At 72.5% G+C, this 57,425-nt stretch carries 54 protein-coding genes and 4 riboswitches (2 of these 58 cut by a window edge); of the genes, 23 read left to right on the forward strand and 31 right to left on the reverse strand.

The window, feature by feature from the left end:
• The 3 genes in view from AC0I8G_RS01085 to AC0I8G_RS01095 are tightly spaced (each overlapping or abutting the next) and all read right to left on the reverse strand, a layout consistent with a single transcriptional unit that may run on beyond the window.
• A protein-coding gene (locus AC0I8G_RS01085) for a carbohydrate ABC transporter permease (protein WP_471728318.1) crosses the window boundary here: on the reverse strand, positions 1-417 show its beginning. The gene continues 459 nt to the left of window position 1, outside the view; 417 of the gene's 876 nt are visible here — the first part of the coding sequence; its start codon is at positions 415-417; its stop codon lies off the left edge, out of view.
• A complete protein-coding gene (locus AC0I8G_RS01090; protein ID WP_471728319.1) occupies positions 414-1,337 on the reverse strand; it encodes a carbohydrate ABC transporter permease in 924 nt (307 codons plus the stop codon). Before AC0I8G_RS01090 ends, AC0I8G_RS01085 begins: the two co-directional genes overlap by 4 nt.
• The gene (locus tag AC0I8G_RS01095; RefSeq protein WP_471728320.1) at positions 1,334-2,659 is read right to left on the reverse strand and encodes an ABC transporter substrate-binding protein; all 1,326 of its coding nucleotides are present in this window, start codon (positions 2,657-2,659) and stop codon (positions 1,334-1,336) included. Before AC0I8G_RS01095 ends, AC0I8G_RS01090 begins: the two co-directional genes overlap by 4 nt.
• Before the next feature lie 224 nt (positions 2,660-2,883).
• Here AC0I8G_RS01095 and AC0I8G_RS01100 point away from each other — a divergent pair, with 224 nt between their 5' ends.
• On the forward strand, positions 2,884-3,096 hold the full coding sequence (locus AC0I8G_RS01100) for a hypothetical protein (protein WP_380161148.1): 213 nt from the start codon (positions 2,884-2,886) through the stop codon (positions 3,094-3,096).
• Positions 3,097-3,248: 152 nt separating this feature from the next.
• A complete protein-coding gene (locus AC0I8G_RS01105) occupies positions 3,249-4,121 on the forward strand; it encodes an FkbM family methyltransferase (RefSeq protein ID WP_471728321.1) in 873 nt (290 codons plus the stop codon).
• Here the strand turns inward: AC0I8G_RS01105 and AC0I8G_RS01110 are convergent.
• The 3 genes from AC0I8G_RS01110 to AC0I8G_RS01120 are packed head-to-tail and all read right to left on the reverse strand — an operon-like array spanning position 4,064 to position 7,226.
• Complete coding sequence (locus tag AC0I8G_RS01110; protein ID WP_471728322.1) at positions 4,064-5,335, reverse strand: glycosyltransferase; 1,272 nt, start codon at positions 5,333-5,335, stop codon at positions 4,064-4,066. The two genes, AC0I8G_RS01105 and AC0I8G_RS01110, sit on opposite strands and share 58 nt — an antisense overlap.
• Positions 5,332-6,333, reverse strand: a complete 1,002-nt coding sequence (locus AC0I8G_RS01115) for a glycosyltransferase family protein (RefSeq protein WP_471728323.1) — start codon at positions 6,331-6,333, stop codon at positions 5,332-5,334. The genes AC0I8G_RS01110 and AC0I8G_RS01115 overlap by 4 nt, the downstream gene beginning before the upstream one ends.
• Positions 6,330-7,226 carry a WcbI family polysaccharide biosynthesis putative acetyltransferase gene (locus AC0I8G_RS01120; RefSeq protein WP_471728324.1) on the reverse strand — a complete coding sequence of 299 codons (897 nt, stop codon included), beginning with the start codon at positions 7,224-7,226 and terminating at the stop codon, positions 6,330-6,332. The genes AC0I8G_RS01115 and AC0I8G_RS01120 overlap by 4 nt, the downstream gene beginning before the upstream one ends.
• Positions 7,227-7,300: 74 nt before the next feature.
• On the opposite strand from AC0I8G_RS01120, the gene AC0I8G_RS01125 reads away from it, so the two are divergent.
• A complete protein-coding gene (locus tag AC0I8G_RS01125) occupies positions 7,301-8,521 on the forward strand; it encodes a glycosyltransferase (protein ID WP_471728325.1) in 1,221 nt (406 codons plus the stop codon).
• Here AC0I8G_RS01125 and AC0I8G_RS01130 read toward each other — a convergent pair.
• From AC0I8G_RS01130 to AC0I8G_RS01145, 4 genes are read right to left on the reverse strand one after another with little or no spacing between them, the layout of a single operon-like run.
• Complete coding sequence (locus AC0I8G_RS01130; protein WP_471728326.1) at positions 8,443-9,348, reverse strand: glycosyltransferase family 2 protein; 906 nt, start codon at positions 9,346-9,348, stop codon at positions 8,443-8,445. The genes AC0I8G_RS01125 and AC0I8G_RS01130 overlap by 79 nt on opposite strands.
• Positions 9,345-10,325: a glycosyltransferase gene (locus AC0I8G_RS01135; RefSeq protein WP_471728327.1), complete on the reverse strand. Its 981-nt coding sequence runs from the start codon at positions 10,323-10,325 to the stop codon at positions 9,345-9,347. Before AC0I8G_RS01135 ends, AC0I8G_RS01130 begins: the two co-directional genes overlap by 4 nt.
• On the reverse strand, positions 10,322-11,398 hold the full coding sequence (locus AC0I8G_RS01140; protein ID WP_471728328.1) for a glycosyltransferase family 1 protein: 1,077 nt from the start codon (positions 11,396-11,398) through the stop codon (positions 10,322-10,324). The genes AC0I8G_RS01135 and AC0I8G_RS01140 overlap by 4 nt, the downstream gene beginning before the upstream one ends.
• A gap of 41 nt (positions 11,399-11,439) precedes the next feature.
• Entirely contained in the window at positions 11,440-12,087 is a 648-nt protein-coding gene (locus AC0I8G_RS01145; RefSeq protein WP_471728329.1) for a hypothetical protein, read from the reverse strand.
• 129 nt (positions 12,088-12,216) lie between these two features.
• Between AC0I8G_RS01145 and AC0I8G_RS01150 the strand changes: the two genes are divergently transcribed.
• Both AC0I8G_RS01150 and ypfJ read left to right on the forward strand, forming a co-directional pair.
• Complete coding sequence (locus AC0I8G_RS01150; RefSeq protein WP_471728330.1) at positions 12,217-13,401, forward strand: aminotransferase class I/II-fold pyridoxal phosphate-dependent enzyme; 1,185 nt, start codon at positions 12,217-12,219, stop codon at positions 13,399-13,401.
• A gap of 335 nt (positions 13,402-13,736) precedes the next feature.
• Complete coding sequence (gene ypfJ, locus AC0I8G_RS01155; RefSeq protein WP_471728331.1) at positions 13,737-14,642, forward strand: KPN_02809 family neutral zinc metallopeptidase; 906 nt, start codon at positions 13,737-13,739, stop codon at positions 14,640-14,642.
• 11 nt (positions 14,643-14,653) lie between these two features.
• Here ypfJ and AC0I8G_RS01160 read toward each other — a convergent pair whose 3' ends face one another.
• From AC0I8G_RS01160 to AC0I8G_RS01195, 8 genes are all read right to left on the reverse strand, one after another.
• Positions 14,654-15,793 (reverse strand): LLM class flavin-dependent oxidoreductase, encoded by a 1,140-nt coding sequence (locus tag AC0I8G_RS01160; protein ID WP_471728332.1) that lies wholly within the window; start codon positions 15,791-15,793, stop codon positions 14,654-14,656.
• A complete protein-coding gene (locus AC0I8G_RS01165; RefSeq protein WP_471728333.1) occupies positions 15,790-16,287 on the reverse strand; it encodes a GNAT family N-acetyltransferase in 498 nt (165 codons plus the stop codon). Before AC0I8G_RS01165 ends, AC0I8G_RS01160 begins: the two co-directional genes overlap by 4 nt.
• Positions 16,284-17,921 carry a dipeptide ABC transporter ATP-binding protein gene (locus AC0I8G_RS01170; RefSeq protein ID WP_471728334.1) on the reverse strand — a complete coding sequence of 546 codons (1,638 nt, stop codon included), beginning with the start codon at positions 17,919-17,921 and terminating at the stop codon, positions 16,284-16,286. The genes AC0I8G_RS01165 and AC0I8G_RS01170 overlap by 4 nt, the downstream gene beginning before the upstream one ends.
• On the reverse strand, positions 17,918-18,766 hold the full coding sequence (locus AC0I8G_RS01175) for an ABC transporter permease (protein WP_471728441.1): 849 nt from the start codon (positions 18,764-18,766) through the stop codon (positions 17,918-17,920). The genes AC0I8G_RS01170 and AC0I8G_RS01175 overlap by 4 nt, the downstream gene beginning before the upstream one ends.
• 38 nt (positions 18,767-18,804) lie before the next feature.
• Positions 18,805-19,824 carry an ABC transporter permease gene (locus AC0I8G_RS01180; RefSeq protein ID WP_471728335.1) on the reverse strand — a complete coding sequence of 340 codons (1,020 nt, stop codon included), beginning with the start codon at positions 19,822-19,824 and terminating at the stop codon, positions 18,805-18,807.
• On the reverse strand, positions 19,821-21,416 hold the full coding sequence (locus AC0I8G_RS01185) for an ABC transporter substrate-binding protein (RefSeq protein ID WP_471728336.1): 1,596 nt from the start codon (positions 21,414-21,416) through the stop codon (positions 19,821-19,823). The genes AC0I8G_RS01180 and AC0I8G_RS01185 overlap by 4 nt, the downstream gene beginning before the upstream one ends.
• Positions 21,417-21,595: 179 nt before the next feature.
• Positions 21,596-21,688: riboswitch (SAM riboswitch) on the reverse strand.
• A gap of 148 nt (positions 21,689-21,836) precedes the next feature.
• Positions 21,837-24,176 (reverse strand): 5-methyltetrahydropteroyltriglutamate--homocysteine S-methyltransferase, encoded by a 2,340-nt coding sequence (gene metE, locus AC0I8G_RS01190; protein ID WP_471728337.1) that lies wholly within the window; start codon positions 24,174-24,176, stop codon positions 21,837-21,839.
• A complete protein-coding gene (locus AC0I8G_RS01195) occupies positions 24,173-25,114 on the reverse strand; it encodes a methylenetetrahydrofolate reductase (protein ID WP_471728338.1) in 942 nt (313 codons plus the stop codon). The genes metE and AC0I8G_RS01195 overlap by 4 nt, the downstream gene beginning before the upstream one ends.
• Before the next feature lie 61 nt (positions 25,115-25,175).
• Positions 25,176-25,267: riboswitch (SAM riboswitch) on the reverse strand.
• 159 nt (positions 25,268-25,426) lie between these two features.
• Positions 25,427-25,541: riboswitch (SAM riboswitch) on the forward strand.
• Positions 25,542-25,597: 56 nt separating this feature from the next.
• Between AC0I8G_RS01195 and AC0I8G_RS01200 the strand changes: the two genes are divergently transcribed.
• Together AC0I8G_RS01200 and AC0I8G_RS01205 are read left to right on the forward strand one after the other, a co-directional pair.
• Positions 25,598-26,944 (forward strand): aminotransferase class V-fold PLP-dependent enzyme, encoded by a 1,347-nt coding sequence (locus AC0I8G_RS01200; RefSeq protein ID WP_471728339.1) that lies wholly within the window; start codon positions 25,598-25,600, stop codon positions 26,942-26,944.
• 83 nt (positions 26,945-27,027) lie between these two features.
• Complete coding sequence (locus tag AC0I8G_RS01205) at positions 27,028-27,402, forward strand: rhodanese-like domain-containing protein (RefSeq protein ID WP_471728340.1); 375 nt, start codon at positions 27,028-27,030, stop codon at positions 27,400-27,402.
• Positions 27,403-27,428: 26 nt separating this feature from the next.
• Here the strand turns inward: AC0I8G_RS01205 and AC0I8G_RS01210 are convergent, their stop codons facing one another.
• Positions 27,429-27,662, reverse strand: a complete 234-nt coding sequence (locus AC0I8G_RS01210; RefSeq protein ID WP_328292737.1) for a hypothetical protein — start codon at positions 27,660-27,662, stop codon at positions 27,429-27,431.
• Positions 27,663-27,739: 77 nt separating this feature from the next.
• On the opposite strand from AC0I8G_RS01210, the gene AC0I8G_RS01215 reads away from it, so the two are divergent.
• Positions 27,740-28,783 (forward strand): LLM class flavin-dependent oxidoreductase, encoded by a 1,044-nt coding sequence (locus AC0I8G_RS01215; protein WP_471728341.1) that lies wholly within the window; start codon positions 27,740-27,742, stop codon positions 28,781-28,783.
• A gap of 8 nt (positions 28,784-28,791) precedes the next feature.
• Positions 28,792-30,111 carry an NtaA/DmoA family FMN-dependent monooxygenase gene (locus tag AC0I8G_RS01220; RefSeq protein ID WP_471728342.1) on the forward strand — a complete coding sequence of 440 codons (1,320 nt, stop codon included), beginning with the start codon at positions 28,792-28,794 and terminating at the stop codon, positions 30,109-30,111.
• Here AC0I8G_RS01220 and AC0I8G_RS01225 read toward each other — a convergent pair.
• Entirely contained in the window at positions 30,095-31,021 is a 927-nt protein-coding gene (locus tag AC0I8G_RS01225) for an ATP-grasp domain-containing protein (RefSeq protein WP_471728343.1), read from the reverse strand. The two genes, AC0I8G_RS01220 and AC0I8G_RS01225, sit on opposite strands and share 17 nt — an antisense overlap.
• Positions 31,022-31,084: 63 nt before the next feature.
• A riboswitch (SAM riboswitch) is annotated at positions 31,085-31,179 on the forward strand.
• 164 nt (positions 31,180-31,343) lie between these two features.
• On the opposite strand from AC0I8G_RS01225, the gene AC0I8G_RS01230 reads away from it, so the two are divergent.
• From AC0I8G_RS01230 to AC0I8G_RS01265, 8 genes are all read left to right on the forward strand, one after another.
• A complete protein-coding gene (locus AC0I8G_RS01230) occupies positions 31,344-33,314 on the forward strand; it encodes an FAD/NAD(P)-binding protein (RefSeq protein ID WP_471728344.1) in 1,971 nt (656 codons plus the stop codon).
• Complete coding sequence (locus AC0I8G_RS01235; RefSeq protein ID WP_471728345.1) at positions 33,311-34,267, forward strand: amino acid ABC transporter permease; 957 nt, start codon at positions 33,311-33,313, stop codon at positions 34,265-34,267. The genes AC0I8G_RS01230 and AC0I8G_RS01235 overlap by 4 nt, the downstream gene beginning before the upstream one ends.
• Positions 34,264-35,043, forward strand: a complete 780-nt coding sequence (locus AC0I8G_RS01240; RefSeq protein WP_380259217.1) for an amino acid ABC transporter ATP-binding protein — start codon at positions 34,264-34,266, stop codon at positions 35,041-35,043. Before AC0I8G_RS01235 ends, AC0I8G_RS01240 begins: the two co-directional genes overlap by 4 nt.
• A 96-nt stretch (positions 35,044-35,139) precedes the next feature.
• Positions 35,140-36,102 carry an ABC transporter substrate-binding protein gene (locus tag AC0I8G_RS01245; protein WP_471728346.1) on the forward strand — a complete coding sequence of 321 codons (963 nt, stop codon included), beginning with the start codon at positions 35,140-35,142 and terminating at the stop codon, positions 36,100-36,102.
• 167 nt (positions 36,103-36,269) lie between these two features.
• Positions 36,270-36,455, forward strand: coding sequence for a riboflavin kinase (locus AC0I8G_RS01250; protein ID WP_471728442.1), 186 nt, complete (start codon positions 36,270-36,272; stop codon positions 36,453-36,455).
• Positions 36,456-36,525: 70 nt separating this feature from the next.
• Positions 36,526-37,620, forward strand: a complete 1,095-nt coding sequence (locus tag AC0I8G_RS01255; RefSeq protein WP_471728443.1) for an oxygenase MpaB family protein — start codon at positions 36,526-36,528, stop codon at positions 37,618-37,620.
• A 90-nt stretch (positions 37,621-37,710) separates the two neighbouring features.
• The gene (locus tag AC0I8G_RS01260; RefSeq protein WP_380161109.1) at positions 37,711-38,001 is read left to right on the forward strand and encodes a GNAT family N-acetyltransferase; all 291 of its coding nucleotides are present in this window, start codon (positions 37,711-37,713) and stop codon (positions 37,999-38,001) included.
• Between the two features lie 19 nt (positions 38,002-38,020).
• Positions 38,021-39,106: a LacI family DNA-binding transcriptional regulator gene (locus tag AC0I8G_RS01265; protein ID WP_471728347.1), complete on the forward strand. Its 1,086-nt coding sequence runs from the start codon at positions 38,021-38,023 to the stop codon at positions 39,104-39,106.
• A 62-nt stretch (positions 39,107-39,168) separates the two neighbouring features.
• On the opposite strand, the gene AC0I8G_RS01270 is transcribed toward AC0I8G_RS01265, so the two are convergent.
• The 5 genes from AC0I8G_RS01270 to AC0I8G_RS01290 all read right to left on the reverse strand — a co-directional run bounded on the left by AC0I8G_RS01270 (position 39,169) and on the right by AC0I8G_RS01290 (position 44,758).
• On the reverse strand, positions 39,169-40,509 hold the full coding sequence (locus AC0I8G_RS01270; RefSeq protein ID WP_380260938.1) for an ABC transporter substrate-binding protein: 1,341 nt from the start codon (positions 40,507-40,509) through the stop codon (positions 39,169-39,171).
• 55 nt (positions 40,510-40,564) lie between these two features.
• The gene (locus AC0I8G_RS01275; protein ID WP_471728348.1) at positions 40,565-41,470 is read right to left on the reverse strand and encodes a carbohydrate ABC transporter permease; all 906 of its coding nucleotides are present in this window, start codon (positions 41,468-41,470) and stop codon (positions 40,565-40,567) included.
• Complete coding sequence (locus tag AC0I8G_RS01280; RefSeq protein ID WP_380260934.1) at positions 41,463-42,428, reverse strand: carbohydrate ABC transporter permease; 966 nt, start codon at positions 42,426-42,428, stop codon at positions 41,463-41,465. The genes AC0I8G_RS01275 and AC0I8G_RS01280 overlap by 8 nt, the downstream gene beginning before the upstream one ends.
• Before the next feature lie 87 nt (positions 42,429-42,515).
• Positions 42,516-43,700: a Gfo/Idh/MocA family protein gene (locus AC0I8G_RS01285; RefSeq protein WP_471728349.1), complete on the reverse strand. Its 1,185-nt coding sequence runs from the start codon at positions 43,698-43,700 to the stop codon at positions 42,516-42,518.
• Positions 43,697-44,758, reverse strand: a complete 1,062-nt coding sequence (locus AC0I8G_RS01290) for a Gfo/Idh/MocA family protein (RefSeq protein ID WP_471728350.1) — start codon at positions 44,756-44,758, stop codon at positions 43,697-43,699. The genes AC0I8G_RS01285 and AC0I8G_RS01290 overlap by 4 nt, the downstream gene beginning before the upstream one ends.
• A 153-nt stretch (positions 44,759-44,911) precedes the next feature.
• On the opposite strand from AC0I8G_RS01290, the gene AC0I8G_RS01295 reads away from it, so the two are divergent.
• Positions 44,912-45,961: a LacI family DNA-binding transcriptional regulator gene (locus AC0I8G_RS01295; protein ID WP_471728351.1), complete on the forward strand. Its 1,050-nt coding sequence runs from the start codon at positions 44,912-44,914 to the stop codon at positions 45,959-45,961.
• Here the strand turns inward: AC0I8G_RS01295 and AC0I8G_RS01300 are convergent, their stop codons facing one another.
• Positions 45,962-47,902: a serine/threonine-protein kinase gene (locus AC0I8G_RS01300; protein ID WP_471728352.1), complete on the reverse strand. Its 1,941-nt coding sequence runs from the start codon at positions 47,900-47,902 to the stop codon at positions 45,962-45,964.
• Positions 47,903-48,054: 152 nt separating this feature from the next.
• On the opposite strand from AC0I8G_RS01300, the gene AC0I8G_RS01305 reads away from it, so the two are divergent.
• Positions 48,055-49,506, forward strand: a complete 1,452-nt coding sequence (locus AC0I8G_RS01305) for an alpha,alpha-trehalose-phosphate synthase (UDP-forming) (protein WP_471728353.1) — start codon at positions 48,055-48,057, stop codon at positions 49,504-49,506.
• Positions 49,503-50,282: a trehalose-phosphatase gene (otsB, locus tag AC0I8G_RS01310; protein WP_471728354.1), complete on the forward strand. Its 780-nt coding sequence runs from the start codon at positions 49,503-49,505 to the stop codon at positions 50,280-50,282. The genes AC0I8G_RS01305 and otsB overlap by 4 nt, the downstream gene beginning before the upstream one ends.
• A 4-nt stretch (positions 50,283-50,286) precedes the next feature.
• Here the strand turns inward: otsB and AC0I8G_RS01315 are convergent, their stop codons facing one another.
• The 3 genes from AC0I8G_RS01315 to AC0I8G_RS01325 form a co-directional block, all read right to left on the reverse strand.
• Positions 50,287-50,547 carry a hypothetical protein gene (locus tag AC0I8G_RS01315; RefSeq protein ID WP_471728355.1) on the reverse strand — a complete coding sequence of 87 codons (261 nt, stop codon included), beginning with the start codon at positions 50,545-50,547 and terminating at the stop codon, positions 50,287-50,289.
• Between the two features lie 59 nt (positions 50,548-50,606).
• The gene (locus AC0I8G_RS01320) at positions 50,607-51,791 is read right to left on the reverse strand and encodes a cation:proton antiporter (RefSeq protein WP_471728356.1); all 1,185 of its coding nucleotides are present in this window, start codon (positions 51,789-51,791) and stop codon (positions 50,607-50,609) included.
• A 69-nt stretch (positions 51,792-51,860) separates the two neighbouring features.
• The gene (locus tag AC0I8G_RS01325; protein WP_328292755.1) at positions 51,861-52,343 is read right to left on the reverse strand and encodes a cation:proton antiporter regulatory subunit; all 483 of its coding nucleotides are present in this window, start codon (positions 52,341-52,343) and stop codon (positions 51,861-51,863) included.
• A 289-nt stretch (positions 52,344-52,632) separates the two neighbouring features.
• Between AC0I8G_RS01325 and AC0I8G_RS01330 the strand changes: the two genes are divergently transcribed.
• The 3 genes from AC0I8G_RS01330 (at position 52,633) to AC0I8G_RS01340 (ending at position 55,971) form a co-directional block, all read left to right on the forward strand.
• Positions 52,633-53,709, forward strand: a complete 1,077-nt coding sequence (locus tag AC0I8G_RS01330; RefSeq protein WP_380260919.1) for an ABC transporter ATP-binding protein — start codon at positions 52,633-52,635, stop codon at positions 53,707-53,709.
• A 96-nt stretch (positions 53,710-53,805) separates the two neighbouring features.
• Positions 53,806-55,065 carry a DUF4032 domain-containing protein gene (locus AC0I8G_RS01335; RefSeq protein ID WP_380260917.1) on the forward strand — a complete coding sequence of 420 codons (1,260 nt, stop codon included), beginning with the start codon at positions 53,806-53,808 and terminating at the stop codon, positions 55,063-55,065.
• Between the two features lie 18 nt (positions 55,066-55,083).
• A complete protein-coding gene (locus tag AC0I8G_RS01340; protein ID WP_380161085.1) occupies positions 55,084-55,971 on the forward strand; it encodes an NAD-dependent epimerase/dehydratase family protein in 888 nt (295 codons plus the stop codon).
• Between the two features lie 47 nt (positions 55,972-56,018).
• Here AC0I8G_RS01340 and AC0I8G_RS01345 read toward each other — a convergent pair whose 3' ends face one another.
• Together AC0I8G_RS01345 and AC0I8G_RS01350 are read right to left on the reverse strand one after the other, a co-directional pair.
• Positions 56,019-56,519 carry a MarR family winged helix-turn-helix transcriptional regulator gene (locus AC0I8G_RS01345; RefSeq protein ID WP_380161083.1) on the reverse strand — a complete coding sequence of 167 codons (501 nt, stop codon included), beginning with the start codon at positions 56,517-56,519 and terminating at the stop codon, positions 56,019-56,021.
• Between the two features lie 104 nt (positions 56,520-56,623).
• Positions 56,624-57,425, reverse strand: the 3' portion of a protein-coding gene (locus AC0I8G_RS01350; RefSeq protein ID WP_471728357.1) for a carbohydrate ABC transporter permease. Its footprint extends 35 nt past the window's final position; only the last 802 of its 837 coding nucleotides appear in the window; its start codon lies beyond the right edge, outside the window; it ends in the stop codon at positions 56,624-56,626.

Genomic DNA, 57,425 nt, shown 5'->3' on the forward strand with positions numbered 1-57,425 from the left:
CAACGTCTGGATGGGGATCATCAGGGTCGCGAGGATCAGGAAGAACACCACCGAGCGGCCGGGGAACCGGTGCTTGGCCAGCACGTACCCGGCCGTGACGTCCACGACGATGGTGATCACGACGGCCACCACGGCGATCGCGAACGAGTTCTGCAACCACTGCAGGACGGGGAAGTCCGTCAGCGCCCGGCGGAAACCCCCGAGGTCGACGCCGTGCGGCAGCAGGGAGACGCGGCCGGCGACGAGGTCGGCGCGGGAGGAGAGGGCCGTGACGACCATCCAGTACAGCGGGAAGACCCACACCAGGGCCAGGACGAGGACGACGACGAACCGCGGCCACCGCTTGGCCGGTCCCCGCGCGGTCGTCGTGGCCGAGCGCTGGACCCGCAGGTCGTGGGTGCGCGTGGAGGTGCTCACGACTCCTCCTCGCTCCGGGCCTGGATCCGCCACCACAGCAGGGTGGCGAGCAGGATCACGAGGAAGACGACGACCCCGATCGCGGAGCCGTAGCCCTGACGTCGGGCCTGGAAACCCTGGGTGTAGGCGTAGGTGACGAGGATGTCCGTCGCTCCCGCCGGCCCACCGCCGGTCATGACGCGCACGACGTCGAACACCTGGAACACCTCGATCACCATGAGGACCGTGACGAAGAACGTGGTGGGGCGCAGCAGCGGCCAGCTGACGAACCGGATCCGCTGCCACCGGGAGGCCCCGTCGAGTTCCGCGGCCTCCAGGAGGTCCCCGTCGATGCCCTGCAGGGCGCTGAGGTAGAGGACCACGACGAGTCCGGTGCGCGCCCAGAAGAGCATCACGAACACCGAGACCGCCGCGGCGGTCCCGCCCGACTGCCAGTCCGGGGCGGGCAACCCCCAGCCGGAGAGGGTGCGGTCGACGATGCCGACGTTCTCGTCGAAGATCCAGCGCCCGGCCATCGCGACCACGACCCCCGAGATCACGTAGGGGGCGAGGAACAGCGCGCGGAAGATCCCGCGGGCCGGCAACCGGTCCCGCAGCAGCAGCGCGATGCCGAACCCGGCCGCGATGCTCGTCGGCACCGAGACGAGCGCCAGCAGACCGGTGTTGCCCGCGGCCCGCCAGAACGACGGGTCGCCCACCATCCGGGTGTAGTTCTGCAGGCCCACGAAGTCGGCGGTGCCGATGCCCGTCGAGTTCGTGAGCGAGATCCGCACGGCCTGCACCAACGGCCAGAGCACGAACAGGCCGAACAGGACGAGCGCCGGCGTGAGCAGCGCGTAGGAGACCCCCCAGCGCCGGACGGCGGCCGCCCGGCGCCCGTGCGCCGGCCGGACCGCGAGCGAGCTGACGCTCTGGCTCACGACGTGAGGACCGACTGCACCCCGGCGACGAGCTGCGCCAGGGCTGCCCGGTCGTCGTCGCTGCCCAGGAAGATCGCGTCGAGGCGGTCGGCGAGCTGCCCGTTGACCGCGCTGAAGTCGGGGACGACGACCTGCTGGACGAGCTGCTCGCGGATGGTGGTCGCCTGCTCGACGAACAACGGCATCAGGTCGGGGCGGACCGTGTAGTCCAGGGTGGCCGGGTCCACGTCGGTCCGGGTGGGCAGGACGGTCGCGGCGGCGCAGAACGCACCCATCTGCTCCGCACCCGCGCAGTAGGCCAGGAAGTCCAGGGCCGCGTCCTTGCGCGGGCTCGCCTCGACCGCGACGAGGGCGTTCCCGCCGAGGTCGGCGGAGGCGTTGACGTCGCGGGGCAGGAACGTCGCCTGGTAGTCGAACCCGGCGCCGTCGATCTCCTCCAGGAGGAAGTCCCCGGCGAAGACCATGGCGACGGTCTGGTTCACGAAGAGGTCGCTCGCGGGCTGGCCGCGGGAGGAGGAGGCCTGCGGGACCAGGCCCCGGCGGAAGAAGTCCCGGGTGTGGGTGAGGGCCTTCAGCATCCCGGGGTCGTCGGCCGCGACGCCCTTCAGGTCCTCGGTCAGCAGTCGGCCCCCGGCCTGGTCGACGAAGTTCAGCCAGCGGTAGGCCCCGGCGTTCTGCCAGTTCACCGCGAAGGCGTAGGTGTCCGCGCGCGAGGGCTGCACCCGGCCGGCGGCGTCGAGGAACTGCTCCCACGTCCACGCGGTGTCCAGCGTGCTCGGCAGCGTCCCGAGCCCGGCCGAGGCGACCGCGGCGGTGTTCACCAGGACCATGGAGGTGTCGGTGTGGTGCGGGACGCCGAACGTGCCCTCGTCGTCGCTGACGGCGCTCCAGAACGCCGGGAGGAACGACTTCTCCAGGCTGGACGCGTCCTTCAGGTCCGCCAGCACGTTCTGCGCCCGGTAGGCCGCGACGTCGGTGTAGCTGACCCGGAAGAGGTCCGGCGGGCTGTCGGTGCGCAGACCGGTGTCGACGGCGGTCAGGACCTCCGAGTACGGCACGACCTGCAGCTTCACGGTCGGACCGCCCTGGGCCTTGAACCCGTCCGCGAGGGTCTGGAACGCCTTGAGCTCGGCATCACCGGCCCACGTGATCATCGTCAGGGTGCTGTCGTCCCCGCCCGAGGGCGGGTCGTCGGAACCGGTCGAGAACCCGCCGCAGGCGCTGAGGCCGAGGGCACCGGCGGTGCCGGCGCCGGCGGCCAGGACCGACCGTCGGGTGGGCCGTCGGGTGGGCCGTCGGGTGGGAGTGGTGGAACGCGACATCAGGACTCCGGGGGGCTGCGCGGGCGCTGGGGCACTCGCTGGGTGAGGCAGCGGGGGGAAGGGTGGCCTCACCGTATCGGCGTGCCCTCGGCGCGGCGCGGTCAAACCCACAGGAGTTTCGAGATGCGACGCCGGCCGTCTCGCGGTCCGATGGCGGGGTAGGGCCCGCGCGGGCGAATCCCCGCCCGGTCAGCGCCGTGCCCACCGACGACGAGGAGAATCCTGTGATCAAGTACCTGCACGACGCCGGTGTGAAGTCCGACTGGGCCTACACCGCCGGTTTCGCGAGCATCGGCCTCTCGTTCCTGGCCTGGGGGATCTCCCGTCAGGCGGAGGACGCCGGGACCGACCGCGCCGACCGCTGGGGCATCTTCGTCGGCCACTGGGCCCCCACCTTCTTCGGTGTCGGCCTGGCCCTGCACACCTACGAGAAGTGATCCGCGGGCGTCACCCGGTCCCCGGGTGACGCCCTCCCCGCACCGGACGGTCCCGCACGGAGCGTGGGGGGCTTCGCCTGGCGGGCCCGCGCTGCTCCCGTAACCTCACCTGCACATCGGCGCCACCCGGGCCGTCGTCAGGAAGGTGCAACGTGCAGTCGTGGATCGAGCTCCTCGCAGCGACCCGGCGGACGGCGGTGGTCGACATCGGGGCGAACCCCATCGACGGTGACCCGCCCTACGCCCCGATGCTGGCCGCGGGGTTGTGCACCGTCGTCGGGTTCGAACCGCAGGCCGACGCGCTGGCGAAGCTGCACGCGGCGGCCGGTCCTCACGAGCGCTACCTGCAGCACGCCGTGGGCGACGGTGGCGAGCACGAGCTCAAGGTCACCTGGATGAACGGGATGACCAGCCTCTTCGAACCGGACGTCGTGCGCCTGTCGGCCCTGAACGAGTTCGCCCGCTACGGGCAGGTGCTGGAGCGCATCCCGGTCGCGACGACGCGACTCGACGACGTTCCCGACCTCGGACCGCTGGACCTGCTCAAGATCGACGTCCAGGGTTCGGAGCTCATGGTGTTCCAGAACGGCCGGAGGACCCTCGCCGGCGCCGTCGCGGTGCACACCGAGGTCTCCTTCGTCCCGCTCTACCAGGACCAGCCGTTGTTCGCCGACGTCGACGCGGAACTGCGCGCCCAGGGTTTCCTGCCGCACGCCTTCGCCGCCGTCAAGCGCTGGCCGATCTCCCCCGCGGTCCTGGACGGCAACATCTTCGCGACCCACCAGCAGCTCCTCGAGGCCGACGTCGCCTACGTCAAGGACTTCGGCCGGCTCGGGGAACTCTCGACGGAACAGCTCACCCACCTCGCGCTGCTCGCCCACCACGTGTACTCCTCGCCCGACCTGGTGGTGCGCTGCCTGGTGGAACTGGTGGGCCGGGGCGACGTGGACGGTGAGGTCGTGCCGGCCTACGGCCGCGAGCTCGGGGTGTCGTTGGGCACGAACGGGGTCCGCAGCGACGTGTGAGGGCGGGGACGCCGGTGCTCCTCGCGGCCCCACGTCCGCTGCAGGTCGCTGTCGACCGCCTCGGCCGCCGTGACGCCGGGGACCTCGAGGACCTCGGCCCCCTCACCGCGGGCCAGGTCCCGGCTGCGCCGGACCACGAGGTGCTCCCCGACCCGCGCGGGGGCCACGTCGGCGAGATCGCGCAGGGTGCTCCCCGACAGCAGCACGGGGACGTCGAGGTCGACCCGGAACCGGCAGCGGCGCAGCACGTCCCGCGGCGGGCGGCCGCGGTGGACGCGCGGGTCGTCCAGCAGGTCCGCCGCCTCCCCCGAGACCAGCCAGACCCCTGCGTCGGAACCCCGCAGCAGCGAACGGACCGACGCCACGACGTCCGCCGGTTCGCGGCCGCGGTCGTCGAGGGTGACGACGACGTCGGGGTGGGACCAGACCAACCCCTCCCCGCGGGCCGCGGGGTCGGGGACGAACCGGGCGAGCGTCAGACCCTCGAGGTTGCGCGAGGACCGCGCCTGCGCCTCGTCGGTCCGCCCGGCGAAGTCGGGGCCGTCGTGCCAGGCCACGGCGTCGCGGGCGTGCACGAACCCGGCGCCCGCGACCCAGCAGCGGTGCGCGAACTCCCAGTCCTCGCCCCCGTAGGCGGTGAACGCCTCCTCGAACCCGGAGACCGCCTCGAACAGTTCCCGGGTGACGCTGAGCACCGCGGAGATGACGAACCGGTACGCGTCGTCCCCGGCGGCGCGCAGGTCGTCGGTGCGTTCGTAGGCCTCGGCCAGCCAGGCGGGTTCGGGGAACTCCCGCGGAGCCGGGGCGCCCGTCGCGAACCAGTCGCGGAGCTCGCCCGGTGTCGTCGACGCGAGGTCGGCGTGGCGCCGCCGCCCCACCACCAGGTCGGCACCGCCGGCCACCGCACGCACCACGGCCGAGACGTACCCGGGTTCCGGCACGGTGTCGGCGTCGAGGAAGCAGAGCAGCGAACCCCGACCGGCCGCCGCCCCGAGGTTGCGGGCGGCCGCGGCCCGGAAACCCCGGTCCGGCTGGGACACGACCCGCACCGGGTAGGGACGTGGCCCGGGCCGCGGCTCCACCCGGGAACCGTCGTCGGCGACCACGACCTCGAGGGAGGGGTGGTCCTGGAGTTCCAGCGCGGTCAGCACGAGGTCCAGACCGTGCGGGTCCTCGAAGTAGGGCACCACGACCGTGACGAGCGGGATCCTCACGCGGGCAACCGGTCCGCGATCGCCAGGAGTTCTTGGACGGTCTCCTCCAGCGTCGGTCCGCCCGGGCCGCCGGCCCAGCTGAGTTCCGGTGTCGACCAGACCTCGAGCAGGGCGCTCGCCAGGTCGTCGTAGACCCGGACGCAGTCGGGGTGACGCTCCAGCAGTTCCGTGACGTAGTCGCTGCGCGGCACCAGCGGACGACGTCCGGCCCCGATCCAGGCGTTGATGGAACCCGAGGCGGAGAGGTGCTCGTGCGGGGCGACCGGGACGACCGCGGACCGCAGCAGCGCGGGGAGCTCCGCGTCGGGCACGTACCCGGTGACCTCGAAGCTCCGTCCCTTCGCGTGGGCACGGCGGGTGAGTTCCGCCACGAGGTCCTCGTGCCCGTCGGAGGGCCGGCCGAGGGCGGACAGCCCGACCCCGGCGGGCAGGCCGTCGAGGGCGTCCAGGACGAGTTCGTGTCCCTTCCCGGGGTAGAGGAAACCCAGGACGGCCACGGCCACGGGTCGCGCCCACGGGTCCGCCGCGGGCGAGGGGGCGAACCGCGGAACGGGCAGCGGCACCACGTCGGCCACCCGGGTGACCCCGCAGGCCGCGATCAGTCGCTGTTCGTGCCGGCTGGACACCACCACGGCGGAGGCCGCCTCCGCCATCCGCCAGTAGGCCCGCGCCCGGCGGGGGTGGTTGACCGGACCGTCGCTGGGTTGCGGCAGGTCGTGCAGGGTCACCAGCAGGTCCCGCGCCGACGCCAGCCCCTCGACGAACGCGGCCGCCTCGTCGGCGTCCCGGCCGAAGAGCCGGTCGGTGACGTGCACCAGGACGGGTCCGGGCCCCACCCCGTCCAGCTCCCGCAGGACGTCGGGGAGGTCGGGACGTCCCACCCGCCGCACGAGCCGACGGCCGGGGTCGCCGCCCAGGACCCCCCACTGGGCCAGCGCCGCCGCCGTCACCCCGTGCTCGGCCGGGCCGACGACCAGGGCCACCAGGGATCCCGTCACGACAGCACCCCCGCGACCTCCGCGTGCCGGGCCAACCCCGCCTCCGCCACCCCCGGGTGCTCCCAGTACCAGCGCAGGTGGGCCTCGCGGACCTCCGCGTCGGCGACTTCGCGCCCGGCCACGGTCCAGCCCGGCCGCCCGCTCCCCGCCAGCCCCAGGGCGGACAGGACCTCCGGCAGCACCGGGGCGTGGACGCTGTCCAGCAGGGTGCGGCCCGGGTCGTCGACCGCAGCGGGCAGACCGCAGGCCCGCAGGACCCGTTCGGCCAGACCGCGCAGGACGTCGTTGCCGGGATGGTTGACCGTCTGCGTGGCGCGGGCGCCGGCGGCGAGCAGCAGGTCCGCGACCTCGAGCGCTCCGTGCCGGGCGCAGCGCTCCTGCAGTTCCCGCACCGACACCGCACGCACCTCCCGCGCCGCCTCGGGCGAGGGGACCTCGGGCAGCGGTGGACGCCCGGCGGCCAGCGTCAGGGAACGCAGGTCGTGGTAGGGCACGACCGGTGGTTCACCGGACTCCGGACTGCGCACGATCACCTGGAACGGGTGCAGCGCAGCCCACCTCAGCACCGGTACGACCACCACCCGCGGGGTGCGCGGGGCACGGGCGGCCAGCTGCGCCGTGCCGAGCGGCAGGTCGCGGTAGTCGTCCCGCACCGGTTGCGACACGAGGACGTCGACGTGAGCCAGCAGCCGGTCCAGGTGGGGCAGGTCCGCGGCGGTCAGCTCGTGCACCGGGGGTACCCGCACGGTGCGGACCGGGGAGGAGGCCGTCCCCAGCAGGACACGCAAGGACTCCGCCTGGCAGTTCCCGTGGACGAGCACCAGCGGTCGGCCGTCGTCGACGGGCAGGGGCACGAGCCCGTAGAACCCCCCGTAGTGCTCCTCCCTCGTCACGAGTTGACAATAGGGGCATCAGGCCCCGGGGGCCCCTGGGGGCGGAACCGCCTCGGGTGTGCTGTCATCGTCGCGTGCTCGACACCCACACCTCCTCCCACCGGTTCCCGGGAGGACTGACCCGCCAACCGGCGCGTCGGGCGTCGCACGCACGGCGCGGGCCCTCGGAGCCGCTGCGGATCGCGGTGCTCGGACCGAGCCGCCACCCGGTCGCCGAACCGTACGCGGGCGGGCTCGAGTCCTTCGTCGGCACGCTCGTCGACGGGTTGCGTGCCCGCGGCCACCAGGTCCTCCTCTTCGCGGGCGCCGGCTCACCGGGGGTCCAGCCCGAGGTCCTCGGGGGTGGGTCGTGGGCGGCGGACGACCTCGCCCGCACCGACTCGTCGATGCCGGCCGCGGAGTTCATGTCCGAGCACCACGACCACCTCCGCGTCATGACCGCCCTGCGCACGACCTACGCCGGTCACGTCGACGTCGTGCACAACAACTCGCTGCACTACCTCCCCCTCGCCCTGGCCGACACGTTGCCGGTGCCGGTCGTGACGAGCCTGCACACCCCGCCCACGCCGTGGCTCACGTCCGCGCTGGCCGCGGGCGGTGGATCGGCCGCGTTCACCTGCGTCAGCGGCTTCACCGCCGCCCAGTGGTCACCGCACGTGTCGTCGGTGCAGGTCGTGCCGAACGGGGTCGTACCCCGCCGCTGGCGACTCGGTCCGGGACGCGGTGGACTCCTCTGGTTCGGACGGATCGTGCCCGAGAAGGCCCCGCACCTCGCCCTGCGGGCCGCGGCGCTCGCCGGCCGGCACCTGGACCTCGTCGGGCCCGTCGCCGACCGCGCGTACTTCGCCGCCGAGGTGGAGCCGCTGCTGGGGGCGAACGCCACCTACCGGGGGCACCTGGGCGGACACGACCTCAGCGGGGCGGTCGGCAACGCCTCGGCGGTCCTGGTGACCCCGGTCTGGGACGAGCCGTTCGGGCTGGTCTGCGCGGAGGCGGCCATGTCGGGGACGCCGGTGGTGGCCTTCGACCGGGGTGGGATCCGTGAGGTGCTGCACCCGGGCGGGACGACCGCGATGGGGCGCGTCGTGCCGCCCGACGACGTCGCCGCGCTGGCCGCGGCCGTCGACGACGTCCTGGGGCTGGACCGACGTGAGGTCCGGCGCCACGCGCTGGAGCACCTGTCCTTCGACGGGGTGGTCGACGCCTACGAGCGCCTCTACGCGCGGGTGCTCGGACGCTGGTCGGACACCTCCGAGGGCGGGGTCGAGGACCAGGTCGAGGTCGCCGCGTCGTAGGCGGCCAGTCCCCTCTCCTGGAACTCCGCCAGCCAGCCCCCCATCGGGAACCACCCCCACCGCCGGTGGAACACCGCGGCGTTGCGCAGGACGGCCTCCAGGTGCTGGACCGGTGGTCGCTGCGTGGGGTGGTGCTGGTGGTACGCCTGCGCCCCACCCACCCAGTGCAGCGCGCCGCCCATCGACCGCACCGTCGCGGCGACGTCGGTGTCCTCACCGCCGTAGCCGCGGAACTCCTCGCAGAAACCCCCGAACCGGCGCCAGTCCGCTGCCGTCGTGGCGAAGGAGAGGGACCAGAACAACCACCACTGCGACTCGTCGGCGAGGACGACCTCACCGGCCGCCGGGACGGGTCGCGCCGGGTGCGGATCGGCTGCGGCGGAGAGGCCTTCGAGGTCGCGGACGGACCGCACCACGACACCGGGCGGGAGGTAGGCGACGGTTCCGCACCACAGCGCGGGCCCCGCGTCGGCTGCGCCGTGGGCGACCGCCCGTTCGTAGGCGGCGAGGGTGTGGGGCGCCGGGACGCAGTCGACGTCGAGCAGGACCAGGAGTTCCGCTCCCCGACGGACGGCCTCGTCCGCGGCGGCGTTCCGCGCCCGGGCCAGCGGGAGTTCCCCGTCCGGTCCGACGGGGACGTCGACGACGACGACCTCGCAGGTCCCCGGCCGGTCGAACTCGGCGACGACCTCGCGCACGGCCGGGTCGCCCATGGCCGCGACGACGTGCCAGCGCGGCGTGGAGGTGCTGCGCTGCAACCCGATCAGCTGACCGCGGAGGTGGTCGTGGCGACCCGCGACGATGGTGAGGACGGCGGTGGCGCTCACGCGCCACCCTCTCGGTCCGCGAGGTCGTCGAGGAACCGCGCCGCACGGGCCGCCCCGTCGCCGGGCGCCCAGCGCTTCCAGGGTTCCGCGCCGACGGCGCGGGCCTCGACCAGGAGTTCCGGCCACGCTCGGGGTTCCGGCCACTCGTCGAGGGCCGTGATCCCTTCGGCGCGCAGGAGTGCCGCCCGGCGGCGCTGTTCACCGAAGGGACGTTCCTGGGCCACGACGACGGCCGGCCGGCGCGCGGCCGCGACCTCGGCCACCGCGTTGTGACCACCGTGGACGACGACGACCTCGTTGCGCTGCAACGCGTCCCAGACGTCGACCGGCCGGTCCCCACGACCGGGGACGAGGTACTCCCAGGTCCAGCCCGGCGTCGCCTCGCGGGCGCGCCGGAAGTCGTCGTCGCTGACGTCGCGGCCTCCGCTGCCCCAGAGGACGAGCACGGTGCCCGGAACGGGTTCGACGGTGGGGCGCCCGTCGAAGCGCGAGAACGCGCCCACGTGCACGACCGGGGTCCCCGACCTCGGGGCCGGGTCCGCGGGTTCCGGCCACGGGGCCAGCAGGGCCCGGGCGACGTCGCGGCCCAGCCGGTGCGCGGGGTCGTCACGGTCCCCCAGCATCGCCGCCACGACGACGGGGACCCCGCACAGCCGGGCCAGCAGCGTCACCTCGACGGAGACGTCGACGACCACGAGCGCCGGCCGGGTCGTCGCGATCCACGTCGCGATGCGGGCGGTGCGCGCGGCCAACCCCGGGTGGTGCGCGGGAACCCAGTGCAACCGCCCCCCGGCGTCGACGCGGCTGCGGTCGAGGGGTTCGGTGTCGTCCTGCTCGAGCTGCACCCACCCCCCGTCCCAGTCCGCCGGCCGAGGGGCCGAGGAGAGCGCCGTCACCGGCGTGCGCAGGTGCCCGGCGACGGCCCGCAGCCGCTGCACGTGGCCGGAACCCTGGTGGTGGGCGTACCAGCCGATCACCGCGTCACCCCGACCCCACCCGCGACGCGCTCCCGGACGGTCCGGTAGAGGTCCCGGTGCGCGCGTGCGATCTCCAGCCGCTGCGCCGACCGACCCGCCGCGGTGGCCCCGGGAACGCCCGCGAGAGCGCGCCGCAACCCCGTCAGCACGGACTCCACGTCGTGCAGGTCCACCTGTTCCAGCGGGTGCTGCTCGGCGAGGAAACCCGCTCGGCCGGCCAGGACGGCGGTCCCGAGGTCGTGGCAGAGTTCCAGCCAGCCCGAGTGGGTCCCGTGGCCGTAGGCGACGACCGAGACGTCGAGGTCCAGCAGGTAGTCGAGGAGTTCCTCGTCGTCGAAGCGTCCGTGCACCCTCAGGTCGACGCGTCCCTGCTCCGCGGCGGACCGCAACCACGCCGTGAGTTCCGCGTCGTGGCGGGGGAAGTCGGGGCGCAGCGCCTCGTCGTGGACGTCGACGCGCAGCCGGGCCCCGGGCACCCGGGCCACCGCGTCGGCCAGCGTCCGCACCGCGGGCAGGGCCAGCAGGTTCGCCCGCAGGCTCTTGAGGTGCAGCCCGACGACGGGTGCGGGGTGGGCGGGGCGCGGGTTCCCGATGCGTTCCGGCGGCGCGAGGTGCGGGTGCGGGACGACCACCGGCGTGCGACCCCACCGGTCCTGGACCGCCTGCGCCGCACCGGGTGTCAACGTGAGGAGGCCGTCGGCGGCCGGGACCAGGACGTCGAGCAGGCGGTGGTACCCGGACTGGTCCAGGAGGTGCGGGTTCTCCAGGTCGTGCACGGTGAGGACGAGGGCCTTCCCGGCACCCCGCAGCGCGTCCACCAGGTCCTGGAGTTGCGCCGGGGTGCGCGACTCGAACCCGAAGTGCAGGTGCAGGACGTCGAACTCCGCGGCGTGCCCGACCACCCACGCGGCGTCGAGCGCCCGCGACGGGGCCCACGCGCCCGACGGCGCGGGTTCCGGTACCACGGTGACGTCCGGGACCCGTGCGTCCTGCACGTTGGCGACGTAACCGTGCCCACCCGGGACGTGCAGCACCCGGACGGCCCGCGCGGTCGTCCCCTCGTTGATCTCCACGGCAGTCATGGTGCGGGTTCCCGGGCGCTCGCGCGAGCTCGTCAGGCGGTGCGGCAGGGTGCGGGAGAGGAGGACAGGGCGTCGATCAGCTTGCTGATGCGGCGGACGTGGTGCAGCGTCACGCCGTGCGCGAGGAGCGCCGTCGGCAGCAGGGTCCGGCGCTCCGGGGCGATGCGCTCCAGGACCGCGAGGGTGTGCTCCGCCGCCGCGAGCAGACCGTGCTCCTCGGAGGCGAGCAGCGCGACGGTGTCCAGCCACGGCTCGTCGGCGGGTTCGGTGCGCCCGGCGGGTGCTGCGGGGTCGCCGAGGTCCAGCGGCGCCACCACCGAGGCCCAGCCGCGCAGCTGTCCCGCGGCACCCTCGACGACGACCAGCGACGCGCCGTGGGCCCGCTGGACGGCCAGGTGCAGGGCGGCCAGGTCGGGGCAGTAGGCGAGGACCGGCACCCCGCGGGCCCCGCCCGTGCTCATCCGCGGCGTCGCCGCGGTGTGCCGCCGGGCGAAGGCGAGCAGACGCTGGTTGACCGTCACGGTGACCTTGTCGTTGGTCACGAGCAGGCTCCGCGCACCGGACTCGGCGCTGCGCTGCTCGACCCAGGCGATCGCGACGTCCGCGGCGGCGTCCCGTGGCCCGGCCTCGCGGAAGGGAACCCAGGCCGCGCGGTAGGTCGGCGGGATCCGGATCGGCACGACGTCAACCTAGCCTCAGCCCGGAGCGGCCGCACCCACGACTCACGCGTCCGGCAGCGCGCGTAGGACGGGCCGGGGACGGGGCGGGCGGTAGCCTCGCGCCACCAGTCCGCGGCTCGAGGGGAACCAGTGCAACTCGCGCAACGCGCCCAGACCGTCCAGCCGTTCCACGCCCTGGCCTTCGGCGAGCAGGCGGCGGTCCTCGAGGCGCAGGGCCACCACGTGGTGCGGCTCAGCATCGGGGAACCGGACTTCGGGGCCCCGCCGGCCGTGCGCGAAGCCATGCGGCAGGTGATGGACGGCCGTCCTCTCCCCTACACCCCGTCGATGGGTTCTCCCGCGCTGCGCCGGGCGATCGCGGGCTTCTACCGGGACCGGCACGGCGTCGAGGTGGACCCCGCGCGGATCGTCGTCACCTCCGGCGCGTCCAGCGCCCTGCTGCTGGTGCTGGCCGCGACGACCGACCCGGGGTCCGAGGTCGTGATGGCCGACCCGTCCTACCCCTGCAACCGGCAGATGGTGGAGACCTTCGGCGGGGTCGTCGTCACGGTGCCCACCACCGCGGCGTCGCGCTACCAGCTCGACCCCGGCGGCGTCGAGCGGGCGTGGACCGAGCGCACCCGCAGCGTCATGGTCGCCACACCGTCCAACCCGACGGGGACGTCCGTCCCCTTCGCGCAGTTGAGCGAGATCTGCGGGCAGGCGCGGGCCCGGGGGGCCTGGCGGATCGTCGACGAGATCTACCTCGACCTCTCCGACCCGGCGCCCGACGGCGCGGCGCCGCGCACGGTGCTCTCGGTCGACCCGGACGCGATCGTCGTCAACAGCTTCTCCAAGTACTTCGGCATGACCGGTTGGCGGCTGGGCTGGGCGGTCCTGCCGGCCGGGCTCGTCCCCGCGGTCGAGAAGCTCGCGATGAACTACTTCCTCTGCGCCTCCGCACCCGCGCAGCAGGCGGCGCTCGCCTGCTTCACCCCGGAGACCCTGGCCCTGTGCGAGGAGCGCCGCCTCGAGCTCGGGGAGCGCCGCCGGATCGTGCTGACCGGGCTGGCCGGGATCGGGCTCCCCGTCCCCGTCGAACCCGACGGCGCGTTCTACGTCTACTTCGACGTCAGCGGGACCGGCCTGGGCGCCTGGGAGTTCTGCGAGCAGGCCCTGCAGCGGGCGCACGTCGCGCTGACGCCGGGTCGCGACTTCGGGGAGGCGACCGCCGAGACCCACGTCCGGTTGTCCTACGCCGCCTCGCGCGAAGAACTCCGCGAGGGCATCAGCCGACTGGGACGGTTCCTGGGTCTCCTCGGCGACGCCTCCTGACCACCGGGTCCAGACCCCTGCCGAGGGGCGGGACCGGGAACCGCCGGGGCTGGGTCCCGCGCACCCGACGTCGCCGGGCTGCCGCCTCGCGTTCGGCGAGGAGCAACGCACGCCGCACGGCCCTCCCGGGGTCCGGCGGGGGCGGGATCGTCAGCATCGTTCTCCACTGGTGCGGTCGGGCGTGGTCACCGAACGGTAGGACGACTTCGGCTCTGCCGCAGGCCGAACGCTCCTGCGTACCAGCCCAGTCACGGAACGCGACGAACACCTCTGGAGTGGTGCGCCGCGCGGGGGCACAGCATGCTCGATCCCGTGACGAACCCTGTGATGCTCCCGTGAGGTACCGCGGCGACGCCCGCCTCGACACCGGCAACGTGCAGGACCGCCGCGGCGGCGGGGGCGGGCGGGCCGTCGCCCTCGGCGGTGGCGGGCTGGGGATCGTGGGTGTCCTCGTCCTCGTCCTGTTCCAGGTCCTCGGCGGGCAGGGCGACTCGCCGTCGCAGTTCGGGGGCGTGCTGGACGGGCTCGGGTCGGGCCAGAGCGCCGCCGGGTCCGAGCTCGCGGCGTCCTGCCGCACCGGCGAGGACGCGAACCAGAAGGAGGAGTGCGCCCTCGTCGCCGACATCGACTCGATCCAGACGTACTGGGGCGGGGTGCTGGGCGGCAACTACACCGAGACCGACACCGTGTTCTTCTCCGGGTCCGTCTCGACGGGCTGCGGGGCGGCCTCGTCGGGGACCGGTCCGTTCTACTGCCCGGCCGACCGGCTCGTCTACGTGGACCTGTCCTTCTTCGACGAGCTGCGGACCCGGTTCGGCGCCGAGGGCGGGACGTTCGTGAACGCCTACGTCCTCGCCCACGAGTACGGGCACCACGTGCAGGACCTGCTGGGCACCAGCGACTCCGTCCAGGCCGGGGTGAGCGGGCCGGACAGCGGCAGCGTCCGGCTGGAGCTGCAGGCGGACTGCTACGCGGGGACGTGGGCGAACCACGCGACGACGGTGCCGGACGACTCGGGCGGCCCGCTCATCGAGGAACTCACCGACGACGACGTCGCCCGCGCCCTGGACACGGCGGGACGCATCGGCGACGACTTCATCCAGACGAACCTCGGCGACGGCAGCACCGACCCCGGCTCCTACACGCACGGCACCTCGGAGCAGCGGCAACGCTGGTTCACCACGGGGTTCCGGGGTGGGGACCCGGCGCAGTGCGACACGTTCGCCGCGTCGACGCTCTGAGCCGAGGGGCCTCACCCGGGGAGGGTCACGGCTCCCACGAGGTCCGTCTCCTCGTGCTCGTGTTCGTGTTCGGCGAGGCCCCGCACGGCGCCGCCCGCGGGCCGCGGGAAGTCCGCCCAGGCCCGGCTGGGGAAGTCTCGGCGCACCACCGGGGCGACCTCGGTCGCGAAGAGTTCCAACGTCGCCCGCTGCTCGGAGACGGGCAGGCCCTGGCCGTCCACCCCGATCGCGAGGAGTTCGTGACCGAACGCCCCGTGGTAGTTCCCGATCTTGTCGACGACCTGCTCCGGGGATCCGACGAGGTTCGGCCCGCGCTCGACCGCGTCCTCGAGGGAGGCGAACGGGGACCTGTTGTGCGCCGCCGCAGGGGTCGCCATGTACCCCTCCCACAGGGGCCGGAACCGCTCGAGGGCCTCCTGGGAGGTCCTGGCCAGGTGCACGCCCCCCGAACCGGCGCCGACGAGGGCCCGGGCGGGGTCGTGACCGTGCTCGGCGAAGCGCTGCCGGTAGTGCGCGATGAGGTCGGCGTACTTGGCCTGCGGGTGGAAGGCGTTGGCCGAGAACAGCGGTTCGCCGAAGCGGGCCGCGAGTTCGGTGGACTCCCGGCTGGACGCCGAACCGTGCCAGACCCGCAGCGGCCCGTCGAGGGGCCGCGGGTAGGTCGTCGCCCCGCGCAGGTCCGGACGGTAGCGCCCCGACCAGTCGACCCCCTCCTCCCGCCACAACCGGCGCAGGAGCTCGTAGTTCTCCCGGTTGCGGTCCCACTGGTCGGCGAGCCCGAACCCGAACAGCTCCGACTGGTGGGCGTCGTTGCCCTTGCCGATGATCATCTCAAACCGCCCGTCGGAGAGGTGGTCGAGGGTGGCGTAGTCCTCCGCGACCCGGACGGGGTCGAGCAAGCTCAGGACGGTCACCGTGGTGAAGAGCCGGATGCTCGACGTCCGGGCCGCCAGGTGGGCCAGCACGACGGTCGGGGCGGAGGACAGGAACTCCGGGGAGTGCCGCTCCCCCACCCCGAAGGCGTCGAGACCGAGCTGCTCGGTGAACTCCGCGGTCTCGACCACCTCGCGGAAGCGCTGGCGCGGCGAGGTGGACCTCCCACCGGCGGCGTCACCGCTGGTGCCGATGAGGGACATCACGAGGAACTTCACGGGGTGCTCAGATCCTTCTCGAAGGCCAGGGGGCCGATGGTCTCGGGGTCCACCGCGACGTCGAACAGCGGCCGGTAGCCCGTGGTCAGGTACAGGTGCTTCGCCTCGGGCTGGCGCGGTCCGGTCGTGAGGTAGGTGCGGCGGTAGCCCGCCGCGACGGCCCGGCGTTCGAGTTCCACGAGGACCCGACGGGCGAGCCCCCGCCGACGCTGCGCCGGGTGGGTCCAGATCCGTTTCAGCTCGGCGGTCCGATCGTCGTAGCGGCGGTAGGCACCGCCGGCGACGGGATCGCCGTCCTCGAGCAGCAGGAGCAGGACGCCGTGGGGTTCCTCGAACTCGCGCGCCGGGTAGCGCTCGAGCTCCTGCCGGACCTGGTCGGGGGTCCCGCCGTAGCGGGTCCCGTACTCCCGGGCCAGGTCGTCGAAGAGCGGCCGCGCGAGGTCGTCGTGCGGTCCGACGATCCGGACCAGCAGGTCCACGGGTTCGGCGGTCACGACACGTCCTCCAGGGCCCGTCGGCCGGGGATGGCCTCCAGCAGTTCGACCGTGTACGGGTGCCGCGGTGCGGAGAACACCTCCTCGGAGGTGGCGAACTCGACGAGTTCACCCCGGCGCATCACCCCGACCCGGTCGCAGACCTGGCGGACGACGGCCAGGTCGTGGGAGATGAACAAGTAGCTCAGCCCGTGGTCGGCCTGCAGCTGCACGAGGAGTTCCAGGATCTGCGCCTGGACGGAGACGTCGAGCGCGGAGACGGGTTCGTCGCACACCACGAACTCAGGCTCCAGCGCGAGGGCCCGCGCGATGGCGACGCGCTGCCGCTGCCCGCCGGAGAGTTCCGCGGGCCGCCGTTCGAGGACGTCCGCCGGCAACCGCACCTGGTCGAGCAGCTCCACCGCGCGTCGTCGTCGCGAGGCCCCGTTCCCGATGCCGAACGCGCGCAAGGGCTCCGCGACGGTCTCCCCCACGGCGACGCGAGGATCGAGCGAGGCGTAGGGGTTCTGGTAGACGAGCTGCATCCGCCGTCGCAGCTCGCGCCAGGCCGAGCCCCGCAGGCCGGCGGTCGGCCTCCCGTCGAACAGGACCTCGCCCGTCGTGGGACGTTCCAGGCCCAGGACGAGGCGGGCGGTGGTGGTCTTGCCCGAGCCGGACTCCCCCACCAGCCCGACCGTCTCACCCCGGCCGACGTCGAAGCTGACGTCGGAGACGGCGGTCTGGGCGTTGCCCCGGCCCGGCAGCGGGAACTCCTTCACCAGGTTCCGCACCCGGACGAGCGGTTCCGCCGGTCGCGGTGCCGGCGGCGCGGTGCGCTCGCGGGGTCGGGCGGTGATGCGGGCGCTGGACAGGCTGGGTGCGCTGGCGAGCAACTGCCGGGTGTAGGCGTGCCGCGGTCGGGTGAGCACCTGGTGGGCGGTCCCGACCTCGACGACCTCGCCCTCGGACATCACCACGACGCGCGTGGCCCGGTCGGCGGCCACCGCCAGGTCGTGGGTGATGAACAGCACGGCGGTGCCGGCCTCGCGGGTGAGGTCCTCGAGGTGGTCGAGGACGTGTCGCTGGACGGTGACGTCGAGGGCGCTGGTGGGTTCGTCGGCGACGAGCAACCGGGGCCCGGCCGCGAGCCCGATCGCGATGAGGACGCGCTGGCGCATCCCGCCGGAGAGTTCGCTCGGGTACTGCCTCGCGCGGAGCGCGGCGTCGGGCAGGCCGGCCGCGGTCAGCAGGTCCACCGCGCGCACCCGGGCGGCGGCCCCCCTGGCCAGCCCGTGCACGTGCAGCGCCTCGGCGACCTGGTCGCCGATGCGCTTCACGGGGTTCAGCGACAGCGTCGGGTCCTGCGGGACCAGGCCGATGCGCGCGCCGCGGACCCGCCGCCAGGCGGTGTCGCTCAGACCCACGAGTTCGTCGCCCTCGAGCAGGACGGAACCGGCGTCGACCGACCCGTTGCCCGCCAGCAGCCCCACGACGGCGTGCGCCGTGGTGCTCTTGCCGGACCCGGACTCCCCCACGACCGCGACGACCTCACCGGGGTGGACGTCGAACGAGACGCCGTGCACGACCTCCTTCCTCCCGGCCCGGCCGGTGTAGGAGATCCGGAGGTCCTGCACCTGCAGCAGCGGAGCGTTCACGCGGCGTTTCCCTTCTCCAGGGCCCGGGCGATGCGGTTGGCGGACAGCACGACGGCCGCCACCACCAGACCGGGCAACGTCGTCAGCCACCACGAGGTCGCCAGGTAGTCGCGCCCGCCGGACACGAGCGAACCCCACTCGGGGGCGGGCGGGGGCGCCCCGAACCCCAGGAAGCTCAGCGACGAGACGGCGAGGACGGCGACCCCGAACTCGAGCGCCGACAGCGCCAGGACGGGGCCCGCGGCGTTGGGCAGCACGTGCCGGAAGAGCACACCCGTCGTCCGGACGCCACCGGCCCGGGCCGCCTCGACGTAGACCGCGGAGCCGACCTTCAGCACCTCCGAGCGCATGACCCGGGCGAAGTTCGCGACCGTCCCGATGCCCACGGCGATCGCCACCTTGGTCGTGCCGAAACCCAGTGCGGTGATGAGGGCCATCGACAGCAGCAGCGCCGGGATGGACAGCAGCACGTCCATGACCCGCATGAGCACGTCGTCGACGACACCGCGCACGAAGCCCGAGACCAGCCCGACCAGCGTGCCGACGAGGAGTCCGATGAGGACGGCCAGCACCGTCGCCTGCAACGTCAACCGCGAGCCGTGGACGACCCGGGAGAACAGGTCCCGGCCGAGGTGGTCGGTGCCGAACAGGTGGGCCGCGGAGGGTCCCTGCAACCGGTCGGCGGGAACGCCGTCGATCGGGCTCTGCGCGGTGAAGAGGTCCGGGACCACCGCCCAGAGCAGCACCAGCAGGAGGACCAGGCCGGCGAGCACCACGTCGGGACGGCGCAGCCGGCTCGGGACCCCGCGCCGGGGTCTGACCGGTCTGCGGTAGCGGACGTCGATGTCGAGGACGTCGAGGACGTCCTCGGGTGCGGGCCGGCTCACGTGCCGGCCCCCACGACGACGCGGTCCGCGGTGCGGTCCCGGCGCTTCGAGGCGCGCGCGGCACCGATCACCCGGATGCGGGGGTCGAGCACCGGGTAGAGGAGGTCGACGACCAGGTTGGTGACCACGAACACCGTCGCGGCCAGCAGGACCAGGCCCTGCACGAGCGGGATGTCCTGACCGTTGACGGCGGTCACCGTCAGCCGCCCGATCCCGACCCGGGAGAACACGGTCTCGACCACGACGGCCCCCGCGAGCAGGTTCCCCACGACGACCCCGCCGATGGTGAGCGCCGGGATGGTGGCGTTGCGGAACGCGTGGCGCAGGTGCACCCGGGCCCGGGACGCGCCCTTGGCCCGGGCGGTCTCGACGTACGGTTCGGCCAGGGCCGTCCGCAGACCCCGGGCGAGGACCTGCGCGATGGAGGCCGAGACCGGGATCGCCAGCGTGACGGCCGGCAGGACGAGGCTGGAGACCCCCCGGTTGCCCAGCGCGGGGAAGACCGGGATCCGGAACGAGAACACCTGGATGAGCAGCAGCCCGACCCAGAACGTCGGCAGCGAGACCCCCAGCGGGGGCAGGGCGAGCAGCAGCGTCCGCACCCAGCCCCAGCGCGTCCAGGTCGAGAGGAAGGCGATCCCGACCCCCAGGACGAGGGCGACCACGAAGGCCGAGGCGGCGAGCAGGGCCGTCTGCGGCAACGCGTCCGCGATCGACGTCGACACCGGTGCGCCGTTCTGGATCGAGTTCCCGAGGTCCAGGTGCAGCGTGCGCCAGAGCGCGTGGACGTACTGCACGGGCAACGGGTCGTCGAGTCCGTACTCGGCGCGCAACGCCGCCGCCTGGGCGGGGTCGACCGCGGCCTGCTCCCCGCCCTGACCACCGGCGAGCATGATCGAGACCGGGTCGCTCGGGAGCAGGTAGAGGATGACGAACGTCACGGTGAACGCCGCCCACAGGACCAGCACGGCCTGACCGAGACGGCGGCCCACGTAGCCCACGAGCCCGAGGTTCACGAGGTCTTCCAGGCGTCGTAGAACCACAACCGGGAGGAACCCTCGAACTGCAGGTCGTGCACGTCGTCGCTCGCGGCGATGACGGTGGAGAGTTCGACGAGCGGGATCGAGTGGGCCTGGGTCAGGAGGAGCTTCGACGCCTGGGCCACGAGGTCCGCGCGCTGCGCGGGGTCGGTCGTCGCGGCCTGCCGGGTCAGCAGGTCGTCCACCTCGCTGTGCGCGCGGTGGTTCACGTTGCGCGCCTCGGTGGAGAAGATCGTGCGGGCGACGTCCGGGTCGGAGCGGGTCAGGTTGTAGAAGATCGCGTCGTAGTCGCCGGAGTTCTGCTGCGCCGTCGTCTCGGCCGTCGTGCCCTGCTTCAACTGCAGGTCGATCCCGACCTCGCGCACCTGCTGCTGCACGAGTTCCAGCACCGCCGAGGTGGGCTGCCAGAAGGTGATCGTGAAGGAGAGCTCCTGGCCGTCCTTCGCGCGGATCCCGTCCGCACCCTTCGTCCAGCCGGCCTGGTCGAGGAGGGCGTTGGCCCCGGCGACGTCGTGGGCGAGGACGTCGGAGTCGTCGGGTGCGTCCGGGGTGGACGCCGAGAGCGCCGACGTCACGGCCACGTCACCCGGGTTGAGGATGCTCGCCAGTTGTTCGCGGTCGATGGCCTTCGACAGGGCCTGGCGGACGCGTTCGTCCTGGAAGACCGGCCGCGACTCGTTGGGGAAGAAGTTGTAGGGGATGCCCGGGTTCGCGCGACGTTCGGTCCAGAAACCGCCGCCGTCGAACTGCGGGAGGTCCTGCGCGGAGATCGCCGTCGTCGCGTCGATCTGACCCGACTGCAGCGACCCGGTGCGCACGCTCGCCTCGGGGACCACCTGGTAGGTGATCGTGTCGAGGTAGGCGTCACCACTGTGCTTCGAACCCGTCGGGGCCCAGGCGTAGCCGGTGCGCTTCTTCAGCACGACCTCGCTGTCCTTCGTGTACTTCCCGACCACGAAGGGACCGGATCCGACGAGAGTCGTTCCGTCGCAACGAGTCGCGGGATCCGCGGTGGTCGTGGCGACGGAGAGCAGACCGAGGCTCATCGTCGACGTCGCCTGCAGGAACTGTGCGCTCGGCTGCGAGAACGTCACGACGGCCGTTCGCGCGTCCGGCGTCTGCGTCCCGGTGTAGCCCGCGAGGTAGGCCGAGGCCAACGACGCCTTCGCCCCGAGCGCGACGATGCCGTCGAGGTTCGCCTTGACCGCCGCGGAGTCGAGCGGCGTCCCGTCGGAGAACGTGGCGCCCTCACGCAGGTGGAACGTGAACGTCCTCGCGTCGGGGCTGACCTCCCAGCTCTGGGCCAGCCACGGCTGGACCTGACCGTCGAGGTCCTGGACCGTGAGGGAGTCGACGAGCTGGCGACCGACGTTCAGGGCGTCGTTGTTGCCGACCTGCTGCGGGTCGATGCAGCCGGAGTCGACCTGGATGGCGAAGGTGAGGTTCCCGCCGGCGACGGGTTCACCGTCGGCGGCGGCACTGCCGTCGTCCTGGCTCCCGCCACCGCAGGCGGTGAGGGCGAACAACGCGACGAGGGCGACGGCGGACAAGGGCGTGCGGGTGCGCAAGGGTTCTCCAGGCTGAGGGGTACGTCGAAGACACGTCCGGCCTGCGGCGGGGACGCGGGGTGACCGGCACGTTCCCGGTCAGCGGGGGTGCTGGGTCAGCGACAGCCGGTGGAACCGGTGAGGCAGAAGTCGACGATGCGCCTCAGGACGGCGACGTGGGACGTCTTGTTCACTGCGCTCCTCCATCGTTCCTGGCGGAAGCACCCGCGCCCGTTGCCGGGGGGTTGCTGCGACGTCGTCGAGCCAGGTCTCTCAGCCGCTCTGGATGGTGTTCTGCAGGAATCATAGGGACCCCCTGCCGGAATCTCAACCCGCCCGGCCGGGTCGGCGGGAACCCGGGCCGAACGAGCGCCGCCCTCCTGACCTCGGGAGGTCAGGAGGGCGGCTGGCGTCCGGCGGGGATCCGCTCGGACGGGGGCGTCAGCTCGTCGCGACGGCGTGCGCGGGGAGTTCCGCGCGGACGGTGCGGGCGGCCTCGACGAGGTTGCGCAGCGACTCGGTGGTCTCGGCGTAGCCACGGGTCTTGAGGCCGCAGTCCGGGTTCACCCAGACCTGGCGGGCCGGGACCGCGGCGACGGCGGCGCGCAGCAACCCGACGACCTCCTCGGTCGAGGGAACGCGCGGCGAGTGGATGTCGTAGACCCCCGGCCCGATGCCCCGCGCGAAACCGGCCCGCGCGATGTCGCCGAGGACCTCCATGCGCGAGCGTGCCGCCTCGATGCTCGTGACGTCCGCGTCGAGGCCGTCGATCGCGTCGATGACCTCACCGAACTCCGAGTAGCAGAGGTGGGTGTGGATCTGCGTCGCGTCGGCGGCACCGGCCGTCGCCAGGCGGAACGAGTTCACCGACCAGTCCAGGTAGGCGGGCTGGTCCTGGGTGCGCAGGGGCAGCAGCTCCCGCAGAGCGGGTTCGTCGACCTGGACGATCCCGATGCCGGCGGCCTCGAGGTCGCTGACCTCGTCGCGCAGCGCCAGGGCGACCTGGCGGGCGGTGTCGCCCAGCGGCTGGTCGTCACGGACGAAGGACCAGGCGAGGATCGTCACCGGGCCGGTCAGCATGCCCTTGACGGGCTTCGTCGTGCGTGTCTTCGTGTACCGGCTCCAGGGCACCGTGATCGGCGCCGGACGGACGACGTCACCCCAGAGGATGGGCGGGCGCACGCAGCGCGACCCGTAGGACTGGACCCAGCCGTGGGCGGTGACGGCGAACCCGTCGAGCTGCTCGGCGAAGTACTGGACCATGTCGTTGCGCTCGGGTTCCCCGTGCACGACGACGTCGAGGCCCAGTTCCTCCTGCAGGTCCACGACGCGGTCGATCTCCGCCTTGAGGAACTCCTCGTAGGCGGCCGTCGCGAGGTCTCCGCGCGTCCACGCGGCGCGCGCCTTGCGGATCTCGCCCGTCTGCGGGAACGAGCCGATCGTCGTCGTCGGCAGCGCCGGCAGACCCAGCGCCTGTTCCTGGGCGAGGCGGCGCACGGCGTAGTCGCTGCGCCCGAAGGCCTCCGGGGTCAGCGCTCCGAGCCGGTCGCGCACCTCGGGACGCACCACGCCGGGGGCGCCGACGCGGTCGGCCCGGGCCTGCGCCGACGCGGTCAGTTCCTCCTGCACCGCCGCTGCGTCCCCCAGCGCCTTGCCCAGGACGACGACCTCGGCGACCTTCTGGTCGGCGAACGCGAGCCAGCCGCGCAGGCGCTCGTCGAGGGTGGTCTCGCGGGTCACGTCGTGCGGGACGTGCAGCAGCGAGGTGGACGTCCCCGCGACGACGTGGGCGGCGGAACCCTCGAGGGTCCGCAGCCGGGCCAGCGCCTCGACGAGGTCGACCCGCCAGACGTTGTGACCGTCCACGACCCCGCCGACGACCGTCTTGCCGTGCAGCAGTTCCGGACGCGCCGGCGTCGCGCCGCGGACGAGGTCGAGGGCGAGACCCTCGACCGCCGTGGCGGCCAGGGGTTCCAGGAGGTCACCCGGGTCGCCGTAGGGCGTCGCGACCAGCAGGCGCGGACGGCCCTCGAGCGCCGCGAGGCGGTCGTAGGCGCGACGGACGAGGTCGGCGAGACCCTCGACGCCGTTCGTCGCGGAGTCGCTGACCAGCGCCGGTTCGTCCAGCTGCAGCCACTCCGCCCCCGCGGCCGCGTAGGCGGCGAGGAGTTCCTCGTAGGCGCCGAGCAGGTCGTCGAGCCGGGAGATCGGGGCGAAACCCGCCGGGGCGTCGTCGGCCGCCTTGGCCAGCAGCAGGAACGTCACGGGCCCGACCACGACGGGACGGGTCAGGAACCCGTCGGAGAGCGCCTCGGCGAACTCCCGCACCCCACGGTCGTCGGCGAACCGGAAGGTCGTCGACGGCGAGATCTCGGGAACGAGGTAGTGGTAGTTGGTGTCGAACCACTTCGTCATCTCCAGCGGGGCGTCCGCACCGCGACCGCGGGCGATCGTGGAGTACCCCACGAGGTCGACGCGGCCGTCCTCGCCCACGACGTCGGCGAAGCGCGGCGGGACGGCGCCGACGGCGACGGCGGCGTCGAGCACCTGGTCGTAGGCCGAGAACGCGGACGGGATCGACGCGTCGTGCGCCGGCAGGCCGAGGGAGTTCAGCCGGCGGACCGTGGCGGCACGAACCCCGGCCAGGGCGGCCTCGGTGGTGGCGAGGTCGGCGCGACCGGCCCACAGGGCCTCGAGGGCCTTCTTGGCCTCGCGGTCGGCGCCGATGCGCGGGTAGCCGAGGACGGTGGCGGTCCAGGTGGGGAAGTTCTCGGTGCTCACGGGGTGGGACCTCCTACCGCAGCGATGCGGCTCTGGGTGGATCGGGGCAGGTTCAGGTGGTCGAGCAGGTCGAGCGCGGGTTCCGCCGCGTTGAACGTGTAGAGGTGCAGTCCGGGGGCGCCGGCGTCGAGCAGTCCCGCCGCGAGTCCCGACGAGAACGCCGTCGACGCCCGGCGGCGCTGGGCGGTGTCGTCGGTGTCGAGCGCCGCGAGCAGCTGTTCCGGGGCCGGGACACCGGCCAGCTCACCGATGCGCTGCAACCGGCGGGCGTCGTCCGTCACGGCGATGCCCGGCAGCAGCGGGATGCTCACCCCGGCGGCGCGCGCCCGGCGCACGAAGGTGGCGTACTCGTCGACCGAGAACGTCACCTGGCAGATCGCGAAGTGCGCACCGGCGTCCTGCTTGGCGCGCAGGGCCGCCAGTTCCGCGTCGCGACCGCGGGGGAAGGCCGCCACGGCGAGGGTCAGGGGACCCTCGTCGACGGGGACGCGACCGCCCCGCAGCGCGGAGCGCCGCCGGTCGGCGACCTGGAGGAGTTCCACCAGGTCCCGCGCGGTCGCCAGACCGTCCGGGTGCGGGGTCCAGTCCGCGCTCCCGACCGGCGGGTCGCCCCGCAGCGCGAGGACGTTGCGGACACCGGCGTCGAGGAACTCGCTGGCGAGTTCCACGACCTCACGTCGCGAGGACCCCACGCACGTCAGGTGGGCCATCGCCGGCACGGCCGTCGAACCCAGGACGTGGGCCAGCAGCTCCCGGCTCGGTCCCTTCGTCGCGCCGGCTGCCCCGAAGGTGACGGAGACGAAGTCGGGGTGCGTGTCGAGGAGATCGGAGAGCCTGCGCCACAGCGACTCCCGCCCGTTCTCGGAACGGGGCGGGAAGAGTTCGAAACTGACGGTGGGCCTCCCGGTCGCGGCGGCGACGAGGGGAGCCAGCGTCATCGCGGCCGGCCCCGGTCCGGAACCGGGTACGCGTCAGGGACATCGGTGGGGCGCATCACGAACTCCATCGGCCTGGCTTTAGCACCCTCGCCCGGGCTCGGGGGGTTGCTGCGGCGTCGTCGAGCCAGGACTCTCGGCCGCTCTGGATGGTGTTCACCGAATGTAGACCGGGGTCGACGCGATCCACAAGTGCTGTTCCGGGGTTCCCCCGAACGGGGGAACTACCCGACACGTGGGGTTCTGGCGGAGTTCCGACGGGTTCGCGACACGCCGATCTTGCTCAGCGGGGTCCGACGTGGCAACCTCAGCGCAGGTCATGAGCGCCAGCGACAAGCCCCGGCTCGCTGGCCGGCAACCCTCCCTCCGCGGCGGGGTGCCCCGGGTGACGACCTGGTCGACGCCGCAGTGGCGCCGGCAAGCGCGGACCTCGCCGGGGTGATCCCGGTCCTCCCGGCAGGGTCCAGTTCCTCCAGGAGACTCCTCGTGACGCTCAGCACCCTCTCCCCCCTCCGCTGCCCGGCGCCCGTCGCACCGCTGCTGCCCGTGGTCGGCAGGGACACCCGCGTCCCGCTCGCCCAGGGCGGGTCGACCACCTACGCGAACCTGGACAACGCCGCGAGCGCGCCCGCCCTCGTCTCCGTCGCCACCCGCGTCGCCCAGGTCCTCCCCCACTACGCCAGCGTCCACCGCGGCGCCGGGTACCTCTCACGCGTCTCCACCGCCCTGTTCGAGCAGGCCCGGGCCGAGGTCGGGACCTTCCTGGGGGCGCGCCCCGACGACGTCGTCGTCTTCACCCGGAGCACGACCGACGCGCTCGACCTGCTCGCCCGGGCCGTCCCGCAGGGCTCCAGGGTCCTGGTGGCCGACGTCGAGCACCACGCGAACCTGTTGTCCTGGCAGCGGTCAGCCCTGACCACGGTCCTGCGCGGCGGGTCGGACGCGGAGGAGACCGCGACGCTGCTGGAGGCCGAGCTCGCCCGCGGCGGGTACGCGCTGCTGGCCGTCGCCGGTGCCTCCAACGTGACCGGTGAGGTCCTGCCGCTGCGCCGGCTGGCCCGGGCCGCGCACGCGGCCGGCGCCCGCATCGCCGTCGACGGGGCGCAACTGCTCCCCCACCGCAGGGTGGACCTCGGTCGCGACGGGATCGACTGGATCGCGCTGTCCGGGCACAAGCTCTACGCCCCCTACGGGGCGGGCGCGCTCGTCGGTCGTCGCGACTGGCTCGACGCCGCCGATCCCTACCTCGCGGGTGGGGGCGCCACCCTCGACGTGCGCCACGACGCGGTGCGGTGGGCCACCGGGCCCGACCGCCACGAGGCGGGTTCCCCGAACGTGCTCGGCGCCGTCGCCCTCGCCCAGGCCTGCAGCACGCTCGCCACGCTGGCCCCCGGAGCGCTCGAGGCGCACGAGGAGGCGTTGCGCGAACGGCTCGTCGGCGGGCTGACGGCGCTGGCGGGCGTCGAGGTCGTGCGCCCCCGCCCCGACGACGCCGTGGGGGTCGTGACCTTCACCGTCCCCGGTCGCTCGGTCTCCGAGGTCGCGGCCTTCCTCTCGGCCGAGCACGGGATCGGTGTGCGCGACGGACGGTTCTGCGCCCACCGGTTCGCCGACTCCCTCGGTCTGGCCGACGGCGGGCTGAGGGTCTCCACCGGGGTCGGGACGGGATCGGCCGAGGTCGAACGGCTGCTGGCCGCGGTCGAGCAGTTCGTCGGTGCCGGGCCGGAGCTCGAGTACGGGATCGTCGAGGGGCACTGGGGTCCCACGACCGACGCTCGCCCGGAACCCGCGTCCTTCCTGCCCGCGCCCGGTGCCGGCGTGGACCTGGGGTGACCTCGTCCCCGACGCCTCAGCCCGCAGGGACGACGGCCTCGCGCGATCGCCGGGGCCGACCGCACGAACCGAGGAGACACGACGTGAGCGACACCACCGCAGCACCCCAGGCACCGCTCGTCGACGCCGAGACCGCCGGACGCGCCGTCGCCGCCGGTGCGCTGTTCGTCGACGTCCGCAGCGACGCCGGGCGGGCCGCCGCCGGCGACCTGCCGCAGGCCGTCGTCGTGGCCAAGACCGAGGTGGCGGAGAAGTTCGCCCTCGGTTCCGGCACCGCGCTGGCGGAACTCACCGGGAAGGACCAGCAGATCGTCGTGATCTGCGGTTCTCCCGCGGGCTCCGGCCCCGTCACCGCCGAACTGCTGGCGGCAGGCTTCACCGACGTCGTGCAGGTCGACGGCGGGTTCCCGGCCTGGAAGGCCGCGGGGCTGAGCGTGGGCGAACCCGCTCAGACCTGATCCACCCCGGTCGACGGGGCGGGACGTCAGGGCATCGGCTCGCTGCTGGGCCGGGACCCGTCGCCGATCCCGCCACGTTCAGCCTCGGCGAAGAGCGCGCGCAGCTCCCCCTCGAACTGCGGCCAGCTCAGCTCGCCGGGGGCCGGCTCGTCGTCGAGCGGCGACCAGGCGTACCCCCACTGCCCCTGCCCCGCGATGGCCAGTCCGGCCACGATCGACGACACCCAGTGCGCCAACAGTTCTCGTACCCGGTCACGCATGGTCGCCTCCTCGTCGATCGGTGGAGAGCACTGTGACACAGACGGCGGCTGCCGTACCCACCACTCAGGAGATTTCCATGCCGACCCCCTTCCACGTGTTCCTCGACGTCGACGGCGGCGGGTGGCACCCCGCGGCCTGGCGCCGCTCCCGGGTCTCCCCCGACGCCGTGTTCTCCCCCGCGCGGTTGAAGGAGTTCGCCGTCACCGCGCAGGCCCAGGGCCTCACGGGACTCACCTTCGAGGACTCCACGCTGCCGGACCCCCGCAACCCCCGCGGGCACCTGGACGCGGTGCAGCGGGCGGCCTTCCTCGCCGGGACCACCGACACGATCGGTCTGCTGCCGGTCGCCGCGACCACCTACTCCGAACCGTTCCACGTGGCGGCGCAGATCGCGTCGCTGGACCACTCCAGCGCCGGCCGCGCCGGCTGGATCGCGACGACGTCCACCCCCGCCGTGGCCCGGACGGTGGACCTCCCCGTGCTCGACGACCCGCAGGCGGAACTCACCGACGTGGTCGGGGCCGTGCGGAGGTTGTGGGACTCCTGGGAGGACGACGCGGTGGTCCGCGACGTCGCCACGGGACGCTACGTCGACCGCGACCGGTTGCACCACGTCGACGTCGTCGCCACCAACTTCTCGGTCAAGGGCCCGCTCACCGTGCCCCGTCCCCCGCAGGGGCAGCCGGTCGTGGCCGCCCACGAACGCGACCTCCTCGACCCGGACGTGGTCGACGTCGTCCTCACGGGCAACGAGCGGACCCGGCGCAGCGCCGGTGGTCCGCTGGTCGTGCTCGAGGTCGAGTTCGCCCTCGACACCGCGGCCGCCTCGGGTGCGCAGCGGGTCGAGGCGCTCGACGCCGACGCCCCGGCCCCCGTACGGGACCGGCTGCGCTGGGCGGGGTCCGGTGAGGGCTTCGCGCGGTACCTCGCCGGTCTCGCGGGTTCCGTCGACGGTGTCCGGCTGCACGCCGCCGTCCTCGACGAGGACCTCCGCACGCTGCTGCGCACCACCTTCCCCGCCCTGCGCGTCGCCCGGCTGCTGCAACCACCCGCCGCCGGTGCGACCTTGCGCACCACCCTCGGCCGTCCCCGGCCGGTCAACCAGTTCGCGACGGCCTGAGGAGTCCCGTGACCGACCTGCGCTACCCCAACGCCGTCGTCCACTTCGGTGTCTTCTTCCAGGGCGTCAACCACAGCACCATCTGGTCGGACCCCCGCAGCGGATCCCAGATGCACCACTCGACCTTCACGCAGTTGATCCGGACCGCCGAACGCGGACTGTTCGACGCGTTCTTCCTCGGCGAGGGTCTCCGCCTGCGCGAACAGCGGGGCAGGATCCACGACCTCGACGTCGTCGGGCGACCCGACGCGTTGACCGAACTCGCCACGCTGGCGGGTCTGACCGACCGCATCGGTCTGGTCGCCACCCAGAACACCACCTACAACGACCCCGCCGACCTGGCCCGCCGCCTCGCGTCCCTGGACGTCCTCTCCGGTGGTCGCGCCGCGTGGAACGTCGTCACGACGGACAACGCCTGGACCGGGGCGAACTTCCGCCGGGGCGGCTACCTCGACCACGCCGACCGCTACGAGCGGGCCGAACGCTTCGTGAACCTGGCCCGACGGGTCTGGGACAGCTGGGACGGGTCGGAGTTCGCCCCCGTGGACTCCGACGACCGCTTCTTCGACGTCGAGATCGCCCCCACCGTCCCCCGCAGCCCGCAGGGTCATCCCGTGATCTTCCAGGCGGGCGACTCACCCACCGGCCGCGACTTCGCCGCCCGCTCGGCCGACGTGATCTTCTCCGCGCACGGGAGCGACCGCCACGACGCGCTGGCGTTCGCCGACGACGTCCGCCGCCGCGTCGTGGCGGCGGGTCGCCCCGAGGACGACGTCCTCACCTTCCCGGGGACCCAGATCGTCGTCGCCGACACCGAGGGCGAGGTGGAGGAGAAGGCCCGTTGGGTCCTGGAGCAGCAGGTGACCCCCGCGACCGCGCTCTCGCTGGTGGGTCAGGTGTGGGGCGAGGACCTGTCGGGCCACGACCCCGACGGCCCGTTGCCCGCGCACGACCCCGTCATCGCGGACATCGACGGGACCCGGGGCGCCGCGCGACAGGGTCACGACCCCCGGGCGATCGCCCAGGAGTGGCGCCGGGTGGCGGAGGAGAACAAGTTCTCGCTGCGCGAACTCGTGCTGCACACCTCGACCCGGCGCGGTTTCGCCGGTACGGCCTCGCAGTTGGCCGACGAGCTGACCCTCTGGGTGCGCAGCGGCGCCAGCAGCGGGTTCAACATCACGCCGTTCCTCGTCCCCAGCGGCCTGGACGACGTCGTGGACCAGCTCGTCCCGGCCCTGCAGGAACGGGGCGCCTACCCGACCGCGTACGTCGGGACCACGCTGCGCGAGCACCTGGGTCTGCGACCTCCGCTCACGCGTCGCCGCTGAGGAGCCCGCCGAGGTAGCGGGCGATGGCGCCGGGACCCGACACGGGGGCGACGGCCTCGACCGCGGGGTTGTAGTTCGTGTTGGTGTTGATGTCGTAGGTGACCGTCCGCCCGTCCGCCGTCTCGAGGAACTCGATGCCGGCGATCTCGATGCCGGCCGTCCGCAGCAGTTCCTCGTAGCGGCGGACGAGCGGGTGGTCTCCGGTGATCTCCGTCCGCAGCGCGAACGGGACCACGCCCGGCACCTCGCACGCGTCGGCGGGGCACAGTTCGAAGCTGCCCGCGGAGGTGTCCACGCGCACCGCGTAGACGAAGCGCCCGCCCACGAACTCGGCCCGGGTGACGAACGGTTCGGCCGAGCGGAGGAACTCCTGGAGCAGGGTGATCCCGTCGACCGGTTCCTCGAACTCCGGCGAGGCGACGTGGGCGTCGAAGTCCTCGTGGGAGTCGAAGCGCCGGACGCCGAGGCCCTTGCCGCCCTGGTTGTGCTTGGTGATGAACGGCACCTGCAGTTCCCGGGAGCGTGCCGCCAGGTCCCCTCGGCCGAAGACGGCCACGGTCCGGGGTACGTCGAACCCGTTGCGGCGCAACAGCGCGTGCTGGGCGACCTTGCTCACCTCGAGCTCGACGACGTGGGTCCCCCCGACGACCCGGCGGCCCCAGCCCTCGAGCCAGGCGAAGAGGGCCCGGGTGAACTCCTTGGTCTGCCCGTGACCGCGGGTGTGCGCGGACGCACTGAGCCGCGACCAGTAGACGCCCGGGGCCGGTTCGGCGTCGAGGTCCAGGGACCCGTCGGTCAGCAGGACCTCCTCGAAGGGGACGCCCTCGGCGCGCAGGGCGGCCTCGAAGGGCGGGAACCACTCGGGGTTCTCGTGCACCACGTGGACGCGCGGCTCGGTCGGGATGGTCATGCGTTTCCTCCTGGGTTCGTGACGGAGTTTGGCAACCGGTCTCCTCGTACGATAGTTTCACACCGTCCATCCAGAGCGACCGAGAGACCTGGCTCGTCGACGTCGCAGCAACCCCCTGAACCTTCAGACGCGGGTGCTTCCGCCAGGACCGATGGGAGTTCGCGCCGTGAAGGTACCCGAGAAGCGCTTCACACGTCGTCGCCACGTCGACCTCGGTCGACTGCAGTCCGCGGTGTGCGCGGGATCCTGATCCCCCGTCCGCTGCGGTGATCCCGCGGACGGAACCCGGCGTCGTCGTCGACGTGACCATCGGAGTTCCCCCGTGCCCTTCCCCACCCCCACCCGCGTCCGCAGCCTGTGCGTCGTCGGCGCGGGTCCTCGCACCCTCGTCCTGCTGCAACGCCTCGGTGCGCACGCCGGCCCCGAGGACCTCGACGTGCACGTCGTCGATCCCTTCGACTCCGGCGCCGGTCGCACCTGGCGGGAGGCCCAGGACCCCCTGCTGTGGATGAACTCCCGGGCCGCCGACATCACGGTGCTCCCGGACGACTCCGTCACCGGGCTGACCGGACCCGTCACCCGGGGGCCGTCGCTGGCGGACTGGATCCGGGAGAACCGGGCCGGACTGGTCCACGACGCCGCGGCCGCCGGTGAGGACCTGCTGCGCGAGGAGGTCCTGCGCAGCGGGCCGGGTTCCTTCGTCTCCCGCCGGCTCGCGAGCCGCTACCTCGGTGCGGCGTGGCGACGCACGCTCGACGGCCTGCCCCCGAACCTGCGGGTCCACCGCCACGCGCGCACGGTCCTCGACGTCCTCGACGGGGACGACGCGGACGACGGACGTCAGCGGGTGCAGCTCGCCGGCCCCGGGGAACCGCTGACCGTCGACGTCGTGCTGCTCGTCCAGGGACACCTGGACGTCCGCCCGGGTCCCCGCGAGCGGAAGCTGGAGACGTTCGCCCGCAGCCACGGTCTCGCCTACGTCCGTCCCGGCTACACGACCGACCAGGACCTGGACGTGCTGCGCCCGGGCGCCGACGTCGTCGTCGTGGGGATGGGTCTCGCCTTCGTCGACCTGGTGGTGCTGCTCACCGAGGGCCGCGGGGGCCGGTTCGAGGAACTCCCCGACGGCCACCTCCGGTACCACCCCAGCGGAGCGGAACCGCGCCTCTTCGCCGGTTCGCGTCGGGGGGTTCCCTACCGCTCGAAGATCGGGTACCCGGCGCCGACGGGCCTGGGTCTGCCCCACCACTACAGCGCGAGGGTCGTCGAGGAGCGGTTCGGGAGCGCGGAACTCGATCTGCGCTCGGACCTCTGGCCGTTGATCGTCAAGGAGATGGCCGGGGCGCACTACCGGGAACTGTTCCGCACCCACCGGGAACGGACCGTCCTGGCGCCCGCCGAGTTCGACGCCCGGTTCGCCGGGTCGCCCTGGGGCAGCGCGGAACTGGACCACCTGGTGGAACGCGCCGTGCCCGACCCGCGCGACCGGTTCGACGTGACCGCACTGGACCGGCCGCTCGAGGGCTGGTGGGGGACGTCGGGGGACGAGGTCCACGAACGCGTCCTGCGCCACCTCGAGGACGACCGGGAACGACGGGCCGACCCGGTGCACTCCCCGGACGCGGCCGTCCTGGCCGCGCTGCTGTCCGCGTACGTGGTGACCCTCGGCCTCCACTCCGCGGGCCGGTTGAACGCACGATCCACGGCGCTCGACCTCGACGGCTGGTGGCACGGGTTCTTCAGCTACGTGGCCAGCGGTCCCCCACCGGAGCGGTTGCGGCAGATGTCGGCCCTGGCCCGCGCGGGGGTCCTGAGGTTCCTCGGGGCCGACGTGCACGTCGAGCCGGACCCGGAGGCCGGCGTGTTCGTCGCCTCCTCGGCCAGTGGTCCGCACCAGGTGCGGGCACGGGGTCTCGTCGAGGCCCGGTTGCCGGTACCGGACCTGGAGCGGACCTCCGACGTCCTGCTCACCCGGTTGCGCGAGCGCGGTGAGGTCCGGGCCCACGAACTGGTGGACGGCGAGGTGCGGTGGTCCAACGGGCGCCTCGTCGTCGACGGAGGCGGGCGCCTGGTGCAGGCGGACGGCTCCGTCCACCCCCGCCGTTTCGCGACCGGCGCCTGGGTGGCCGGTGAGGCGGCGGCCGCTGCCTTCGCCCGACCACGATCGAACGCCGAACTCTTCCGACGCAGCGACCGCCTGGCCGCGGAACTGCTCCGTGCTGCGGGTTCCGTCCCGACCGCACGACGACCTGTCGAGATCCGCAGCGAACTCCCTGGAGAACGAGGACGATGAGCGAGACCACCCGACCGACCCGGGCACCGGCGCCCGTGCTGACCGTTCCGCCCGCGGTCAGGGTCCTGCCCGCCCGTCACCCCTGGCGCTGGGTCGCCACCGCCGTCGTGGCGGTGCTCGCCGCGATGGCGGTCCACGCGCTGGTCGCGAACCCCGTCTGGGAGTGGCCCACGGTGGGTCGGTTCCTCTTCTCCGCCACGATCCTGCGATCGCTGTGGTTCACGGTGGAGCTGACGCTCGTGGGGACGGCGATCGGCCTGGTCCTGGGGACCGTGCTGGCCCTCATGCGCATGTCCGACAACCCGCTGCTCACCGGGGTCAGCTTCACCTACATCAGCGTCTTCCGCTCGGTGCCGCTGATCCTGCAACTGCTCTTCTGGTACAACCTCGCGATCCTCTACGAGCGGATCGGCGTCGGGATTCCGTTCGGCCCGCAGTTCTGGTCGATCGGGACCCAGGACCTCATCGGCCCGGTGACCGCCGCCTGCCTCGGGCTCGGGTTGCACCAGGCCGCGTACTTCGCCGAGATCGTCCGGTCCGGGTTCCTCGCGATCGACCCCGGTCAGCGGGAGGCCGCGGCCGCGCTGGGGATCCCCCGGGGGCGGCAGTTCTGGCGGATCCAGTTGCCGCAGGCGTTGCGCATCATCGTCCCCACCACCGGGAACGAGATCATCGGGCTGCTCAAGGGGACCTCGGTCGTCTACGTCATGGCGCTGCCCGAGCTCTTCTACCAGGTGCAGGTCGTGTACTCCCGGACCGGCAGGGTCATCCCGCTGCTCGTGGTGGCCGCGGTCTGGTACTTCGTCCTGACCAGTGCCCTCTCGGTGCTGCAGTGGTTCGTGGAACGCCACTACGGACGGGGCAGTTCCCGCTCGCAGGACGACCTCCCCCTGGTGGTGCTGGTCCGCCTCGTCCGCGGTGCCCGCGCCCGCCGCCTGGAGGCCTCGCGATGAGCACGTCCACCCCGCCCCGTCCCGTCGTCCGGCTCGAGGGGGTCCACAAGCGGTTCGGCGCGCTCGAGGTGCTGCGCGGCGTCGACCTCTCCGTCGCCGCCGGCACCGTCACCGTGGTGCTCGGTGCCTCCGGGTCCGGCAAGTCGACGCTGCTGCGGACCATCAACCACCTGGAGAAGGTGGACTCGGGCATCGTCGAGGTCAACGGCGAACTGATCGGCTACGAGCGGGCCGGGAACCACCTGCGCGAACTCCACGAGCGCGAGGTGCTGCGCCGGCGTTCGCACATCGGGTTCGTCTTCCAGCACTTCAACCTCTTCCCGCACCTGACGGTGCTGGAGAACGTCGTGGAGGCGCCGGTCTCGGCGCAGAAGCGCCGCCGGTCCGCCGTCGAGGTCGAGGCCCGGGCCCTCCTCGCCCGCGTCGGACTCGCCGACAAGGCCGACGAGTACCCCCGGCGGTTGTCCGGCGGTCAGCAGCAGCGGGTCGCGATCGCCCGTGCTCTGGCCCTCGAACCCTCCCTGGTGCTGTTCGACGAACCGACGTCGGCCCTCGACCCCGAACTCGTCGGCGAGGTCCTCGACGTCATCCGCGACCTGGCGGCCTCGGGAACGACGATGGTCGTGGTCACCCACGAGATCGGTTTCGCCCGCGAGGTCGCCGACCGCGTGCTGTTCATGCACGACGGCGTCGTCCTCGAGGAGGGAACTCCCACCGAGGTGTTCGACCACCCCCGTCACGAACGGACCCGTTCCTTCCTCGCGAAGGTCCTCTGACCACCCCGTCCCACCCCGTCCCACCCGCGACCCGGCGACCCGCCGGACCGCCCTGTCGGCCTGCCCGGTGCAGACCGCGACCCCGAGGAGAACCCTGTGATCAGCCGTCGAACCTGGATCCTGTCGCTGGCCGCGAGCCCGCTGGTGCTGGCCGCGTGCGGGAACGGGACCGACCCCGCCGCCGTCGCCGTCGCCGCCACCGAGGGTGCGGTCGACACCAGCCCCGAGCAGAGCGGTCGCACCACGGTCGAGGCCGTGCCGGAGATCGCGGCGACCGTGCCGCAGGAGATCCGCGACCGCGGCACCCTCGTCATCGGCACCACGGCCGACGGCAACCCGCCGCTAGGTTTCCGTGCCGACGACGACACGACGGTCATCGGCATCGAGCCGGACATCGCCCTGCTCGTCGCCGGCGTCCTCGGGCTGGAGCCCGATCTGCGGGCCACCTCGTGGGAGAACCTGTTCGTCTCCATGGACTCGGGTCAGTTCGACGTGGGGTTCTCGAACATCACCGTCACCGAGGAACGCAAGGAGAAGTACGACTTCGCCTCCTACCGCGTCGACACCCTCGCCTGGGAGGTCGCGAAGTCCTCCGGCACCACCTCGATCCAGGAGCCGAAGGACGTCGCCGGGCTGACCGTCGCGGTCGGTTCGGGCACCAACCAGGAGAAGGTGCTCCTCGACTGGGACGCCCAGAACACGGCGGCCGGTCTGGAACCGGTGACGATCCAGTACTACGCGAAGTCGACCGACGTGTACCTCGCACTGAAGTCGGGGCGCATCGAGGCGTACTTCGGCCCGAACCCGACCGCGGCCTACCACGTGCTCGTCGCCGGCGAGACGAAGATCGTCGGCACCGTCCCCGGCGGTGGCACGATCCAGGCCGACATCGCGGCGACGACGAAGAAGGGCGACGGACTGGTCGACGCCCTGGCCGCTGCGCTGAACCACGTCATCGAGAGCGGCGCCTACGCGAAGACCCTCGCACGCTGGAACCTCGCGAACGAGTCCGTGCCGACGTCCGAGATCAACCCGCCCGGGTTGCCGAAGACCGACTGATCCGAGGAGAGCACCGTGGTTCTGCGAGTTCCGGTCCCCCGCACCGGTACCCCCGTCCTGCAGGTGCGCGGCACCGTCGAGCACGGCGACCAGCGCGGTCGTCTGCTCGGCTTCCCCACCGCGAACGTGGCGCTCGACGGGGACGGCCCACCTGCTACGCGGACGGGGTGCGACTGCTCGAGGCGTTCCTCCTCGACGTCAGCCTCGACCTCTACGACCGCGAGGTGCTGGTCTCGCTGCACCGCCACCTGCGTCCCCAACTGGCGTTCTCGGGATCGGCCGAGCTCGTGGAGCAGATGCACCGCGACGTGGCGGCGACCCGGGAGTGGGCCGCCGCCACGGTCGGTCGCTGACGCCGCCCGGAGGGCCGGCCCACGGGTGTGGAACGGGCGGAGGAGGCGCTCAGGAGGCAGAGTCAGCGGGGTGAGGACCACCAGCACCCCGCCGACCTCCCCCGCCCTCCCCACCGAGGCGGACCTCGCCGCCGCGGCGCACCGTTCCGACCCGCTCGCGGACGCCCTCGCCGACCGGGTCCTCGCCGACCCCACCGGCTGGCGGCGCTTCGACGAGGCGTTGCGCCACGGCGCCGACAGCGCCGTGGACCCCGCCGTGCACGACCTGGTGCTCGACCTCGAACGCACCTGCGCCGCAGCCGACGACGAGGTCCTGGACGAGGCGGCCGAACCGACCTTCACGGCGTCGATGGGCGTCCACGTCTTCGACGTCGGGGCGGGAGCGCTCATCAGTTCCTACCGACCGCCGACGACGTCCACGATCCTGGTCCGGACGGGGCGGCTCCTGGGGGAGAACGCGCACGCCCGGCTGCTGGAGACGGCGCAGTGGCTGACGGCCGCGTCGCTGCCCGGCGGGACCCGCCCCGGCCGACGGGGTTTCGTCTCCACCGCCCACGTCCGCCTCGGCCACGCCGTCGTGCGGCGCCGCGTCCAGCGCGAGGACCCACCCGCGGACGGGACCGTCCCGATCAGCCAGCTGGACCAGCTCCGCACCTGGCTCGACTTCACCTACGTCGCTCCGCAGTCCGCCGCGGTGCTGGGCATCGACCTCACCCCCGCCGAGTACGCGCGCTTCCTCCGGTTCTGGCGCCACCTCGGAACGCTGCTGGGGGTCGAACCGGGCCTCACGGCGGGGGTGGTCGACCTGGCCGGTGCGCGCACCCTGCACGACCGGATCGACGCCCGTACCGCAGTGCCCAACGACGACGCCCGCACCCTCACGGCCTCGGGCCTGACCGTGCTGGCCACCACGCTGGCCGAACTCACCCCGATCCCGGCGCTCGTGGCGACCCCCCTCGTCGAGGTCGTCTCCCGGGCCATGCAGGGCGACCCGCTCGCGGACGCGCTGGGCATCCCGCGACACCCGGTGCTGAGCCGGGCGGTGCCGGTCGTCGCCGCGGTGCAGCGGGCCCGCCGCAACCGGCTGCGGGGCAACCCGACGGCGTGGGCCGCGGCCATCGCGCGGAACACCGCCGCCAACCGGGAGTTCCTCGACGCCGGGTGACCCCGGATGACGCCGCACGTCCCGGGAAGCACCGCGGGCGCGGGCGCGTTCTCCTCTTCGACAACCGGCTCGACAGGACAGGAGCACTCCGTGGCAACCGTCGACGACCTCGTGGTCACCCACGACGAACAGGCCCACCGCTGGGAGGGCCGCCTCGACGGCCAGGTCGTGGCGTTGGCCGACTACGTCCCGCAGGGTTCGTCGATCGCGATGGTCCACACCGAGGTCGTCCCGGCCCACGAGAACGAGGGACTGGCGACGAAGGTCGTCGACGCCGCGCTGGCCGACGTCCGGGCGCGCGGGTTGCGCGTCGTCCCGGCCTGTTCGTTCGTGCGGCTGCACGTGCGGCGGCACGCCGAGGAGTACGCCGACATCCTGTGAGAGCGCCGACCACGGGAGGATGTGGCCCGTGACCCCCGATGCGCCCCGTCGACGTGCCCGCAGGTCCCGTCCGGACGGGCCGGTGACCCTCGACGACGTGGCCCGCGAGGCCGGGGTCTCGTTGGCGACGGCCTCACGTGTCCTCAACGGCAGTTCCCGGGTCGTCGGGGAGGCGCTGCGCGAACGCGTGCACGCCGCGGCCGCGCAGCTGGACTACAGCGCCAATGCGCAGGCCCAGGCGATGGCCCGGGGTCGCTCGGGGGTCGTCGGTCTCGTCGTCCACGACATCGCCGACCCGTACTTCTCCTCCCTCGCCGCCGGGGTGACGGCCCGGGCCGAGGCGTCCGACGTCATCGTCACCCTCGCCGTGACGGGAGGCGATCCCGTGCGGGAACTGCAGCACGTCGCCACGCTGCGGCGGCAGCGCGTCCGGGCCGTGCTGCTGGCCGGGTCGCGCTGGGCCGACGAGGAGTCGACGGACGCCCTGCGCGCCGAACTCGACGCGTTCCGCGCCAGCGGGGGGCAGGTGGCGGCGGTCACCCAGGACGTGCTCGGCGTCGACACCGTCCTCATCGACAACGGCGGCGCGGCGCGGCGTCTGAGCGAGGCCATGGTCGGGATCGGCTACCGCGAGTTCGTGCTGCTGGAGGGTCCCGAGGACCTGCTGACCGCCCGGGAGCGGACGGCGGGGTTCCTGGCCGGGCTGAGAGCGTACGGGATCGAACCCGTCGCTCACCTGGCGGGCCCGTTCACCCGCGACGGGGCCTACGCGAGCACCGAGGAGTTCCTGGCCCGCGGTCCGCTCCCCCGGGTGGAGGGGCGTCGTCCGCTCCTGATGGCCGCGAACGACGTGATGGCCGTCGGTGCCCTCGCGGCCGCCCGCGACGCCGGCGTCGACGTCCCCGCGGACCTCGCGATCTCGGGTTTCGACGACATCCCCACCCTGCGCGACGTCGCCCCCGCCCTCACCACGGTCCGGTTGCCGTTGCGGGGCATCGGCGAGGCCGTCTTCGACCTCGTCGTCGCCGACGGGGACGGGCCGCTGCGCCAGGAACGGTTCGAGGGCGAGGTCCTCGTCCGCGCCAGCACACCGCCACAGACGTGACGGTGTGCCGGCGGGGTCCGGCCTGACCCGTCCGACCGGTCAGACGGGTCCGAGGTGGCGCGTCAAAGCATGCCCGCCGCGGCGGACACGACCTTCTTGGCGGCGTCGGCCGGGGTGCTGCGCCCGAAGATCTGCTCGGTCGCGATCGTGGAGTAGTCGGTGCTCCACGACGACGCGTTGGCCGGGGTCACCTGCGGCGGGTCGACGAGTTCCGGGGTGATGGCCTGGGTGAACTCCAGGGCGATCTTGGCCTGCGGGTCCAGGACCGGCTTGATGTCCTCCTGCACCGACGGGATCGCCGGGACCCCCCGCTCGGTGGTGAGGATCTTCGTCGCGGCGGGGTTGGTGAGCACGAAGGAGACGAACTTCGCCGCGTTCTCGCTCTGCTTCGAGCGGGCGGAGATCGACCAGTACATGGACGCCTTGTTCACCATCTTCGGGGACTCCCCCGCTGCCTTGGCGGGCAGCCGCAGCAGCTTCAGCTCGTTGCCGCTGGCCGCCGCGAACGCCGAGATCTGCGTGTGGAAGAGCAGGTGGAACGCCGCCCGGTTGGTGGCGAACAGCGAGGCGTCGAGCGCGGCGGTCGAGTTCTCGCTCTGCATCGCGGCCGGCGGGGTCGCCCCGGAGGCGATGAGGGCGTCGGCGTACTCGAAGAAGTTGGTGACGGTCGCCTCGTCGGCGGGCTTCTCGTCGTCGCGGGGAAAGACCTCCTGGCCGCGCTGGCGGGCCCAGACGGCCACCTCGTTGGTGCCCACCCCGAACCCGTCGAAGCCGAAGACGCCCTGGGCGCTCAGCTTCGAGGAGATCTGGGTGGCGAGGTCGGCGAACTCGTCCCAGGTCCACTTGGTGTCGTCCGGCATCGCCACGCCGGCCTGCTCCAGCAGCTTCGGGTTGACCCCGAAGGAGTAGTTGCCGGTGCCGATGGGAGCACCGACGAACGTCTTGTCCACCATGCCGGTGTCACGCATCTTCTCGTCCATCGCCGACAGGTCGAGCTGGCCGGAGACCGAGCCGAGGTCGAGCAGGGCGCCCCGCGTCCCGTAGGCGGCGATGTAGGACTCGTCCATCTGGATGACGTCGGGCGAGTCGTTCGCGGCGGTGCCGGTGGCGAGCTTGTCCCAGTAGGAGGTCCACTCGGAGTTCTCGACGGTGACCTTGATGCCCGGGTTGGCCTTCTCGAACTCCGCCACCGCCTGCTGGGTGAGCTTGAGCCGGGAGTCGTTGCCCCAGGTCGAGACGCGCAGGGTGCCGCCGCCCCCGGAGGCCTGCGAACCGCCGGAACTACCGGGGGCGCAGGCGGCGAGGGCGGCGAGCGACCCGACGGCGGCGAGGCCGGTGACGGCCTGGCGCCGGGACGGACCCCGGTGCGGGGTGGGAGAGGTGTTGGTGTCCGCGTGGTTCATGTCAGCGAGGCCATTCTCGTCGAAGGTGCGCGGGTAGGAGCGGTCGTGCGAACGGTCACTTGCCACCGGTGGTGGAGATCCCCTTGACGAGGAAGCGCTGACCGAAGAGGAACACCACGAACAGCGGGACGAGGGTCACGATCGACATCGCGAACATCGCTCCCCAGTTGCTGCCGCTGGTGGCGTCGAGGAACTGCTTGAGCGCGACCGGAACGGTGTAGGCGTTCGGGTCGGTCAGGTAGATCAGGGGGGTGAAGAAGTCGGACCAGGTCCAGATGAACGTGAAGATGGCGGTGGTGGCCAACGCCGGCCCCATCAGCGGGATCATCACGCGCAGGAAGATGCGGCCGTGGCCGCAGCCGTCGATGCGGGCCGCCTCGTCGAGCTCCCGCGGGATGCCGCGGATGAACTGCACCATGAGGAAGATGAAGAACGAGTCGGTGGCCAGGAACTTCGGCAGGATCAGCGGGACGAACGTGTTCACCCAGCCGAGGTTGTTGAACAGGATGTACTGCGGCACCAGGACGACGTGGACCGGGACCATCACGGTGATGAGCATGACGGCGAACCACAACGTCTTGAACCGGAACCGGCAGCGGGCGAAGGCGTAGGCGGCCATGGAGCAGGCGAAGAGGTTCCCCGCGACGGCACCGACGACCACGATCGCGGAGTTCACGATGTAGTGGCCGAAGGGCTGCGCGAGGGCCGTCCAGCCACCCGTGTAGTTGCTGGTGATCAGGTCGTTGAGCCACAGCCCGGGGGTCCGGAAGATGACGTCCGTGGGCCGGAACGAGGACACCAGCAGCCACAGCAACGGGTAGATCATGATGATGCTCACGGCGATCAGCACCAGGTGCTTCACCGCCGAGCGGGCGTTGCGGGACGCACGTCCCGCACCTTCCACGGGCTTCGGCCTGTGGGTCGCGACCTCGGGAGAGGCTGTCTCCTGCAGCTCAGTCATCGTAGAACACCCAGAACTTCGAGAGGAGGAAGTTGACGGCGGTCAGGACACCGATGATGAGGACCAGCAACCACGCCATCGCCGCGGCGTAGCCCATCTGGAACTGACCGAAACCTTTCTGGTACAGGTACAACGAGTAGAACAGCGTGGAGTCCGCCGGACCCCCGGTGCCACCGGAGACCACGAAGGCCTGGGTGAACGACTGGAACGCGTTGATCAGCTGCAGGACGAGGTTGAAGAACACGATCGGCGACAGCAGCGGCAGGGTGATCCGGCGGAACCGGGTCCAGCGGCTGGCACCGTCGACGGCGGCGGCCTCGTGGTACATGACGGGGATCTGGCGCAGGCCGGCCAGGAAGATGACCATCGGCGAACCGAACGTCCAGACGTGCAGCAGGATGATCGTCCACAGCGCGTAGCTCGGGTCGGAGACCCAGCCCGTCGTGGACTGGATGCCCACGGCTCCCAAGACCTGGTTGACCAGGCCCTCGGTGCCGAACATCTGGCGCCACAGCAGGGCGATGGCGACGGAACCACCCAGCATCGAGGGCAGGTAGAAGATCGAGCGGTACAGCGCCAGACCGCGCATCCCGCGGTCCAGGACGATCGCCACGGCCAGGGCGAACCCCAGCTGCAACGGCACCCCGACGACCACGTAGATCAACGTGACCTTCAGCGAGTGGTGCAGCCGCGAGTCGGTGAGCATGTCGACGTAGTTCTGCACGCCGATCCACTCCGGCGGCTGCAGCAGGCTGTACTTCGTGAACGAGAGGTACAGGCTGGCCAGCATCGGGCCGATGGTGATGACCACCAGGCCCAGGAACCACGGGGCCAGGAACAGGTACGCGGCCTTGTTGTCGCGGCTGTTCTCGCGCCGCAGGGCGGCCTTCTCCTCACGGGTCCGGGGCCGTCCGTCCTTGGCGGTCCGGATGTTGGAGAGCTCGGAGATCGCGCTCACCGCGGCGGCCTTCCGCCGTGGGGTCCATCGAACATGGGAACCACCTTCTCGGTCGTCGTTGAGTCGAGGGGGTGTTGCGGGTGGAGACTACGCCGGGGCGGAGCGAGCGGAACCCAGCCGCGCCGAGACCTGCTGGGCGGGAAGCCCGCCGTCGAGGCTGCGGTAGAACTCCAGGTCGGGGGTCAGGTCGGAGCGGGCGATGCTGGTGCCCCCGAGAGCCGACGCGTAGAGCGCCGTCACGAACTCCATCGTCGGACGCGTGCTGGCCAGGGTCGTGGCGTGCGGGCGACCCGCGAGCAGGTCGTCCACGAGTTCGTCGATCTGCGCCGCGTGCTGCGAGGGCCGGTCCGCCCCCGCCGACGCCGTCCACACGTCGGTGACCCCGTCGCCCCCGGCGGAGTTCCCACCGGCGAGTTCCGGATCGCTCCCGTTGGCGGCGACCCGGTCGGCGCCCGGCAGCGGGAACCACGACCAGTCCGCGTCGGAGTAGCCGTAGAGGTGCTCGACCTCGAGGGTCCCGGCCGTGGTGTCGATCCGGATGCGGCTGACCTCCCTGGGCGAGAGCAGGCTCGTCACGACCGAGGCCAGCGCACCGTTGGCGAAGGTGACCGTCGCCGTCGCCACGTCCTCGAACTCGACCGGACGGGCGATGCGGGCGGCCGTGGCGTTCAGCGTCGTCCACTCCCCCATGAGGTGCAGCAGCAGGTCGATCTGGTGGATGCCGTGCCCGAGGGTGGGACCACCCCCCTCGCCGGCCCAGTTCCCCCGCCACTCGGGGTCGAAGTAGCTCTCCGGGCGGTACCAGAGCGTCTCGCACACGGCGACGCGCGGGGTGCCCAGCGAGCCGTCGGCCAGCAGGCGGTGCGCCCGCTCGGCCCCGGACCCGTGCCGGTGCTGGAAGACGACGTAGACCGATGCCGTGCTGGCCGCCTCGGCCTGCGCGATGAGGTCCATGTCGGCCAGGTTGACCGTCGGGGGTTTCTCGAGGAGGACGGAGACGCCGAGCTCCAGCAGGGCGATGGTCGTCGCCGTGTGCGTTCCCGGTGGCGTGCAGACGGAGACGAGCTGCACGTCCTGGGCCACGAGGTCAGCCAGGCTGTCGCACGCGACCGCGCCGAACTCCTCGGCGAACCCCTTGGCCGACGCGGGGTTCACGTCGTGGGCGGCCACGAGCTCCACCCGGGGGTTGGCCGTGTAGGCCCGCCCGTGCGAGCGGGCGATGCCACCGCAGCCCACGACACCCACGCGCAGGGTCGATCGTCCGGCGCTCACGCCGCGAAACCCTTCAGCGTGGCGTCGCGTTGCGCCGTGATCGCCAGGCGCATCACCTCGAACGTGTGCCGCTGCGGGCAGGCCGTCTCGGTGCGGTGGCGCACGTCGTGCACGAGCGCCGGGTAGTACGGGAGGTCGACGTCGGAGCAGTCGATGCGTTCGGTCGTGCTCCCGTCCACGAGGAAGAGGTGGTCGCCCCCGTCGCGTCCGGCGAGGTCGACGTACTTGCGGAGTTCGATGAACCCCTCGGTACCGAGGATCGTCGTGCGCCCGTCCCCCCAGGTGGGCAGACCCTGGGGCGTGTACCAGTCGACGCGCACGTAACCGTGCGCGCGTTCGGCGGCCAGGGTCAGCTCGCCGAAGTCCTGCATCCGGGGCGAGTCCTCGTGCGTGTAGTTCGCGACGGTGCTCGCCACCACCTCGGCGGTCTCGGACCCCGTGTAGAAGAGGAACTGGTCGATCTGGTGGCTGGCGATGTCGGTGAGGATCCCGCCCGTGCGGTCCCGGTCGTAGAACCACGCCGGCCGCCCCGCGCCCCCGGCGAGGTGGGCGCGGTCCCCCTCGCGGTGCGGACCCAGTCCGATGGTCTGCACGACCTGCCCGATGCGACCCGCCTGCACGAGTTCGCCGGCCTTCACCGCGCACCGGACCTCGAAGCGTTCCGAGAACGTGACCGACCAGAACCGGCCGGACTCCGCCACCGCCTTCTCGACCTCGTCGAGCTGCTCGAGGGAGATGCAGCCGGGTTTGTCGGCCACGACGTCCTTGCCGTTGCGCAGGGCCGTCACGGCGATCGGCCCCCGCCGGTCCGGGACGGCGGCGGTGACGATCAGGTCGACCGAGGGGTCGGTCAGGAGCTGGTCGGGGTGTTCGGCCCAGGGGACGTCGGGCCAGCGTTCGGCGACGCCGCGGGCGATCGCGGCGTCGCGGTCGTCCGTGGCGAGACCCACGAGTTCGCAGCCCTGCGCGAGCAGGCCCGCGATCTGACCGAACGCGTGGGCGTGGTCGAGCCCGACGGCCGCGAAGCGCACGGGCCGGTCTTCAAGAGATGTGCTCACCGTTGACCTCATCTGTGGAAGCAGTGCGGACCACGAAAGTGATCGATAATCTTCGTTGACTTCGAGTACTGTAGTTATCGATCACTTCGGGTGTCAACGATGACGCTCGACAGATCGACCACTCGATCCGCAGCACCTCCCGAGAGGCTGACCATGACCCAGGAGATCTCGCCGGTGCGCAAGCGGGCGACCATCTACGAGGTCGCGGCCCTGGCCGGCGTCTCGCACCAGACGGTGTCGCGCTACCTGCGCAACAACGGCGGCCTGAAACCCGCGACGACGGAGAAGGTCGCGGCGGCCATCCAGGAACTCAACTACCGCCCCAACCTCATCGCCCGCTCGATGCGGACCCGCCGGACGGGACGGGTCGCGTTCCTGCTGCCGACGACCACGGCCACCCCCGCCCTCCCGCTGCGGCTGATCTCCGAAGCGGTGGGTGTGGCCCACGGCGCCGGCTACACCATCGACCTCATCGGTCGTGAGGGGTCGGCGGGCGAGCAGAGCGAGCGGGTCCAGGAGATCGCCGACTCCGGCGAGTTCGAGGGGATCCTCGCCCTCGGCACGGGAACGCAGGCGCCCACGCCCACGTCGGCCACCCCCGTCGTGACCATGTCGACCTACGACGCGGAACTGCGCGGCACGGGCGCCCTCGCCGACGGCACCGCCTGCGGGGAGATCGTGCGGATGCTGGTGGGTCTGGGACACCGGCACTTCCTGCACGTCAGCGGCCCGCTCACCTACACCTCGGCGCGCAACCGCCGCCAGACCTTCCTGGACGTCACCGCCGAGCTCGGGGTCGAAGCCACCGTCTTCCTGGGCGACTGGCAGGGCGAGTCGGGCTACGAGGCCATCGCCACCCTCCCCCGCGACAGCCCCGTCACCGCCGTCGTGGCGGGCAACGACTACTCCGCCATGGGCGCCATCCGCGCTGCGACGCAACGGGGGTGGCGGGTCCACCGCGACCTCAGCGTGTTCGGCTGGGACGACAACGGGTTGGGTCGGTTCTGCACGCCGACCCTCTCGACCGTCGCGAACGACCTCGAGCGCCAGGGCCGGGAGGCCATGGAGCGGTTGATCGCCCTGATGCGCCACGAAGAACCCCCGGCAGCGGACCCCCGGTCGCTGCACCGGGTCCTGCCGCGCGAGTCCGTCGGGGTGGCGCCGACGAGACGTCCCCGCCTCCGCGCCGTCCCGCGCTCCTGATCAGTTGAACCAGTCGAGGGGCGAGGAGGACAACGGGCGCCAGTCCGGCGCCCCGCCACCGAGGACCATCAGGGCCGCGGCGAAGGCGATGAGCAGCAGCACGCCGATGGCGACGCCCGTCTCGCGCTCCCCGCGCAGGGTGCTGCGGACGGCCTTGCGCGCGCCGCGCTGCAACGACCGGCCACCGGGGCCGTGCCAGGCCACCAGCGTCCCGGCGAGACCACCGAGGGCGAGGGTCCAGGAGCTCTGGTAGTCCAGGGCCGCTCCCCGCCCGAAGGTCCCGACGATGAAGACGACGCTGATGCCCACCAGCAGCGGGATGATCGCCGAGAACACCGTGGAGACGGCTGCGCGGAACGCGTGCCACGGGGTGGCCGCACCCACGGCGAGGGCGTCGGTCGCCCGGGGGCCCGCCTCCCACCGACGACGGAACAACCCCGCCGCCGCGCGGTCCACGGTGCGGGCGACCGTGCCGCCCACCAGCGAGACGACCACGGCCGTGGCGGGCGCGACCGCGAACACGCCGACGAGGGCGAGCAGCGCGGCGAAGATCGTCCACGAACGTTGCGGGCGGGCGGGCTGACCGTTCGTCCCCGTCGGCGCCTGCGCGGCGGGCTGCGCGTTCGGGTACGGCTGGTTCGGGAACTGCTGGTTCGGGTACGGCTGGCGGTTCACGACCCCGGGACCGGGCACGGTGGGGATCCACCCGGGCGGGGCCTGCTGCGCCGGCGGGTAGGTCGGCGCGGGCGGACGGGCGAAGGGCGCCGTCGGCGGTGCGGGCTGCTGCGGCGGCAGGACGGTCGTGGACTCCGCGGGCGCCTCCCGGTGCGGCGCCGGGGCCTGCACGCGCGGCAGGGCCGCGGTCTCGTCGGCGATCAGCGACTCGAACCGTGACGGCGGCGCCGCCGGGCGGGAGGGGTCGGGAGCGGGGACGGCCGTGGTGGCCGCGACCGGATCGACGCGGCCCTGGCTGCCCGTCGTCGCGCCGTCGAGCGCGCGCAGCAGCGCGTCCGGGTGCGGCCGGTGGGCGGGGTTGACCGCGAGCGCCGCGAGGATCGGGCCGCGCAGGTCGGCGGGTACGGCGGAGAGGTCGACGTCGGCGCGGCGGACGCGGTCGAGGACGACCTCCATCGGGCCGGACCCGTAGGGCGGGCGACCGCTGGCGGCGTAGGCGACGGTGGCGGCCCAGCCCCACCAGTCGGTGGCCGGGGAGACGAGTCCACCGGCGACGACCTCGGGCGAGAGGTAACCGGGGGTCCCCATGACGAGGCCGGTGGAGGTGAGCCGGACGTCGTCGGCGACGTGGGCGATGCCGAAGTCGATGACGACGGGGAGGCCGTCGAGGAGGAGGACGTTGCTGGGCTTGAGGTCGCGGTGCACGACGCCGGCCGCGTGGATGGCGTGCAGGGCTTCGGCGAGGCCGTGGCCGAGGTCGCGCAACCGGCTGCCCTGCAACGGTCCCCGGGTCTGGACGACGTGCTCGAGGGAGGGGCCGGGCACGTAGCGGGTGACCAGGTGCGGCCACTGCCCGTCGACGTCGGCGGAGAGCACCTCCGCGACCCGCGGCGAGCGGACGCGTTCGAGGGTGGACACCTCGCGGGCGAGGCGCTGGCGGGCCTGCGGATCGGCGGCGATGTGGGGCTTGAGGACCTTCAGCGCCACGGCGCGGTGCTCGTCGTCGAGTCCGAGGTAGACGATCCCCATGCCGCCCTGGCCGATCTCGCGGTCGAGGCGGTACCTGCCGAGCTTGTCACCGGGTGAGGGCGCGTAGACGTGCGGACGCCACGTCTGCTGGGGGGTCTGCTGGGGGGTCTGCTGGGGGGTCTGTTGGGAGGTGTGCTCGACGCGGCGCCCCTCGACCACGCCGTCGGGGCCACCCGCGCCGGGCCCGACGGCGCGGGTCCGCGCGTCGCCGGAGGAGTGCGGGTAGGGGGTGACCACGCCCCCACGGTACGGCAGGGACAGGCTCCGGCCAGGGTGTGCACCGCTCCTCCACACGGTGGTGACCGGCCGGTGATCGCGATCACGACGAGTGTTCCGGCCCGGGTCCCGGTAGGGTCCGGTGAAGAGCAACCCACGAGGAGGATCACCCCATGGCCGGCGATTACGACCTGGTGGTGGTGGCCAACCGGCTTCCCGTCGACCGTGTGGAGGAACCGGACGGCTCGACGTCGTGGCGCCGCAGCCCCGGCGGTCTGGTGACCGCCCTGGAACCCGTGATGAAGCGCGAGGACGGTGCCTGGGTGGGCTGGGCGGGGACGCCCGGGGACCCACCGGAGCCCTTCGACGCCGAAGGGGTGCGCTGTGTGCCGATCGGTCTGTCGGCCGAGGAGGTCCAGGACTACTACGAGGGCTTCTCCAACGGCACGCTGTGGCCGCTCTACCACGACGTCATCGTCGCGCCGGGCTACCACCGCAGCTGGTGGGAGGCCTACGTGCGCGTCAACGAGCGCTTCGCGGAGGCCACCGCGGCGCAGGCCGCGGAGGGTGCGACGGTCTGGGTCCAGGACTACCAGCTGCAGCTCGTCCCCCGGATGCTGCGTCGACGTCGCCCGGACCTGTCCATCGGGTTCTTCAACCACATCCCGTTCCCGCCCTTCGAGATCTTCGCGCAGCTGCCGTGGCGCAAGGCGATCATCGACGGCCTGCTCGGCGCCGACCTCATCGGCTTCCAGCGGGCGGCGGACGCGAACAACTTCACCCGGGCCTGCCGTCGCGCCTCCAACCTGCCGGCGCGTTCGGGCCGGATCCGGCTCGACGCCGAGGGCGGGCGCGAGGTGCGGGCGGCGTCGTTCCCCATCTCCATCGACTTCAACGCCCTGGACGAACTCGCCCAGCGCGAGGACGTGAAGGCCCGGGCCGCGGAGATCCGCCGCGACCTCGGCAACCCCGAGCACGTCCTGCTGGGAGTGGACCGCCTCGACTACACCAAGGGGATCCTGCACCGCCTCAAGGCGTTCGAGGAACTCCTGGACGACGGCGGGGTCAGCGTGGAGGAGGCCTCCCTCATCCAGGTGGCGACGCCGTCGCGCGAACGCGTCGAGCAGTACATCCAGCTGCGCCAGGACGTCGAGGTCACCGTCGGGCGCATCAACGGGACGCACGGGACCATCAAGAACACCGCGGTGCACTACCTGCACCACTCCTACGGCCGGGAAGAGATGGCGGCCCTGTTCCTGGCGGCGGACGTCATGCTCATCACGGCGTTGCGCGACGGCATGAACCTCGTCGCGAAGGAGTACGTGGCCGCCCGCCACGACGAGCGCGGGGTGCTGGTGCTGAGCGAGTTCACCGGCGCGGCCGACGAGCTCGGGCAGGCGTTGATGGTGAACCCGCACGACATCGACGGTCTGAAGGACGCGATCGTGCGGGCGTTGCGGATGTCGCCGCGGGAGGCGGGTCGCCGGATGCGGGCGTTGCGCCGTCGGGTCGGGGACCACGACGTGCAGCGCTGGGCGGCGTCGTTCCTGCAGGCGTTGGCCGAGCACCGCACCACCGAGGCGTCGGAGTCGGTCGCCGCGGCGGCCGAGGGGGCGGTGTCGTGAGCCCCTCCCCCGAGGTCCTGACGTCGCTGCGGGAGTTCGCCGCCCGCGGCCGCGTGCTGGTGGCCCTGGACTTCGACGGGGTGCTCTCCCCCCTCGTCGACGACCCGTCGGCCGCGCGGCCGCTGCCGGAGGCGAGCGCCGCGCTGGAACGCCTCGTCGCGAGCACGGACGTCGCCCTGGTCTCCGGTCGCGACCTGGACGACCTGCGGGCGTGCGCGGACCCGCCGGCCGGGGTGGTCCTCGTCGGGGGTCACGGGACCCAGAGCTCCCTCGAGGGTGCCGCCGGCGGTCAGAGCCTGAGCGGGGCGGAGACCGATCTGCTGCAGCGTCTCGGGGCGGCGCTCGACGAGATCGCCGCCGGGCGCGACGGGGTGCACGTCGAGCGGAAACCGATGTCGGCGGTGCTGCACACCCGGCGCGCCTCCCGGCCCGACGCCGAGTCCGCGACGCAAGCGGCTCTGGCCGGACCGGCGACGTGGGACGGCGTGCACGCGTTGCGCGGCAAGGAGGTCGTCGAGCTCGGGGCGGTGGAGCTGGGCAAGGGCGCGGGGCTGCTGCGGTTGCGCGAGCGGCTCACCGGCGAGGGCCCCGCGATCGAGGCGGTGCTGTTCGCGGGCGACGACGTGACGGACGAGAACGCGTTCACCGCCCTCTCCCCCGAGGGCGGGGACCTCACGGTCAAGGTCGGTGACGGCGAGACCGCCGCGGTCCTGCGGGTGGGCTCGCCGGTCGAGGTGGCCGAGCTCCTGGGTGCGCTGGCGGACCTGCGTTCCTGAGCGCTCAGCCCTCGACGACGCTCGCGAAGGCGTTGAGGGACTCGATGCGCGAGACGTCCACGTGGTGCACGGGTTCGTTCTCCCGCAGCGATCCGCGCACCGTGACGATCCCGCCCTCGACGCCGAGGACGAGGCCCTGCACCTTGTCGCCGCTCGCGGTGTGGATGGTCACCCCGGGGTTGTCCCCGACCCCGGGGGTCCAGGTCTGCGCCGCCTGCGCAGCCGCGGTCAGCAGACGCACGAAGGTCTCGGTCGCGGGGTTCACCCGACCACCCTCCCACCGCGCGGACGCCGCGGACAGTCCCCCGGAGCCGTCCCGCAGGGTCAGCGGGCGGTGGTGGCGGCGCGTTCGCGCTGGCGACGCACGTAGGCGCGGGCCCACGGGTCGGCGAAGCGGGCGAGCACCGGTCCGAGGACCGCCATCGCCAGCACGTAGGCCGCGGCGAGCGCCGCGAGCCGGGGGTCGACCCCGGCGGCCGTGGCGAGGCCGGCGATGACGATCGAGAACTCGCCCCGGGGGATCAGTGCGGCCCCGGCCCGGATCCGGCCCGGGATCGCGATGCCGGCGCGCCTGGCCGCGACCCACCCGGTGACGAGCTTGGTGAGGACCCCGACGACGACGAGGGCGAGGGCCGGCAGCAACACGGGCGGCAGGCTGCTCGGATCGGTCGAGAGGCCGAAGGACACGAAGAACACCGCGGCGAAGAGGTCGCGCAGGGGTTCGAGGCGCTGGTGGGTCTCCTGCTCGAGGTCGTTGGAGAGGCTGATCCCCAACAGGAACGCACCCACGGCGGCGGAGACGTGCAGCTGTTCGGCGACCCCCGCGACGAGCAGCGCGAGGCCGAGGACGCGCAGCAGCGTCACCTCGCTGGAGCCCGCCGAGACGAACTTCGAGATGAGCGAACCCCAGCGCAGCGCGACGACGAGAGCGACGGCGAGGCAGGCGAGGGCGATGAGGACGGACCCCGTCGCCTCCCACACCCCGGAGGCGGCGAGCACTGCGGTGAGGATGGGCAGGTAGACGGCCATGCCGAGGTCCTCGAGGACGAGGATGCCGAGGATCGAGGGCGTCTCGCGGTTGCCGAGGCGGCCCAGGTCGGCGAGCACCTTGGCGACGATGCCGGAGGAGCTGACGGCCGTGATGCCGAACATGGCGAGCGCCCCGACGGGCCCGAAGCCGAGGAGCAACCCGAACGCGGCGCCCGGCAGGCCGTTGAGGAACAGGTCGAGGACGCCGACGGGTGCCTGCCGGCGGAGGTTGCCGAGCAGGTCCCCGGCGGAGTACTCCAGCCCCAGGAGCAGCAGCAGCATGACGACGCCGATCTCGGAGGCGGCGTCGAGGAACGCGTCGGGCGCGTTCAGCGGGATGACACCGCCGGCCCCGAACGCCAACCCGGCCAGCAGGTAGAGCGGGACCGGGGAGATCCCCAGGCGTCCGGCGAGGCGACCGACGAGACCGAGCCCGAAGATGACCGCACCGAGCTCGATGAGCAGAGCAGCGGTGTGCACCTGTCGAGTTCCGTCCTTCCTCAGATCGCGTCGTCCGCACCGGGAGGGCGCGGGGTCGTCCGGGCCGCGTCAGCCCTGGTGCAGCAGTTCGGCGGTCGCCCGGACCCCTTCCTGGGTCCCGACGACCACGATCTTGTCACCGGAGAGGAACGCCTGGGACGGCGCCGGCGACGGCGTCACCTCGCCGTTGCGCACGAGGGCGACGACGGAGGCGCCGGTGCGGCTGCGGATCGCGGCGTCGGCCAACGTCTTGCCCACGTAGGGCGAACCGTCCTCGAGGTAGATGCCCTCGGTGGCGAGGCCTTCGATCTGCTCGCGCAGCCGGGCCAGTCGCTCGATGACCCGCGGCTGCCCGAGCAGCTCCGCCAGCACCTCGGCCTCGTCGCCGTCGAGGTCGATCACGGCGTGGCAGGCGTCAGGGTCGTCCTGGGAGTAGACGAGCAGCTCGCGCTCGCCACCGCGGGTCGAGATGACGCCGATGCGCCGACCGCGAGCGGTGGTGAAGTCGTGCCGCAGGCCCACGCCCGGCAACTTGGTCTCTTCCAGGTCCACGATCTCAGTGTCCTCCACGATCGCGGGAGCCGACGACCAGGGCGCCAGCTGTCCCCCGGACGCCACGCCGCCGCGACGTCCTGTTGTCACAACACCGTGTGACGTCCAGAACATCCCACGACGTCGCGGCGCGCGGCCCTTGCCCTCGTCGGATTCGTCGTGCATGATCCGAGCACCGCGACGGAGCGACCCTTCCTCCTGGGACCCGGCAGTGACGCCGCGGACAACTGAACACCTCGTTCCACAACGGATCGTCCGGCACGTACCTGCCGGTGGAAGGATTGACACGATGGCTACGGTCACGTTCGACAAGGCGACGCGCATCTACCCCGGGGGCGACAAGCCCGCCGTGGACGCCCTGGACCTGCACGTCGAGGACGGCGAGTTCCTCGTCCTCGTCGGCCCCTCCGGCTGCGGCAAGTCGACCTCCCTGCGCATGCTCGCCGGTCTCGAGGACGTCAACGGTGGACGCATCCTCATCGGTGACCGCGACGTCACGACGGTTCCCCCGAAGGACCGCGACATCGCGATGGTGTTCCAGAACTACGCGCTGTACCCGCACATGACGGTCGCCGACAACATGGGCTTCGCGCTCAAGATCGCCGGCACTCCCAAGGACGAGATCAAGCGTCGTGTGCAGGAAGCCGCCAAGATCCTCGACCTCGAGGCGTACCTGACCCGCAAGCCGAAGGCCCTCTCCGGTGGTCAGCGTCAGCGTGTCGCCATGGGCCGTGCGATCGTCCGTCAGCCGCAGGTCTTCCTCATGGACGAGCCGCTGTCCAACCTCGACGCCAAGCTGCGCGTGCAGACCCGCACCCAGATCGCGTCGCTGCAGCGTCGTCTCGCCGTCACCACCGTCTACGTGACCCACGACCAGGTCGAGGCCATGACGATGGGCGACCGCGTCGCGGTGCTCAAGGACGGTCTGCTCCAGCAGGTCGACACCCCGCGTCGCATGTACGACCACCCGAACAACGTCTTCGTCGCCGGGTTCATCGGCTCGCCCGCCATGAACCTGCTGACCCTCGACGTCACCGACGGTGGCGTGAAGTTCGGCGACACCGTCCACCCGGTCGAGCGTCACCTGCTCACCAACGCCGGCAACCGGATGACGCTCGGCGTGCGTCCCGAGGACCTGGAGATCGGCACCTCGGGTCTGCCCGTGCAGGTCGAGGTCGTCGAGGAGCTCGGCGCCGACGCCTACATCTACGGTTCGCTGGCCCAGGCGGGCAGCGAGGCGCACCAGGTCATCGCGCGCGTCGACGGTCGCCGTCCCCCGGAGAAGGGCTCGACGGTGTTCTTCACCCCCAAGCAGGGGCACGTGCACCTGTTCGACCACCAGTCCGGTCTGCGCATCGAGAACTGACGTCTGACGTCCACACGGGGGCCGTCACTCCTGCGGGGGTGACGGCCCTCCGTCGTGGGTGGCACGGAACGGTCCCGATGTTGAGAGGATGAGCACGTGAGCACCCCGACGGCGGCGTCCCTGCAGATCACGGCCGCCCGCCCGTACCCCGGACTCCTCGACCTCCCCTGGGAGATCCCGCTGGAGGAGTGGCCCGAGGAACACCTCGCGGCCCTCCCCCGAGGCATCTCCCGCCACATCGTCCGCTTCGTGCGGATCGGGGGCCGCGTCATCGCGGTGAAGGAGACCAACGCCGACATCGCGCACCGCGAGTACCGGATGCTGCGGATGCTCAACCGGCTCGACGTCCCCTCCGTGGCCCCGGTGGCCGTCATCACCGGCCGCGTCGACGCCAACGGCGAGCCGCTGAACGCGGTGCTCGTCACCCGCCACCTGCAGTACTCGCTGCCCTACCGTGCCCTCTACAGCCAGACCCTGCGGCCCGACACCGCCAAGCGCGCCGTCGACGCCCTCGCGGTGCTCCTGGTGAAGCTGCACCTGCTGGGCTTCTACTGGGGCGACGTCTCGTTGTCGAACACCCTCTTCCGCCGCGACGCGGGGGCGTTCGCCGCCTACCTCGTCGACGCCGAGACGGGTGAGCTCTACGACGAGCTCTCCACCGGTCAGCGCGAGTACGACCTCGACCTCGCCCGCACCAACATCGCCGGTGAGCTCATGGACGTCGTGGCCTCCGAGGCGCTGGACGCCGACATGGACGAGGTCATCGCGATCGCCGACCGCATCGTGTCCCGCTACCGCGCCCTGTGGGTGGAGCTCACCGAGGCGGAGTCCTTCGAACGGGGTGACCGCTGGCGCGTCGAGGCCCGCATCCGGCGCCTCAACGACCTCGGGTTCGACGTCGGGGAACTGGCGATCACGACCGACATCGACGGGACGTCGGTGCGCATCGAGCCGAAGGTCGTCGACGCCGGTCACCACTCCCGGCGTCTGCTGCGCCTCACCGGTCTGGACGCGGAGGAGAACCAGGCGCGTCGACTGCTCAACGACCTCGACTCCTACGCCGCGGCCACCGCCCGCCAGGGCGAGGACGAGGAGATCGTCGCGCACGACTGGATGGCCGACGTCTTCGAACCCGTGCAGCGGGCCGTCCCGCGCGAGATGCGGGGCAAGCTCGAGGCTGCTGAACTGTTCCACGAGGTGCTGGAACACCGCTGGTACCTCTCCGAACGGGCCGGCCGCGACGTCGGCCTCGAGGAGGCGGTGAACTCCTACGTGGTGGGGGTGCTACCGCAGAAACCCGACGAACGGGCCGTGCTGGGTGTGGACACCCAGTCGTTCCGGGTCATCGCCGACTGAAGCTCTGGAAGGACCCTCGTGCCTGCTGCCGAGAAACCCCGCGTCGCACTCACCGGCGCGGCCGGCAAACTCGGGCGGGTCGTCTTGCGCGACCTGCTCGACCACGGATACTCCGTCCTCGCCCTGGACCAGGTGCGCCCCGCGAGCCTGCTGGCGGGGGACGACGGGCAGTTCGTCAAGGTCGACCTCGCCGACCACGGCCAGGTCGTGGAGGCGCTGACCGGCCGGATCGAGGAACGCCCCGGCCCCTTCGCCGGGGTCGTGCACCTGGGGGCCATCCCTGCCCCCGGTCTCGCGTCCAACGCCGCGACGTTCCGCAACAACTCCGCCGCGACGTGGAACGTCTTCGACGCGGCGCGCGCCGCGGGCATCGACAACGTCGTGTGGGCCTCGAGCGAGACCGTCCTGGGTCTGCCCTTCGACGCCGCTCCCCCGCCCTACGCCCCCCTCGACGAGGAGTACCGCGTCCGCCCGGAGTCGACGTACTCGTTGGTGAAGGCGCTCGAGGAGGAGATGGCGCACCACTTCTGCCGCTGGAACCCGTCGCTGACGATGACCGGTCTGCGCTTCTCCAACGTCATGCACGTCGAGGACTACGCCCAGTTCCCGTCCTTCGACGCCGACGCGACGCTGCGCAAGTGGAACCTCTGGGGCTACATCGACGCCCGCGACGGCGCCCAGGCCGTGCGCCTGTCGTTGCAGCGCAAGGGGCCCGGCGTCGAGGTGTGCATCGTCGCGAACGCCGACACCGTCATGTCGCGCACGTCGGCGGAGCTGATGGCGGAGGTCTACCCGGGGGTCGAGGTCCGTCACGAGCTCGGTGACCACGAGACGCTGCTCTCGATCGACAAGGCCCGCCGGGTGCTCGGTTACGAACCCGAGCACTCCTGGCGCGACCACGTCTGACCCCTGTCCGTGATCTTGCTGGGAGACCCAGCAAGATCACGGACCGGTCAGGTCTGGCGGGCCAGAGCCGTCGCGGCGAACTTCGCGTCGGGGTCGAGGATGTCGAGCATCTTCACCATCACCTCGTCGAGCGTGGCGAGGTCGCGCTCGTCGAGCGGGTCGAAGACCAGCTGACGGACCCGCTCGACGTGTCCGGGCGCGGCGGTGACGACCTTCTGGAAGCCGGCGTCGGTGAGGACGGCGACCTGACCGCGGCCGTCGTTGGGGCTCTTCTCGCGGCGGACCCAGCCGTCCTTCTCGAGCCGGCTCACCACGTGGGAGATCCGGGACGGGCTCGCGTTGGAGCGGGCGCCGAGTTCGCTCATCCGCAGGCTGCGCCCCGGTTCCTCGGACAGCATCGCCAGCGTGAGGTAGGCCGTCTTGGTGAGGTCCGCGTCGCGTTGCAGCTGCGCGTCGAGGGCGGCGGGCAGGAGTTCCATGAGCGCGCTGAGCCGCAGCCACACCCGGCGTTCGTCGGTGGAGAGCCAGCGAGGCGTCTGCTCGGTCATCCCGGCATCCTAGCAGATAGTTTCAGCTTCAACTAATCGCCCTGCGGTAGCGCCCGCAGGAGCCCATCGTGCCACGGAGGGCCCCGCCCCGCGAACCCCGGCGCTCACTTCGTGCTGCCGGCCAGCAGTCCGTTGACGATGTAGCGGTTGAACACCAGGGCGAGCACCGCGGGGACGGCGATGGCCAGGACGCCGGCGGCGTTCAGCAACGTGGACGGGACGACGTGGCGCCCCTGCAGCGAGGCGATGACCACGGTCAGCGGCTGCGTCGAGATGTCGCTGGAGAGGACGAGCGGGAACAGGAACTGCGCCCACGCGAACAGGAACGTGATCAGCGCGGTGGAGATGATCCCCGGCCGGGCCAGCGGCAGCAGCAGGTGCCAGAGCACCTGCATGCGGTCCGCGCCGTCGACGAGCCCGGCCTCCTCGATGCTGAGCGGGAGGCTCGCGAAGTAGTTGTGCAGGATCCACGTCGCCAGCGGCAGGAAACCCGAGACGTAGACCAGGACGATGCCGGTGTAGGTGTTCACCAACCCGAACGTGCTCATGATGCGGTAGAGCGGGATCAGCGTGGTGTAGGCGGGGAACGCCATCGTGGCCAGCAACGCGTAGAAGAGGACGTTGCGTCCCCGGAACTGCATGCGCGCGAACGCGTAGGCGGCCAGGGTCGCCAGCACGACGGTGGCGATCGTGGCCAGCCCGCACTCGACGACGATGTTCAGGGACGCGCGCCGGACCTGTTCGGGCACGTCGCCGGAACCGGTGAGGAGCGAGCGGAAGTTGTCCAGCGTCGGCCGCAGGGGCACGTACTCCGCAGGACTGCGCCGGGCGTCGCCCTCGCGCTGGAGGCTGGTCTTCACCGCCCAGTAGACCGGTACCAGCGACCAGAGGACGACGAGGGCGACG

The organism is Kineococcus sp. AC630 (assembly GCF_979255925.1).

Bases quoted from the DNA above. Each gene is read 5' to 3' on its own strand.
- AC0I8G_RS01095 (WP_471728320.1), bottom strand. From the start codon at position 2,659: ATGTCGCGTTCCACCACTCCCACCCGACGGCCCACCCGACGGCCCACC.
- AC0I8G_RS01195 (WP_471728338.1), bottom strand. From the start codon at position 25,114: ATGACGCTGGCTCCCCTCGTCGCCGCCGCGACCGGGAGGCCCACCGTC.
- AC0I8G_RS01210 (WP_328292737.1), bottom strand. From the start codon at position 27,662: ATGCGTGACCGGGTACGAGAACTGTTGGCGCACTGGGTGTCGTCGATC.
- AC0I8G_RS01215 (WP_471728341.1), top strand. From the start codon at position 27,740: ATGCCGACCCCCTTCCACGTGTTCCTCGACGTCGACGGCGGCGGGTGG.
- AC0I8G_RS01225 (WP_471728343.1), bottom strand. From the start codon at position 31,021: ATGACCATCCCGACCGAGCCGCGCGTCCACGTGGTGCACGAGAACCCC.
- AC0I8G_RS01235 (WP_471728345.1), top strand. From the start codon at position 33,311: ATGAGCGAGACCACCCGACCGACCCGGGCACCGGCGCCCGTGCTGACC.
- AC0I8G_RS01240 (WP_380259217.1), top strand. From the start codon at position 34,264: ATGAGCACGTCCACCCCGCCCCGTCCCGTCGTCCGGCTCGAGGGGGTC.
- AC0I8G_RS01265 (WP_471728347.1), top strand. From the start codon at position 38,021: ATGTGGCCCGTGACCCCCGATGCGCCCCGTCGACGTGCCCGCAGGTCC.
- AC0I8G_RS01270 (WP_380260938.1), bottom strand. From the start codon at position 40,509: ATGAACCACGCGGACACCAACACCTCTCCCACCCCGCACCGGGGTCCG.
- AC0I8G_RS01275 (WP_471728348.1), bottom strand. From the start codon at position 41,470: ATGACTGAGCTGCAGGAGACAGCCTCTCCCGAGGTCGCGACCCACAGG.
- AC0I8G_RS01295 (WP_471728351.1), top strand. From the start codon at position 44,912: ATGACCCAGGAGATCTCGCCGGTGCGCAAGCGGGCGACCATCTACGAG.
- AC0I8G_RS01305 (WP_471728353.1), top strand. From the start codon at position 48,055: ATGGCCGGCGATTACGACCTGGTGGTGGTGGCCAACCGGCTTCCCGTC.
- AC0I8G_RS01330 (WP_380260919.1), top strand. From the start codon at position 52,633: ATGGCTACGGTCACGTTCGACAAGGCGACGCGCATCTACCCCGGGGGC.
- AC0I8G_RS01345 (WP_380161083.1), bottom strand. From the start codon at position 56,519: ATGACCGAGCAGACGCCTCGCTGGCTCTCCACCGACGAACGCCGGGTG.